This window comes from Sutcliffiella rhizosphaerae, from assembly GCF_917563925.1.
Taxonomy (GTDB): domain Bacteria; phylum Bacillota; class Bacilli; order Bacillales; family Bacillaceae_I; genus Sutcliffiella_A; species Sutcliffiella_A rhizosphaerae.
The window spans coordinates 1-57,671 of the sequence record NZ_CAKJTJ010000007.1 but is presented as its reverse complement, the minus strand read 5'-3'; the positions used below and the strand labels follow the sequence as shown (position 1 = coordinate 57,671).

The window sequence follows — 57,671 nt, the reverse complement described above, 5'->3', positions numbered from 1 at the left end:
TGCCTATTGGATCGGATATTTCACACTTGTTTATGATGTATCCAATAATGCCAATCGCCACAGATACTTTGGCTGGAACCAAATCACAATGAGTGGAGCAAATCTTATTGGACCTGCACTTGCAGGCTTTGTCATTAGCATGTACTCCGAATTGTCAGGGTATATTATCGTCTTTTCCTTAGCTTTTCTAATGTTTTTAGTTGCAGCCATGGGTAGTCTTCGGATGAATAAAGAGTCGACACATCATAAGACCTACTACATGAAATTTCTACCAGCCATTTTAAAAAAACGACCGAGCTTTGCCTTAGTTCTATTCGGATGGTTTATTATCGGGTTTCCGCAAGGAGTTCTGATGTATATTCCACACATTCTTTTATATGATATTTTCCCAAATGAAAGCTTTGTTGGTTATATGAATGTGTTATTTCTTACGTTATCAATCGTGGCAAGTTACGTGATAGCTAGGTTTGCACGGTTGGATGCTACAAAAACGTATTTATTCCTTGCAGCTTTTGGGATGACATTCTCGACGCTGTTTCTAATGTGGGATATTTCGGTATGGACGGTAGTGCTATTCATGTCCTTCGGTTCCCTTTTTAAGCCTTTGCAGGCAAATACATATGCCGTTCATTACTACAAGTGGCTGGATTATATTCCGTTAAGAGAAAATTTTAGAGTGGAGTCAGTTGTGCTACGAGAATCCATTATCAATATTGGTAGAGGTCTTGGAATCGTTATTTTCATGATGTTTTCCACTGAAATTAATAAGGACACTATTCCATGGATTATATTGTTTCTAATGGGTGTTCAAATGCTTATACCTTGGTTGGCAAAAGAAAAATAAGGAAGGGGCAAAACAAATGATTGGAACTTGGGAAGAGGTTGAAACCGGAGTCAGAAGAAAGATACATCCACCTGGAAAGAACATGATGATGATGGAGGTTCAGTTCGAAGAGGGGGCTGTAGGTGCTGCTCATAGCCATCCACATGAACAATACACCTACTGTTTAAAAGGAAAGCTACAATTTACTCTTGGTGATAAAAATATTGTTTTAACACAAGGGGAGTCATTATTTATCCCAAGTGGAGTGGTTCATGGCGTAGTAGCTTTGGAGTCAAGTACCCTTTTGGATGCATTCACACCTTTAAGAGAAGATTTACTATAAAGGCAGCTTTAATATAGGAGGTTACTAAATTGGAAATCACTATTACAAAATACGGTGCTGTAGGTGACGGTTCGACCATTAATACAACACACATTGCAAAAGCCATTAAGGATTGTGCCGAAAGTGGAGGAGGAACTGTATATATTCCTTCAGGGACATTCTTAACTGGGCCAATTGAACTAAAAAGTAACATCACCTTATTTTTGGAAGCTGGCGCCACTCTTTTATTTACAGATGAATTTGATGCCTATCCCCCTGTATCTACAAGGTGGTCGGGTTATGAGTGTTACGGATTTTCCCCCCTTATTTTTGGGGATAGCTTAACAAATGTATCTATTAAAGGAAAAGGGATAATTGATGGTCAAGGAAAAGCGTGGTGGAAAATTAACCATAAGTTAAAACAAGGACAGCCTTATTCAACGGTGGTAACTGAGCAAATTAGAGAAAGGAATCAAGGACTTTTAGATCCAAAATCAACGAATTTAGTAGAATGGGATTCTCAATTTTTGCGACCTCCACTTTTACAATTGAAAAATTGTGAACGCGTGACTCTTGAAGGTGTAACTTTACAGAACTCCCCATTCTGGAATACGCATCTAGTCTACTGTAACAATGTAACGGTACATGATGTGGCCTTTAAGAATCCTTCTGATACACCAAATGGGGATGGTTTTGATGTGGACTCCTGCTCAAACGTTAGAATATCCAATTGTCATTTCGATGTCGGGGACGATTGCCTTTGTTTAAAGTCCGGTATTAATGAAGACGGCAGAAGAGTCGGAAGACCTACTGAAAACGTAACTGTTACAAACTGCACGATGCTTCACGGTCATGGTGGAGTAGTGATGGGTAGTGAAAATTCTGGCGGAATTCGCAATGTAACGGTAAGCAACTGCGTATTTATCGGAACTGACAGAGGAATACGTATTAAGACGAATAGAGCCCGTGGTGCTTATATTGAAAATATCCTTGTAAATAATGTGTTTATGGAAGATGTTTTTTGCCCGTTTGCCATCAACTCTTTTTATCGATATGGAGTCGATGAAAATGATGAAACAATGACACTTAATGAAGCCATTCCCGTAACAGAAAAAACTCCAGTAGTGAGACATATTAAACTAAGCAATATTACTGCAAAAAATTGCCGTGCAGCAGCTGGATTTTTTTATGGATTACCAGAAATGCCAGTGGAGGGCATTCTCATGCACAACATACATGTGGAAATGACAATGGATCCACAAGAAAAAGGCGGAGAACCAGATATGGTGAAGGAAATAATCACAATGGCTGGAGAAGGTATTTATGCAAAATACATCAATGGATTGGAAATGGACCGTGTAAGAGTGGAAACACGTCAAGGACCAGCTTTGGCACTCGATGAGGTAAAGGAAGCAGAGATAGTGAATCTTACCATGAAAAATGTTCATTCCAACACACCAGTAGTTACAGTGAAGCACAGTGATGATGTTTTCCTTTCTGGTCGTCAGGTTTTCCAGCTAGAAAAAGAATATTTCAGCAAAGAAAACAGTTCAGTCATTCATATAGGAGGATATAAATCAGGTGTGGAATCCAGATAAGTTTTTAGACAACCTATATGGTGAAAAACTAACTTCTCACACAAAGACCTATAACCCAAAGTGGAAAGAGAAGCTTTTGGAAGAATTTAAAGAGCTACTTGGGAATTTCTCAATCCATCCACAAGTGGAAAAGCCAAGAATTTTAGAGGTTAGGGAGGAAGAGGGCTACACAAGGATACGTATGACTATGGAGACTTATCCTGACCTTTGGATGCCATTTTATTTATTAATCCCAATAATAGATAGAAACAAACCATTTCCAGTTGTACTGGCCTTGCATGGACACGGATATGGAAGTAAAGAAATTGTAGGCTTGAATCCTGATGGCAGTGAAACGGAGGAGGATGGCATTCATAAAAACTTTGCTGTTGCCTTGGTTAAGCGGGGGGTTATCGTTGCGGCGCCTGAATTGATAGGATTCGGGGATAGAAGGACAAGTAAGGTGACTGCGGACGAACCTCCTATTGCGAATTCCTGCTTCCAGCTAGCAAGCAGTCTACTCTTAATGGGAAAAACACTTCCTGGACTTAGAGTATTTGAATGTAGAAGAATGCTTGATTACTTATCTACTAGAGAGGATATTGATATCACCAAGATCGGGTGTATGGGGTTATCTGGAGGCGGTTTAGTGAGTGCCTTTACTAGCATAGTAGATCAAAGAATCATCGCAACGGTTATAAGTGGTTATACGAATACATTCAAAGGCAGTATTATGGATCGTAATCATTGTCTGGATAATTATGTGCCATCTATTCTAAAACATGCAGAAATGCCTGAATTAATAGGATTAATAGCACCAAGAGCACTTTTTATCGAATCAGGATATAAGGATCAAGTATTTCCAATACAAGAAGCGCAAACTGCTGTACAAACATTGACAGAAATTTATCATGCGTTTAATTCCAAGATGGAAGCTCATTATTTTAATGGTGGTCATGAAATCTGTGGAGAGAAATCATACGACTGGCTGTTAACGCAGCTACAACAGTAAGAAATGGGGGTTCACGAAATGGGAAAAGCGACAATAAATTCAACAATAAAACCAGTTTGGTCTGGTGATTTAGGAAATGGCTTTTATCAAAATCCTATCATTCATGCTGATTATTCAGATCCTGATGTCATCCGTGTTGGAGATGATTTTTTTATGGTGGCTTCAAGCTTCAACATGTCACCATGTCTACCTGTCTTACACTCTAAAGATCTTGTGAATTGGAAGGTTATTAATCATGTTAGCCAAATGTTTCCTTATGAAAGATATGATTGCCCACAGCATGGAGATGGAGTATGGGCACCAAGCATCCGTTATCATAACGGGTATTATTGGGTGTTCTTTGGTGCTCCAGATGAAGGGATTTTTATGAGTAAAACAAAAGATCCTTTCAAAGAGTGGTCCCCTTTTCATTTAGTAAAGGAAGTTAAAGGATGGATTGATCCATGTCCTTTTTGGGATGAAGATGGCAATGCGTATTTAGTAAATGCATTCGCTAAAAGCAGAATAGGCTTTAAAAGCATTCTCCAAATTATCAGAATGACTGAAGACGGAACTTCCCTTATTGGGGAAGGGAAAATAGTATTTGATGGAAACTTGAACCACCCTACCATTGAGGGGCCAAAGCTGTACAAACGCAACGGATATTATTACATTTTCGCTCCAGCAGGGGGAGTGGCAACAGGTTGGCAAACTGTATTACGATCCAACCATATTTTTGGTCCTTATGAAGATAAAGTAGTTTTGGCACAAGGGAATACAGCAATAAATGGACCGCATCAAGGAGGATGGGTGGAACTTTTAAATGGCGACTCCTGGTTTATTCATTTTCAGGATAAAGGAGCATATGGACGTATCACTCATATGCAGCCGATGACCTGGGAAAACGATTGGCCGAAAATGGGAGTGAATCATAATGAAGACGGAATTGGAGAACCGGTGTTAACATACAAAAAACCTAACGTTGATACGAAGGGTGAAATAGTCGTACCCCAGACAAATGATGATTTTAATGATCCTGTATTAGGACTTCAATGGCAATGGAAGGCGAATTGGAAAAAGGACTGGTATTCTCTTGAAGCGCGAAAAGGTTGGCTTCGTTTATATGCAGTTGATGAAGGTACAGAAAAAATCACGGATGTTCCTCAAATTATTACTCAAAAGTTCCCAGCAGAAGAGTTTGCCGTAATTATTAAGTATTCGTTCTCTGAGAGTAAAGATGGCGATGAATTTTATTATGTCATCTGTGGAGAAAAAAGTGCAGGCTTGATATTGAAAAAACAAGCTTCCACAATCAGTTTATCTTATGTGGTGGATGAAAAAACAATATCCACTATAGCGATGAAGCATTCTGAGGGGTTCTTTAAAATAGAGGTAACGGATGGTGAGGAATGTTCTTTTGCGTATTCAGATGACAATGAGAACTATCATACCTTTCATGATACGTTCAAGGCAACACCTGGAAGATGGATAGGTGCTCAAATAGGAATGTATTGTAAAGGGAATGGCGAAGGTTATACAGATGTTGATTGGATAACATTTACGAATACTTCTCTATATGGAAAGGAGAAGAATCATGAAAACAGCAACTTATAAAAACCCGATTCTTCCTGGCTTTTATCCTGATCCATCCATCTGTAGGGTTGGAGAGGATTATTATTTAGTAGCTTCAACCTTTGAGTATTTTCCTGGGGTCCCTATATTTCATAGTAAGGATTTGGTCAATTGGCAGCAAATAGGACACGTATTAGATAGACCCTCACAATTAAATTTAGACGAAACCCCCGGATCGAAAGGGATTTATGCACCAACGATTCGTTACCATAACGGTGTATATTATATGATTACAACCTTTGTTGTAAGTAAAACAGGGGCAAGGAAAAACTTTTTTGTGACAGCTACAGATCCTGCAGGACCATGGTCAGATCCATTTTGGCTGGATAATGCTCCAGGAATTGATCCGTCCTTATTCTTCGACGATGACGGTAGAGTCTATTATACAGGTAATCGCGCACCAGCATCTGGCCAGCAATACCAGAAGCACATGGAAATTTGGCTGCAAGAATTAGATCTGAAAACAAAAGCGTTGGTTGGTCCTTCCTACAGCCTTTGGGATGGGGCGTTAAAGAATGCTCACGCACAAGAAGCACCACATCTTTATAAGGTTGGTGAGTACTATTATTTAATCATTGCGGAAGGTGGGACAGGCTTCACACATGCTGTAACCATCGCCAGAAGCAAAAACCTCACCGGACCTTACGAAGGCTGTAAAAGAAATCCTATTCTGTCTCATCGCCATTTAGGACGAAATCATGAGATAACATGTATCGGACATGCTGATATAGTGGAAACGCATAAGGGAGATTGGTGGATGGTTTGTCTTGGGACAAGGCCATATGGCGGAGATTATAAAAACCTTGGGAGAGAATCTTTCCTCGTGCCATTTGAATGGGAAGATGGCTGGCCTTTAGTGAATCCAGGTAAAGGTATAGTGGAAATGGAGATGCCTTTTCCCAATCTAGAAGAGAAAAAGGTTCCACCATTACTTGAGAAGGATCATTTTGACGATGCATCACTTGGCCAGCAATGGAATTTCATCCGTACACCACGTGGTGATTTTTGGTCCTTAACGGAAAGGGAAAGTCATCTCCGCCTTAAGCTCAAGCAAGAAAGTCTAACGGAGGAATTAAATCCAAGCTTTATTGGAAGAAGACAGCAACATCAAAACTTTGCTGTCACGTCTGCAATGGAGTTTGCCCCACTTTCTGAATCTGAATCAGCAGGAATTGTATTACTTCAGAGCACGGATTATCATTTCAGGTTTGTAAAGACTAGAATAAACGAAACGGAAGTAATACAACTAATTGAAAGAAAAGCCGGAGAAGATAGAGTGCTGGCAGGGCAAATAGTCCAATCAAAAACATTGTATGTAAAAGTGGAGGCAGTTGGACAGGATTATTCTTTTTATTATGGTGACAGTGAAGAAGAATGGAAAGAGCTTTTCAAAGATGCAGATGGCCGAATACTAAGCACCGATGTGGCAGGTGGTTTTGTTGGGGCATATATCGGAATGTACGCTACCAGTAATGGTGCGGATTCTACTAATCACGCAGATTTTGATTGGTTTGAATATAAGGAGATTTAAAGAAAAGAGCTCATAAAGAATAACCCAAAAAGAAACTTTTCACTGCTTTTTGGGTGGGGGCTTAATCTACTTAGAAAACTATAAAAACGTTGCTTTGGGTGCTAGCTGTTGAAACTAGACAAAGTTAGTTTGTACGTGACTGAACGGGCGCCTTTCGCTTTTCGGGTTGTCTAGCTCCAGCGCCTAGCCCCTCGAGGTCATAAGCCAATGCGTCAAGAAGGTAAAGATCAACCTTCTCGCCACCTTGTCTTATGCTTGTCGGGGCTGAACAAGGCGCTTCCGCTTTTCGGGTTGTCTAGCTCCAGCGCCTAGCCCCTCGAGGTCATAAGCCAATGCGTCAAGAAGGTAAAGATCAACCTTCTTGCCACCTTGTCTTATGCTTGTCGGGGCTGAACAAGGCGCTTCCGCTTTTCTAGTTACTGGGCTCTTTTTAAGTCTCGGTATTTTCCTGGCGTTGTGCCTTCGATTTTCTTAAAGGAGCGAATAAAGTTTTGTGAGTTTGTATATTTCAGTTTCTCCGAGATTTCCCGTACAGACATATCTGTTTCTTCCAGCCATTGTTTGGCGGTCGTTAAACGATATAGGGAGAGGTACTCACTGAAGGACATGTTCGTTTCTTTCCGGAAAATGCTACTTAAATAATTTGGATTATAGTGCAGTCTAGTAGCAATGGATTCTAATGTAATATCAGAATCAAACTCCTGTTGGACTATATGGATGATTTTATCTGACAAATTCTTATATTGAGAGTTTGTCCTTTCTTCCACATTGTTAATAAGTGGATATATAATAATATCCTTAAACCAATTTTCAATTTCCTTCAAGGTCTTTAGTTCGTACAATTGATCGAACATAGACATTTTGTATTCCAGTTCCAACACATCGATTCCTAATGTCTGCATTAGTTCCAATAAATTATTTAAGAAGCGGACAATAGAGATTCTGTATTGTGTATGGTTAAGGTTTTTTTCCAAAATGACACGTAACAACTTATTAAGTTCTTCGTCCACTTTCTCTTTATCGCAAACTTTAATGGCATCGAATACGGCATTTTCAATTTGTTTAGGGAAGTATGTGTGAAAAGCAGTTCCTCTTTCCAGATTTTCGAAAAAGATAATGGATTCCTGATCAAATTTTATCCGGTATTTTAATGCCTCTACCCCTTCTTTATAAGCTGCACCAGTATTAATCAATTTCTCATATGGGAGACTGATGCCAATGCTGATAGGTAAATTTAATTCCTCTTTTACTTTAGTTTGAATTTCCTGAGCTATATTGTTCAAGTAAAGCGTATACTCTTCATCCGTTTGATGGTTACTTTGAATGATGGTTACTTGAGTATGGTTTTTAACAATGGGAGTCAAGCGGACTTCGGATGGAATGAAATCTTCTACCATTGTATTAATTGCAAACAGCAATAGGTCTTCTTCCTTGACGTTAAACATCGATTCTTCCAAAGAGTCGATTTGTACGGTTAAAACACATAATCGTTTCCACTCTTGGTTATAGCCATATGAAAGCATCTTAGATTGAATTTCATGCTCACTTACTTTTCCTTGCAACAGCTTGACTGTGAAGAATTGTTTCAGCTGAGTGACTTGACCTTGTAACTTGCTCTCAAGTTGCACGTTTTGATCTAGCATATAGTGAATACGATCTTCGATTAGCTCAAATTCACTTTTATGCTCGCTGCCGGTTTTTGATGTCATACCTTTAGAAACCATTTCCTGCAAACGGTGGATTGGTTTATAGATTCTCCTTGAACCTATGAGAGAGAAAATTAAGGAGAAAAATAGGAAAACAGAACAGATGATTAAAGTAAACCAACCGATAGAACTTGATTGCTGGTTAAGATTGCTGACACTTATTAAAGAAACGTAAGTCCAATTATTATAGTTGGATTTTCGATACGTAATTTTGTAAACGGTTCCATTAATATCGACATTAAATTGTCCTGTTTTTTCTTCAGTTGATTTTAATTGATTTAAGTAATCTAGTTCGGAAAAATCATCAGAAATCTGAGAGAAATTACTATGACCTACTACTTGGAATTTATCATCTAGAATAATGGTCGTTTCTGTTTCTGGCTGGACTGCAATAATATCATTAAATGAACATGCTGGTATTTTAGCAATGGCCATGCCAGTTTTATTGGAGCTCGTAAATGGCATGTGTTTCACAAGGTTCAAATGGTATGTGCAAGTATTGCTTCTGCTATTAGTAAAAAGCGTTTCCTCATTTTTTTCCAATACCCAAGCAGCACCTTGAGGTTCTTCTACGTACCTGTGATAGATTTCGGTATTTTCCTCATCTGTCAGGCGCTGAAGGCCTTGGTTATTTATAGCCCATCTTTCTTGCAAACTGACGAGAATGATGTCTTCCACTCCAGTCTCCTTTGTTTGAAGACTGCTCAATTCTTTTTTTGCCTGATTATAGAGTTGAAATTGGTAGGGAGTGAGAGGTTCCCTAAGAATCTGGTTTAGATGATTTGTCGAAACAAAGTAGGTTAAAGAATGATCGACGGTTTTTAGAACCTGTTCTATGTTTGTTTGAATTTGATAGATACTTTGTAATTTTTCTTCTGCAACGTTATTCTGAATTACTTCAGAAGATTTTAAGTAAGAAAACAACCCCACAATAATGACTGGAATGGTAGCCAATAAAAGAGTAAAGGTTATTATTTTATAGTAGTAATTTTTCGGCTTTTTAGTCATGACACCCCTCCGTCAATATTCTGAAAATTTCTAGTTTGTAAACTAATTATAATCTATTTCCCAAACAAATCTACATAATCATTTTCTAATATTGTGGTCATTATGTCATATCATTTTATGATTATTGCGTTATCTAGCTATTTTGGAAGATTATCATTTTATGATTGTAGCGGTAATAGAGGAGAAAAAGTAACATTGTAATTAGAAAAGGCAGAAATTTTAAAAAATAATAGTTGTTATTTTCTGCTAAAAATTTTTTATAAAAATGATATCGCTTACAAAGTGAGGAGAAGGAGAATCTAAAATGGCTGAGACACTGAAGATAAAAGCCCCTTTATATTATGCAGAGAAAATAAGTGAAACATTAATGAACACGTATACAACTGCTGAGCTTCCCCCAGCAAATCGATGGCATTACCATCAAGGTGTATTTCTTTGTGGGATGGAACGAGTATGGGAATACACTTCAAATGAAAAATACTACGACTATGTAAAATCCTATGTAGATCATTTAGTAGATGAAAATGGAAACTTTTATTTTGCAAGAGACGAGCTAGATGCCATACAGGCAGGTTTGCTACTTTTTACTATCTATAAACGTACTGGTGAAAGAAAATATCAACTTGCTGCAAAAAAGCTACGCAACCTATATACAACATTAAATGTAACAAATGAAGGTGGTTTTTGGCATAAAGACAAATATCCATATCAAATGTGGCTTGATGGATTATATATGGGTGGACCGTATGCTTTGACATATGCAAGGGATTTCAATGAGCCTGGGTTAGTTGACATGGTTATCCATCAGGAACAACTTATGAGAAAACATACAAAAGATGAAAAAACAGGCTTGTATTATCACGGTTGGGATGAAAAAGGGGTACAGCCATGGGTGAATGACGGAAACCATTGTGCACCGGAGTTTTGGGGAAGAGCACTTGGATGGTACGGTTTAGCTGTTATTGACATGATTGACTTGCTTCCGGAAAATCACCCAAAGCGTGATGAGTGGATTCATGTGGTGAAACAGTATGTAGAATCTATTACGAAGTATCAGGACAAGGAAAGTGGATTATGGTATCAAGTAATAGATAAGGGTCACCTTGAGGATAACTGGCTTGAAACTTCTTGCACAAGTTTGTTTGTATATACGATTGCGAAAGCAGTGACTAAAGGGTATGTAGGCAAAGAGTATGCGGAGTTTGCAAAAAATGGGTTCCAAGGAATGATTCAGCACAAAGTGGAGGAATCTGATTCAGGTGAATTGGTACTAAAGGACATTTGTATTGGTACTTCCATCGGAACGTATGACTATTACGTAAACAGAGAGTGCAGTCAAAATGATCTACACGGTGCAGGCTCGTTCATCTTCGCATGCTTGGAGATGGAGAAACTATTGAGTAACGAATAGTATATAGCCAGGGGGAGGGAAAATCATGAAAAAAAGCAAGATACAATCAACAATCAGCATAATCCTTTTGCTATTCTTAGTCCTTGTTTTGACAGCCTGTCAAAACAAGGACAGTGAAAGTGTTGAGGTCTTTGTTTACACCAACCTCCCTCAGGATTCAATCATAAAGGGTGAAAATCCATTTATAGATAACATACCTGAAGGAACAAAGGTATCTGTAAAACTTTTCCCAGGCATGTTGGAAAGAGTCATGATAGACATTGTCGCTCACTCAGGAGATATCTTAATTGTAGAAAAAGAGATGCTGTCTGCGATACTCGATCCTGTCGGTTTACACCCACTTGATGACATGGTGGAAGATATTGATAGTGCGTTAAAAGCGGAAGATGACAATAAAGTTGTGCGAGTGTATGCAGTTCCGGTATCAACAAGTTTGTTGGATAAAATACCTGATTCTGCGGAACTAGTAGCTGTACTTCCTATATATAGCAAAAAAAGTGAAGAAGCGCTAAGTTTATTGAAATCATTAGTGGGAAAAGATGGGGTAGTCCAATGAAAAAAGTAGCGATTTGCGGATTAAGTAATCGAGCGTTAAATATGTTTATTGAACCAATAGTACATCTGTTTTCTGGAAAATACACCATTGTTGGTTTACTCGATGTAGATCCTTTGAGAGATGAAATTTGTAAAAGGAAGTTTCCAATCCTTCAGGATGTCCCGTTCTTCCATCAAGATCAGTTTAAGCAAATGATTTCTGAGACTGGTGCAGAAACAATTATAGTTGCAGGCAGAGATGACACTCATTTTTCTTACATTATTGAAGGGCTTCGCTCTAATCTTGATGTAATAACGGAAAAACCAATGGTGACAAATGTTGAAGACGCTTTAAAAGTGTTGGAGGAAGAATCCAAAAGTGAAGGAACTGTTTATGTCACCTTTAATTATCGCTACAGTCCGATTCATCGAAAAATTAAAGAAATGATTATGGAGGGCAAACTTGGTAGAATCACATCTATTGAATTAAATTGGATGCTGGATACGTATCATGGTGCAAGTTATTTCAAACGCTGGAATCGAAGTCGTCAGTATTCAGGTGGGTTGTCCATTCACAAATCCAGTCATCACTTTGATTTGGTGAATTGGTGGATTGATCAAAACCCAGTTGAAGTTTTTTCCTTTGGTAATCTACATTATTATGGTTCAAATGGAGAACTGAATCCATCAAAAGTAGATGGTAGACATTGTGAAACCTGTAGCGAACAAGGAGATTGTCACTACTATATGAGGTGGAACACTAGGAGTAATCAAGCCGAAGTGAAGGATGACCATCTTTCAAATAAAGATAGTATCCAAAACAGCTACAGCGACTATCGTCCAGATGCCTGTATTTTTGATTCGGAAATAGATATTGAAGATACCTATGTGGCAACTGTCAAATACGATAAAGGAAGTTTACTTAGTTATTCAGTAAATTTTTCTTCTCCATATGAAGGGTACAAATTAGCTATTAACGGTACAAAAGGAAGGTTGGAGACAACGGAGTTCCATGAACCTAGCAGAATTCCATTTCCTATTCCAGAACAACAAACAATTGATTATTTTCCATTGTTCGGATCAAAAGAAACAATCTATGTTGTCCACACAGAAGGTGGTCATGGAGGTGGAGACCCATTACTGCTTGAAGATTTATTTCTTGGTCCCAATCCAGCAAGGCAATATGACATTTTGGCTGGCGCAAGAGCAGGCTATTACTCTATAGCTGTTGGTGAAGGAGTCTGGCGCTCGAGCATGGAAAATCGTCCAATCTACATAAAAGAGATAAAGAATAAAAGGAGCTGAGTGGAATGGAAATGGGTGGACTATGGGGAGGCTTTTACAACATTAGCCAAGTAATAATGAGACTTGCCTATCTTAATATACTCTGGATTCTTTTCACTTTGCTTGGTGGAATACTGTTTGGAATAATGCCTGCTACTACCGCTCTATTTGCAGTGATTAGAAAATACAGGCAAGGGTTTAGTGACCTTCCAGTGTTTAAAACTTTTTGGGGTTATTATAAAAAGGAATTTTTAAAAAGCAATGTGCTCGGTATGCTTCTTTTTATACTAGGTTATCTCCTCTACCTAAATTTAACCCTACTTCAAGGTGAAGCCTGGCTATCTATCGGTTTACGTTATGTAATGCTCTTCTTCTGTGTCCTATTTTTTATCGTAATATTAATGATTTTTCAAGTGTATGTTCAATATAATTTAAAGCTTTTCCAATATGTAAAAACAGCTTTACTAATTGGATTATCTTATCCACATTTTATACTATTGATGGTAGCTGGAATTTTTCTATTACAATATCTATTCTTCTTTATCCCAGGTATTATTCCATTCTTTGGTGCTAGTTTACTTGCATACATGATGAGTGGAGTAACAGAGATAATCTACTTAAAAATGAATGCAAAAGAAAAGAAGAAAGAAACCGTTCCAGTATAAAAAGGAGGATTTCTTATGAGTGGTTTACAGAACTTGTTTTCATTAAAAGGAAAAACAGCATTGGTAACTGGTGCACGCACAGGAATTGGCCAAGCGATAGCTTTAGGTCTTGCCACGGCAGGTGCGAAAGTATTGTTGGTTGGCCACCAAGACAATATGCAGGAAACAGAAAGTAAGATTGAGGAGCTAGGTGGAGAGTACAGGACATATTTAATAGATCTATCAAAGGTAAACGAGATCAAATCTAATTGTCAAAAAATATTAGCAGAAAACGAGATAGACATTTTAGTAAATAATGCAGGAATTATTAGAAGAGAACCTGCGGCAACACATAGCCTAGAAGATTGGCAGGCAGTGGTAGATACAAATCTACATTCAGTATTTCTATTATGCCAAGAATTTGGCAAGCCAATGTTAGAAAGAAAAAGAGGAAAGATCATCAATATCGCTTCCTTGTTATCCTTCCAAGGTGGGATTACGGTACCAGGATATACTTCCAGTAAGCATGCTGTTGCTGGATTGACAAAGGCATTAGCAAATGAATGGGCAAATGCCGGAGTACAGGTAAATGCAATTGCGCCAGGGTATATCGCAACCAATAATACAGAGGCACTTAGAAATAATGAAGAAAGAAATACTTCTATTCTACAAAGAATTCCTGCAGGTCGATGGGGAAGTCCAGAAGACCTTGTTGGAGCGGCCATTTTCCTAGCATCTGACGCATCAGATTATGTAAACGGCCACATTCTAACAGTCGATGGAGGATGGATGGCAAGGTAGAAAAATAACTAGTAAACAATTTTAAAATAGAGGAGAGATACTAATGGAAGTACGTTATGCAGCAAGCCCACAAGATGCAAAAACTTATACAACAGAACGTTTAAGAAGCGAGTATTTGATAGAGTCTTTATTTATCCCGGGTGAAATCAATATGGTGTATTCTCACTATGATCGTGTCGTAACAGGAGGAGCAATTCCTACCGAAGGGTCTAGTCTAAAATTAGAGGGTAGTGAAACGCTTCAAACGGATTACTTTTTGCAAAGAAGAGAAGTTGGAATCATTAATATTGGTGCAAAAGGGAAAGTAACAGTCGATGGAGAGGAATACGAGTTAAATAAGCAAGATTGCTTATATGTTGGTTTAGGAAAAGAGGAAGTGACTTTTCATAGTTTAAATGCATCAAGCCCTGCAAAATTCTATTTTGTTTCCGCCCTTGCTCATAAAGAATATCCAACACGGGTTCTGCCAATTGCAGAAGCGGAGCCTGTAAGACTTGGTTCTGACAGTGAATCTAATAAACGAACCATCTATAAATATATTCATGAAGAAGGGTTGCAAAGTTGCCAGTTAATGATGGGGATGACTCTGCTTGAACCAAACAACATGTGGAATACGATGCCTGCTCATATTCATGACCGCAGAATGGAAGTGTACTTGTATTTTGACATGGATGAGGAATCACGAGTGTTCCACCTTATGGGCGAGCCAAATGAAACTCGCCACCTTGTAGTGAAAAATGAACAAGCGGTGATTTCTCCACCTTGGTCCATCCATTCAGGAATGGGAACGAATAATTACACATTCATTTGGGCGATGGCTGGGGAAAACTATACGTTTAAAGACATGGAATTTGTCAAAATGGAAGATTTGAAATAAAAGTATGCTATTTGGAGATCGAGATCTATTTTCTCGATCTCTACTACTATCGCAACCTACTAGAAAGGTGGAATAAATAATGGACGTGGTGACAATAGGCGAATCCATGGTACTTTTCACGCCGGAATCCTCTCCTTTGATGAAATATGCCCATACGTTCTCCAAGAAATTCGGTGGTGCAGAGTCAAATGTTGCAATTGGGTTGGCAAGACTTGGTCACCAATCAGGCTGGATCAGTAAGGTGGGAAATGATGAATTCGGAAAAGGAATGGTCAGTTTTATTAGAGGAGAAGGTGTTGATGTAAGTCAGGTTACTTACAGTACAACCGCTTCTACAGGTCTTTATTTTAAGGAAGTAAGAAGATCAAATGATGTCAGAGTCGAATACTATCGAAAAGGGTCTGCAGCAAGTACGCTCCAACCTTCCGATCTAGATACCTCATATATTAAAAACGCGAGTTATTTACATCTTACCGGTATTACTCCTGCACTGAGCGAATCATGTTATGAAACGATAAAATCTGCTATTTCTATCGCGAAACAGAATGGTGTAACCGTAGTGTTTGATCCGAACTTAAGGAAAAAACTTTGGTCTGAAAAGAAAGCAAGAGAGGTTCTTTTAGAGATTGCTGCGCAATCAGATATCGTGTTACCGGGAGTAGATGAAGGATTCTTCTTGTTCGGAGTAGATAATCCTGAATCTCTCGGGCAGTTATTTCTCGATAACGGCAGTTCACTCGTCGTTTTAAAGGTTGGAGCCAAAGGAGCGTATTACTTTACAAAAGAAGAATCCATGCTAGTTCCTGGCTTTCCAGTAAAAGATGTGGTTGATCCAGTTGGCGCAGGGGATGGATTTGCAGCTGGAGTATTATCTGGGCTTTTGGATGGTTTAACCCTAGAACAGACTGTGTTAAGAGGAAATGCTGTTGGTGCAATGGCAACAATGGTTTCTGGTGACTTTGAAGGATTACCGGATCGTTTAGAAATTGAAAGATTTACAAAACAATTAGATATGGAAGACGTTCATCGCTAGGAAAAGGAGAGGAACAGATGAGACCATCATTTATAGTCGTTCATAAAGATGATAATGTGCTTGTAACATTAAAGGAATTTCAAGAAGGAGAAAGAATAGAGGTAAATGGCCGTGTCATAAATATAAAGCTCACGATACCAGCTGGACATAAAATCGCCTTAAAGGATATTCAACCAGGTGAAAACATTATTAAATATGGGTATCCAATAGGACATGCAAGTGATTCTATTCATGAGGGGGAGTGGGTTCATACCCATAACACGAAAACAAATCTTTCTGGAACCCTTGAGTATGAATATGCTCCTGCAAAAGCAAAACTTCAACATGCATATAAGGAAGAGAGAATGTTTCAAGGGTATGTCCGGGAGAACGGTGAGATTGGCATCCGAAATGAGGTTTGGATTATTAACACGGTAGGATGCATTAATAAGACAGCTGAACTGCTCGCAAAGATGGGTAATACGCAGTTGCTAGATGAAAGTATTGATGGTTTTTACCACTATGCACATCTATTTGGTTGCTCCCAGCTCGGAGACGACCTTCATAATACTCAAAAGATCCTTAGTAACCTTGTTCATCACCCCAATGCCGCTGCCGTACTTGTACTGGGATTAGGCTGTGAAAACAACCATCTAGCAGCATTTAAAAAGGTACTAGGAGATGTTGATGAAAACAGAGTCAGATTCCTTGGTGTACAGGATGCAGAGGATGAATTAGAAGAGGGTCTTGAATTATTGACGGAACTAGCTGATTATGCGAAAGCTTTTCAAAGACACCCAGTACCCGTATCCAAATTAAAGGTAGGTTTAAAATGCGGGGGATCTGATGGATTCTCTGGTATTACAGGAAATCCACTTGTTGGGGCTTTTTCAGATAAACTTATTTCCCATGGAGGTACTACAGTACTAACGGAAGTACCAGAAATGTTTGGAGCAGAAACCTTACTCATGGAGCGAGCAAAAGATGAAAAAGTTTTCTCGGAAATAGTGAATTTAGTTAATGATTTTAAAGAATATTTTCTTAAGCATGACCAAGTCGTTTACGAAAATCCTTCCCCTGGTAATAAAGCAGGAGGTATTACAACATTAGAAGAAAAATCTCTTGGATGTGTACAAAAAGGCGGATTTGCTACGATTGAAGACGTTCTTCCGTACGGTGGCAGGGTGACTAATCCTGGATTGAATCTCCTTCAGGGTCCAGGAAATGACCTAGTATCTGTAACAGCTTTATCTGCTTCTGGGGCACATATCGTCCTTTTTACAACGGGAAGGGGGACTCCATTTGGTGGACCGGTCCCAACAGTGAAAATATCGACTAACTCCACTTTGTATCAGAAAAAGAAAAATTGGATTGACTTTAATGCTGGTGAATTAATAGACGGTAAGGGTATGGAAGAGGTAACAGAAGAATTATTTGAATATGTGATTCAGTTAGCTTCAGGAGAAGTGAGAACTCATAACGAAAAGAATGGATTTAAAGAAATTTCTATCTTTAAAGATGGCGTTATTTTATAATACGGAGGTTTTATGACGGGAGCATTCCCCTCGGTGGCTAGCATTTGGAGATATAGGGGATGTATTATGGATTTAAGCAGGTTGGATGGATATCAAGGCATTATCTGGAGATATTGGGCTGTTTTCGGGGATTTTAGCAAGTTATTCGGAGATATCGGGGCAGTATTTGGAGATTTAGACACGTTACCTGAAGATTTCACTTCGTCATTTGCAATCTGTTAGCGATCCAATAAAAATTGTGACCTTTAAAAGTTCTCAGCTAGTTATTTGGATATTTTCACATGGTATTTAGATAGTTTCGTACGTTATTTAGATATTTTCCCACGTTATTTAGATATTTCCAAAGCTTAATTAGATATTTTCACAAAGAGCAGGATAGAAAGAAGGGATTAGTTTGCGACAGTTAGATAAGAAGCTTTTACGAGATGATGTTAATCAAGAAGTCGTCTATGAAACGCAAGATAATCTTCCCGAAAAAATCATCCAGTTCGGTGAAGGGAATTTTTTAAGAGGGTTTGTCGATTGGATGATTCAAGAAATGAACAAGCAAGGCCTTTTTAACGGAAAAGTAGTAGCTATTCAACCTACTCCACACGGCAAAGTGGTACCTAAGCTAAATGCGCAAGATAGCTTATACACATTAACCTTAAGAGGGGTTCTTAATGGTCAAGTAGTAGATAACAGTGAGATTATTTCGTCCATTTCTAGAGGCATTAACCCTTATTCCGATTGGATGGAAGTCTTGAAGGTTGCGGAGTCAACTGATATTGAATTTGTATTTTCCAATACAACAGAAGCTGGGCTTACCTATTTAAAAGAGGACTATACTGGATTGAGTGCACCGCTTTCTTTTCCAGGTAAGCTAGCTGGGTTTCTATATCATCGCTATAAATCTTTAGGGGAGATGGAGGCACCAGGTTTAACCATTATCCCATGTGAGCTGGTAGAGAATAATGGTGATGTTTTAAAAGATCTCGTATTAAAATATGCAAATGATTGGACATACCCTAATTCGTTTATTAATTGGGTAGAGGAAAAGAACCGATTTTGCAATACGCTAGTGGATCGCATTGTAACAGGTTATCCAAGAGGGAATGAAAAAGAGTTTCAACAGATGCTGGGCTATGAGGATGTTCTCATGACAGTTGGAGAGCCTTATCATCTTTTTGCAATTGAAGCTGATAAAACGGTTGCGGCAAAACTTCCATTTACAGCTGCAGGATTGAATGTGAAATGGGGAGACGTGAAACCGCTAAGGGATATGAAAGTGAGACTACTAAACGGTCCACACACAATGATGTTTGCAGCAAGCTATTTATCAGGCGTAGACACTGTATTAGATGCCATGGAAGACCCTGATCTTCGGAAGTTTGTGGAAAAGGGACTTTATGAGGAATTGCTACCGTATGTTTCCATGGATTCAGAGGAAAAAAGTAGCTTTGCTGATTCAGTAATAGAACGCTTTTTAAACCCATACACGAAACACTATTTACCCGATATTGGTATGAATGCAGTGTATAAATTCAAATCAAGGCTGGTACCTTCTTTAAAAGAATATGCAGTACATCAAAACAAACTGCCAGAAGCAATTACGTTTTCCCTTGCAGCCTTGATGGTTTATTATAAATCAACCACAAAAGAAGGGGATTTCCTCGTTGGAAAAAGAAATGATTCTATCTATACCATTCGAGATAACCAAGAAACTATCTCCCTGTTTGAAAATGTTTGGGAAGCATTCAAACAAAATGAGATGACTATACAAGAGCTTGTAACCACTGTTCTAACAGCCGAAGAGCTGTGGGGGATGAATCTAGCAGAAATACCAGACTTAAATGAAACAATATCACTTCACGTCGAAGAGATATTGACATTAGGAATGGAAGAGAGCGTTAGAAAATTGGTCAACGTTAAACAGAAAAGCAAGTAAGTGCCGTGAAAGGAGGAGACCCATGAGTCTTTTAAAAGAAATAAAAGAAGTGGGAGTCGTTGCTGTCATCAGAGGGGCAACAGAAGATAATATCTTGAAAATTGCCAGTTCTTTAAGTGCAGGCGGTGTAAAAGCGTTAGAAATTACGGTCGAGACACCTAAAGTTCTAACCTTAATGGAGAAGGTTGCTTCAGAAATGGGAGATGAAGTAATCGTCGGAGCTGGAACCGTATTGGACCCAGAAACAGCAAGGGCTGCAATAATGGCAGGTTCCAAATTTATTTTTTCTCCTACTGTAAACACAGAAACCATCAAAATGACTAAGAGATATGGAGCGGTCAGCATCCCAGGAGCCATGACACCAACGGAAATTCTCACGGCCTATGAACATGGAGCAGATATGATAAAAGTATTTCCTGCAAACGTAGTAGGAGCAGGATACTTCAAGGATGTACGGGGACCGTTACCTCATATTCCTTTAATGGCCACTGGTGGTATCAGTATCGATAACGTTGCAGAGTATATTTCTGCAGGTGCAGTGGCAGTTGGAGCTGGAAGTACCCTTATCAATACGAAAGTAGAATTTACGGAAGAACATTGCAGACATGTTACGGAGACAGCTGCAAGATTTGTAAGTAGAGTAAAGCAAGCAAGAGGTGGATTGCTTGAAAAGATTTAGTATTTTTTTGGCAGGGGACTCCACCATGTGTGACTACCCTGCTACGGTAGAGCCAAGGGCAGGCTGGGGCCAATTCATACAAGATTTCTTGCCATTAGGTGTAGAGGTTTGTAATGCAGCATCATCTGGTAGAAGTTCAAAAAGCTTTATTGAGGAAGGACGTTTGGAACAAATCACATCCAAATTGAAGCCTGGAGATTTTCTTTTTATTCAATTTGGTCATAATGATCAAAAAGAGGATGAAGAAAGGAAGACGCTGCCCTTCACTACCTTTAAAAGCTACTTGAAGAAGTACATTCAAGCTGCCAGAGCAGCTAATGCAACACCTGTTTTACTTACGCCAGTGCAGAGAAGAAGTTTTAATGAGAATGGAGTTTTCCAAGATACACATGGCGACTATTCACTGGCTATATTAGAGCTTGCTAAAGAAGAGGAAGTCCAGCTAATTGACTTAGGAAACCTCTCGAAAAAGCTATTCGTACAGTTAGGTCCAGATGAATCAAAAAAATTGTTTTTACACCTTTCACCTGATGAGTTTCAAAATTACCCACAAGGAGTAATAGATGATACACACTTCTCCGAAACTGGTGCCAGAAAAATTGCTGACCTTGTGATGAGAGAGTTCGCGAATTTTTAATATGTAATCCCTTCACACTTAATGGATTAAAGACAAACGGTGGAGAGCTGAACTGTTTGTCTTTTTTCTTTTCATACACAAAGCAAAAAGCTTCGAGAAACCAGCAGCCTTTTCTATAAATACGGTAGTTATGATAAAATAGGTTATATCTGTGTTTACGACAAGGAGGTATACAACAATGGATAAACAATTTATCGTCTACTCTGCAAAAGGTTGCAGAGATTGTGAGTTGGTGAAGGAATATTTAAAAGATAATGGAGTATCTTTTGAAGTTAGGGATTTAATGGCAAGTCGAGAATATCAAGAAGAAGTAGAAAAGTTTGGCTTTATGGGTATCCCAGTAACCGCTGTTGGGGACCAGGCAGTAAAAGGATTTAACCCTGGTGAACTGAATCGGCTTATTGGTCTTGTAAAATAACCCTTATCGCATGAAGAGGATGAAAGAAGTGTCGAATTCATATATTTATACATTTGGATACAGTAAAGATGAGTGTTCCCTCAGTCATTTAGAGATGCGCTCTTTTTTTGGTAAAGAGACAGATGATAACATTTTAAAAAGTACAATATCTATTGATCCTAGTCGCAGCCCCTTTATCAGGGAGCGGATAGAGGTAGTTTATGAAGGAGAAACCCTTCAGGAAATTATAAGTCAGGTAGCTCAAATTAACATGCTTGGAAGATCATTCAAAGTGATTTTTTCTAAAATAAACGACAGGGATGAATCCACAGCGATAGCATACAAGGAACGGAGAGAGATTGAACGGGTAATAGGGTGGGAAATTGAAGGAAAGGCAGATGTTCATCAACCAGATCATACGTTTGGAATGGCGACTTTGAACGGACGCTGGTATTTCGGACATTATCAAAAAAATGAAGCTATTTGGCAAAAACATGTGAAAAAACCTAGAGAATATTCCACAGCACTCAGTTCAAAAATCGCTAGAACCATCGTAAATATTGGAATTCCTCATGATACTAAAGGTGTTCGTGCCATCGACCCATGCTGCGGTATTGGTACAGTATTGGTTGAGGCACATTCTATGGGTATCAATATAGAAGGAAGGGACATAAACCCATTGGTTGCTGTTGGAGCAAGAGAAAACATGGAGTATTTTGGTTTCCAAGGCAGGGTAACCCTTGGAGCAATTGCAGATGTAACAGAAAAATACGATGTAGCAATTATTGACCTTCCATACAATCTATATACACATATTACGAGAGATGAGCAGGATGACATAATCAAGCAAACCCGCAGGATTTCCCAAAAAGCAATCATCATCACCATTGAAGATATGGATGACTTGGTAAAAGGGGCAGGCTTTCAGATTGTGGATCGTGGAGTCACGCTAAAAGGTAACTTTAAGCGAGAAATCCTTGTTTGTCAGTAGATCAAAATCCGATTCTATCCCATTCAAACAATGAACCAGGATCGCTTTTCCTGACACGGGCATACTCATCATGACCGATGATATGCTCTCGGTCATGTTTGATTCCCGGATTCCTTCTAAGAATATCCTCTAATAAAATGTTCAACGCTTCATATTGGGCATCGGTATATCCGATATCAACTGGCTGAATAAGGTCATATATGTCATCGGGAATGTTTAGGCCCATTTCCTCTTTTGTTCCAATTGCCAATAATTCTATTCCAATGGAATGATCATTAAGTCCGTAAACATAATCCTGAAAATTTAGTAGGTACCCTTTTCCGGCATGATAGGCTGCACGTTCTTCTGGCACGAGATAGTAAATTTCCCCATCTCTATCAATCATGTAATGTGCGGAAACTTCATACTCCTCAAAAAGCGCATATACTTCTTCCAACTTATAAGGATCTTCAGGCGAGTGAAGGGCGTTATTAGTGAAATGAAGCATAATATGTGTAATCGATCCTCCCCGAACCCGGGAGTTTTTTTTCGGTAAGAACCATGCTGTCATTTCAATTTGAGAGCCTTCAAGATGCTCGACTGCATTGTTATCTTCTACAATTGGCAATGTTTCTTTTTCTACTTCGGTAACTTCAACCGCTTTAAATGAACAGCCAGAAAGTAATAGAATGGCAATTATGATGGGCTTAAAATATGTATACATGCTGTCTCCTCATTTTCGATTTCTTCATCCTTCATAATTCTTTTTTCAAACAGCATTTTCCTTTAAAAAAGAATAAAAATTGATAGTTTTCAAATATAGAGATCCGGGAATCTAGAAATAAAAATATAAATTGATAGGAGCGTGATTTTTTTGCCGTACAATTCTTTGAAAGATTTACCTGATGGAGTAAAGGACAACCTTCCTAAGCATGCTCAAGAAATCTATAAAGAAGCGTTTAACTCAGCATCCAAACAATATGATAAAGAAGAAACAGCTCATAAAGTTGCATGGAGCGCAGTTAAAGAAAAGTACAAGAAAAATGAAAATGATAATTGGGTAGAAAAGTAGAACTGGAGAAATCCAGTTCTTCAGACTGTTGACAAACCCAAATTATTTTTAAATTTGCATTTGACTGTTGATTTTCGTTTCAGACGCTTCGCTTTCCGCGGGCGGTCCGGGAACCTCCTCGGGCTGCGCCCTGTGGGGTTTCCCATGTCCCTTCCTCCCGCAGGACAAGGAAGGCTTCGGCAGCCATTCATCGCACGAAGAAAATGTATCAACATTTTCGAGGTGTCTGCGCGTCTTCCACTACGATCAACAAGAGAATTGCATGGATTTAAATAAAAATGTACCTTTGTCTATACACTGTAGAACTGGAGAAATCCAGTTCTTTTTTAATAGATTTATTGATTGATTTATATGGACAACTGTAATAGGGATTACTGAACCACCAAGTAGAAACCAACATGGATACCTTTGTAGCTCTTACATGAAAATAAGAAGAAAAATCAATTTAGTTATAATTGGTTGAAAATTCAAAATAGTAAAAATGTCACAGTTAGATTTGATTAAATACTACCTTATCAGGACTTATGTGGTATAGACATCTATACGTTTAAACTCATAAACTAGACTTATAGTTTGAAAGCCTTTTCATAGAAAAGCGGAAGCGCCTCGTTCAGCCCCGACAAGCATAAGACGAGGCGTCGAGAAGGTTGCCCTTTACCTTCTTGACGAATCGGCTTATGACCTCGAGGGGCTAGGCGCTGAAGCTAGACAAAAAGAAAAGCGGAAGCGCCTCGTTCAGCCCCGACAAGCATAAGACGAGGCGGTGAGAAGGTTGCCCTTTACCTTCTTGACGAATTGGCTTATGACCTCGAGGGGCTAGGCGCTGAAGTTAGGACGCCTATTCAACGAGACACGAGCACATCATTAAACAGTCATACTATTCTATTAGCAAAAATAAAGGAGGAAATATGAAAAAGAAAACAGTTTCCATTACGTTGGCAGCCTTATTAGGTACCACCATTATTCATGCTCCTATTTTCGCTCAAGAAGGAGCTAAACCTTCTAATTCATCAATGGCTTCTAATAACCCCAGTGCAAACGTTCATCCTGTTTTCACTTGGAACAACCCAGCTCCATCCTCCCCAGTCTTACATCCTGGCTCAGCAAGAGGTGCAGGGATGGTTCAAGAAACGCTTGATAGAATTGATCCATTGATGGAAGGAATGATTGCCGATAGGGTAATGCCTGGTGCTGTTGCTTTCGTTGCAAGAAGCGGTCATATCGTCAAGCATGATGCATACGGATTTGCATATCGATACACAGATGACCAGTTTACAGAAACAGACACTCCAGTAGAGATGAAAAAAGACACCATATTTGATCTCGCATCCATTAGTAAAATATTTACCACAACCGCAGCGATGATTCTCTATGAACAAGGTAAATTTGAGTTAGACGACCCAGTAGCACACCATCTGCCTGAGTTTGCAGCTAACGGTAAAGAGGGGGTAACGATAGAACAGCTAATGACACATACTTCGGGTTTTACTTCATGGATCCCCCTTTATACACAAGATAGCAATAGAGAAGAGAGAATACAGATAGTACTCCAATATCCTCTCGCTAATCAACCAGGTACCACTTATACATACAGCGATCTAAACATGATTACACTTGGTACCCTTATTGAAAGATTATCGGGAAAACGACTCGATGAGTTTATTAAGGAACATCTAACAAAGCCATTAGGAATGAAAGATACGATGTATAATCCTCCTTCCGCTTTAAAACATCGTATTGCAGCTACTGAATACCAGCCTGCAATTGGGAGAGGACTAGTATGGGGAGAAGTCCATGACGAAAATGCCTGGTCGTTGGACGGAATTGCCGGACATGCAGGAGTATTCTCAACTGCAGAAGACCTTGCCAAACTTGCCCATATGTTCATAAAAGATGGCCGATATGGTGGAAAACAGATACTTAATCAAGAAACAGTTAAGGAATTAACTGAAAACAAAATTCCACAATTTCCTGGGAATGATCACGGACTTGGATGGGAGCTGAATCAAGGCTGGTTTATGGATGCCTTATCAAATGAAAGTTCACTTGGGCATACTGGATATACAGGTACTTCCATTGTCGTTAATCAAGAAAATGATACAGTAGCTATTTTGTTAACGAACAGAGTGCATCCTTCCAGAACAACTGTTACAACCAATGTGGTAAGAAGGCCATTTGCCAGATTAGTAGCAGATTCTATCCCAGTAAAAATTAATAAGAAAGAGCAAGCCTGGTTCTCTGGTTATGGTGATCATTTAGAGAGAGCACTTACGGCAGAAATAAATCTTCGCCAACATGCAACCCTAACATTTGATACATGGCATCATATTGAAAATCAGTCTGATTTCGGCTTAGTTCAACTGTCAACCGATGGCATTAATTGGACCAATGCCCTTAATGTAACCGGCTCCGAAGAAGAGTGGAAAGAGAAAGGCATACAGGTACCAACAGATACTAAATTTATTCGTTTCTTGTATAAGACAGACGCCTCGGTTAACGGCCGTGGCTGGTATGTGAATAATATAAAACTTGTTTCCAATACTGGAAAAGAATTAAATGTTGATTTTCAAAGTGAAGATTGGGTGTTGAGAAATTATTAGTAGAAAAGGGGAGAAGAGAAAAAATGAACAGACTAATGAAAGCTTTTTGTTTATCCGTTCTCATCCTGACCGTTATCATTTCAGGAATACCAATGAAAACTGCTCAAGCTAATAATGGTGTAAAGGATTTAGTTCTTTATCAAAACCTTCCACAAGTTGATGTGACAGATATTGGGATGAATTTTCAATTAAAAGCTCTGCGTGTTTACAAGGAAGGCCATTTCACATTAACAAAAGAAAACCTTAAATGGACTTCATCCAATAAGAATGTTGCGAAGGTGGACAAGGATGGAAATGTTGAACTAACCGGACAAAATGGAAGAAGTTTTATCACTGTGACAGATGGAACATTCAAGGATAGAATCGCCGTTGATTATAAGAAAGAAAAAGGAAAAAAACCTTCTTCTGTTCCTTCCATTGTAAAAGAAAAAGGTAAGCGCTATGAATTAATCAGTCATGCTATTCAAAATATGACATTAGAAGAAAAGATTGGGCAAATGCTAATGCCAGACTTCCGAAACTGGAATGGTCAAAATGTAACGGAAATGTTACCGGAAATTGAAAGGCTTGTGAAAGATTATCATTTAGGTGGAGTTATTCTTTTCCGTGAGAATGTAGTAACGACGGAACAGACGACCAGACTAGTGGCAGATTATCAAGAAGCTGCTGAAAAATATGGTCTGCTTATGACCATTGATCAAGAGGGTGGGATTGTTACTCGACTACAATCAGGGACAGATATGCCGGGAAATATGGCTTTAGGTGCAACAAGATCACCAGAAATAGCCCATAATGTTGGAAAAGCGATTGGAGAAGAACTACATTCATTAGGGATTAATATGAATTTTGCTCCTGTAATGGATGTGAATAATAATCCAGATAACCCCGTTATTGGGGTACGCTCGTTTGGGGAAAATCCAGAATTAGTAGCACAAATGGGAGTGGCGTACACAGAAGGATTACAATCTACTGGAGTGGCAGCAACAGCCAAACATTTCCCAGGTCATGGTGATACAGCAGTAGACTCGCATCTTGGATTACCAGAAGTTCCTCATGAGAAGGATCGTTTGTTAGAAGTGGAGCTATATCCTTTCCAGAAAGGAATGGAGGCAGGTATTGATGCTATTATGACTGCTCATGTAACATTTCCAAAAATAGATGATACTAAAGCAATTTCACGTAAAACTGGTGAAGAGATTGCGATTCCAGCAACACTTTCTTATAAAGTACTTACTGAATTGATTCGTGATGAGATGGGCTATGATGGAATTATTACAACGGATGCCATGAACATGGCCGCAATTGCAGACCATTTCGGACCTGTAGATGCTGCGATACGTGCTGTTCAAGCAGGAACTGATATTGTATTAATGCCTGTCGGGCTAAGTGAGGTGAGACAAGGCTTGCTAGAAGCTGTAAATAATAATGAACTGGCAATCGAGCGGATTGAAGCTTCTGTGGAAAGAATCCTTACGTTAAAAATAAAACGTGGTGTTATTAAAGAAGAAACTCCAGTACCAATTGAAGAAAAAGTAGCAAACGCACTAAATGTTGTTGGCTCTGATGAGCATAAGCAAATTGAAAAAGAAGCAGCTGAACGCTCTATTACACTGGTGAAAAACGAATCTGTTCTTCCTTTAACTTCTGAAAGGAAAGAAAATGTAGTCGTAGTAGGTAGAACCAACCTTCAAGATCTAGCTAATGCTGTTCAAGCCATTCATCCGAACGCGAATATTATAGAGGCGCCGGCAGATTTCCGCCTCACAAGTACGCAATTGGAACAAATAAGAGGTGCCTCTGCTGTTATTGTGGGTACAAGCACAGCTAATGTTGCCGGCAGATCTCCTGAAAATGCACAGATGCGAATGGTCCAGACAATCGTTGCTGAAACAGAAGCACCGGTTATCGCAGTTGGTATCCGTAATCCATATGACATCATGGCTTATAACGAAGTGGATGCATACATTGCTCAATATGGATTCAGACCAGCGAGTTTCTTAGCTACAGCAGCGACCATTTTTGGAGAAAATAATCCAAGTGGAAAATTACCAGTTACGATTCCTGGTTTTGATGGAGGAACACTTTACGAATATGGTCATGGATTAGCATATTAAAGGGTTAGTCGTAAAATGTTGCATTTTAAGAGACTAACCATAAATAGGGGAGGGGAAATTTTTGAAAAAGTGGCTAGTAACTATATTGACTGCTGTATTGGTACTTTCTTCGCTTTCCATAGTTCTTGCAGATAACAATGGAAAAGGGAAGGGGAAAGGCAAAGGAAAAGGGAATTTTGAGTTAGGAGTGGAAGTGCTATTAAAAAAAGAAAAGCATCTCATTAAAGGAAAACGTATCGGGCTGATCACTAACCCTACTGGAGTTGATCAAGGGTTAAACAGCATTGTTGATACACTATACAATGAACCAGATACAGAACTTACTGCCTTGTATGGTCCAGAACATGGAGTGCGTGGCGATGCACAGGCTGGACAATATGTCGATTTTTATATAGACGAAAAAACCGGTCTTCCTGTCTATAGTCTTTATGGTCCCACAAGAAAACCGACACCAGAAATGTTAGAGAACATTGATGTTCTTATATTTGATATCCAGGATGTCGGAACACGTTTCTATACGTATATCTACACAATGGCTTATGCGATGGAAGCTGCACAAGAAAATAATATTCCATTTATCGTATTAGATCGTCCAAATCCATTAGGTGGCCTAAAGGTAGAAGGTCCAGTTCTAGATATGAAATACGCATCATTCGTAGGTAACTACGCTATTCCATTAAGGCATGGTATGACGGTTGGAGAGCTTGCAAAACTATTTAATGATGAGTTTGAAATAGGTGTAGATTTAACCGTTGTAGAAATGAATGGCTGGAAGCGTAATATGTATTATGACGACACCCCACTAGAATTTGTCATGCCGTCACCCAATATGCCGACCTTGGATACAGCTCTAGTCTATCCTGGAGCTGCACTAATTGAAGGAACCAATGTTTCAGAAGGACGGGGAACAACTAAACCATTCGAACTGATTGGTGCACCATTTATGAATGCAGACGATGTCGCAACAGCATTGAATAATTTGAAGCTTTCTGGTGTGACATTTAGGGCAGCTTCCTTTACGCCGACATTTTCTAAGCATGCAGGAGCACTATCACATGGTATTCAACTCCATATTACAGATAGGGATTCCTTTGAGCCAATCGAAACGGGGCTGCATATCGTTAAGACGATCCATGATATGTATCCGGAAGACTTTGCTTTCAGGGCTGAAAACAGTGCAGGCATCTCATTTTTCGATAATCTCATGGGTAACAGTTGGATTAGAAAAGGAATGGAAGAAGGTAAATCGGTAGATACGCTAGCGAAACAATGGAAAAAGGAATTGAACGATTTCCAAAAGGTGCGCAGAGGATACCTAATTTATAAATAGAAAAGGATGGAACTTGAGGGAGATGCCTCAGGTTCCTTCCGTATTTATATAGACTACCAAAAAGAGGAATATGCGATATTTTACAGAATAATAAAAAGTAGTTAACTGGACCACTAGGCATGTACTAACTATGTAAACGGTTACATAAATATTATTAATCTAAAAGAAAAGAGGTGCTTTTATGTTAGGGTTTTTACAGAAAATAGGTAAGTCGCTTATGCTTCCAATTGCGATAATGCCTGCAGCTGCGTTGCTTCTTCGTTTAGGACAGGATGACTTACTAGACATTCCATTTATCTCAGCAGCAGGTAATGCAGTATTTGGAAATCTTGCTTTGTTATTTGCGATCGGTGTGGCTATTGGTTTCTCAAAAGATGGCAGTGGAGCGGCTGCTCTTGCTGGAGCAGTAGGTTATTTTGTTCTAACCAATGGAGCAGCTGCCATCAATGAATCTATCAATATGGGAGTACTTGGTGGAATCATCTCAGGGATAGTTGCAGGTCTTCTTTACAATAAATACTATAATATAAAACTTCCTGACTGGCTTGGGTTCTTTGGAGGTAGGAGATTTGTTCCAATTGTCACCTCACTGGCTATGTTAATCCTTGCCTTTTTATTTGGCTATCTCTGGCCACCTGTTCAAGCATTTATTGATGGAATTGGAGAATGGATTATTGGTGCTGGTGCTACAGGAGTTGGCATTTTTGGTTTCTTAAATAGGTTATTGATTCCTTTAGGACTTCATCATATTCTCAATACCATTGTGTGGTTTGAGTTTGGAGAGTTTACCAATGCTGCTGGGGAGGTCATTAAAGGAGATCTTTGGCGATTCCTCGCTGGAGACCCTTCAGCAGGTATCTTTATGGCAGGTTTCTTCTTTATTATGATGTTTGGGTTGCCTGGAGCTGCCCTTGCTATGATAGCTGCTGCAAAGAAAGAACGTCGTAAAGCAATGACTGGTGCATTATTTGGATTAGCTTTCACTTCCTTTTTGACTGGTATAACGGAGCCAATTGAATTTGCATTTATGTTCCTATCACCTATTCTTTATGTCATACATGCATTCTTGACCGGAACAGCCATGTCGGTTGCTTATCTGCTTGATATTCATCATGGCTTCGGGTTCTCTGCAGGTGCCATCGACTATCTATTAAACTTTGGAATTGCCCAAAAACCGGTCTTACTGGCAGGAGTAGGTTTAATATACGGTGGACTCTATTTTGTTATTTTCTACTTCCTTATTAAAAAGCTGGATTTAAAAACTCCAGGTCGTGAAGATGAGGTAGCAGGGGAATTTGAGCAAAGTGCGACAAAAGGTAATTATGCGGAACTTGCGGATGGTTATCTTGCCGCACTAGGGGGTAAAGAAAATCTAGTCGAAATTGATAATTGTGTTACAAGGCTTCGACTAAAAGTGAATGATTCTTCCATAGTAGATGAATCCCGACTCAAACAACTTGGTGCTAAAGGGGTTATCAAACTAAGCAAGACAAGCATGCAAGTAATTGTCGGTACAGATGTACAATTTCTGTCAGATGAATTGAAGAAGAAATAGTTATTCGTTGGCCGTCCTTTAAAATAATTTAAAATGGGCGGCTTTCCTATTGTCTCTATAATCATCATAAAATAGGGAGAGTGGTTGCCAAAATAGAGATGATGAGAGACTCTAAATCATTGCTGCTGAATCCATTATTATACAAAAGTGTATTAATGTTAATAAAATAAAAAACAAGCTAAGCGGCTTCACACTTAGCTTGTTTCTTACTTACTTTAATAACCACCCAGATATGCCAATCTAACTTGGTCACTCTCGTTTAACTCGTCAGGTGTACCAGCTAAAACGATTTTTCCTGTTTCAATGACATAAGCACGATCAGCGATTGAAAGCGCCATGTTTGCGTTTTGTTCAATTAGTAGTATAGTAGTGCCTGACTCTGACTGATTGATTTCTTCTATAATCCGAAAAATCGTTTTAACTAATAGCGGTGCAAGTCCCATAGAAGGCTCATCTAATAACAATACCTTTGGTCGTGCCATTAGTGCTCGTCCCATCGCCAACATTTGTTGTTCTCCACCGGACAAAGTACCAGAAAGCTGTTTGCGACGCTCAAATAATCGGGGAAATAAATCATAAACCTTTTCAAAATCTTCTTTAATACCTTTTTTATCCTTACGTAAATATGCACCTAACTCAAGATTCTCTTCAACAGACATATTTGCGAAAACACGCCGTCCCTCTGGAACATGAGAAATACCTTGTTTAACAATCGTTTGGGCAACCTTACCTCCAATGGATTGATCTTGAAATAGAATCTCCCCATCTTTAGGCTTAAGTAAACCAGAAATCGTTTTTAAAAGAGTACTTTTCCCAGCGCCGTTCGCTCCAATTAAAGTAACAATTTCTCCTTCATTTATCTCGAGAGAAACTCCCTTAAGAGCGTGAATATTGCCGTAATAAACATTTATGTTATCAATTTTTAACATTAAGAAACCTCCTCGCCGAGATACGCTTCGATGACTTTTGGATTGTTCCTAATTTCTACAGGGTTTCCTGATGCAATTAGCTTTCCATGATCTAATACAAAAATCCGCTCACAAACACCCATTACAAGAGGCATATCATGTTCAATTAACAAAATCGTGAGGTCGAATTTTTTACGAATCAAGGCAATTAAATTCATCAATTCTTCTGTTTCCTTATGGTTCATTCCTGCAGCTGGTTCATCTAAGAGTAATAATTTCGGTTTTGCGGCTAGAGCACGAGCTATTTCTAATCGACGCTGTTGTCCATAGGGAAGATTCTTCGCTTTCTCATGCATTACTTTATCTAAATTGAAAATTCTCAAAAATTCAATTGCTTTCTCTTCCATGAGCTTTTCTTCTGAGAAATGGGAAGGTAGTCGCAAGATAGAACTTATTATGGAATGCTTTGCTAATGAATGATAGGCTACTTTTACATTGTTAAGAACAGATAATTCGTTAAACAAACGAATATTTTGGAAGGTACGGCTAATACCCTTCTGGGTGATTTTGTAGGGAGAGGATCCGTTTAACTTATCTCCCTCCAGTACAATCGTCCCTTCAGTAGGAACATATACACCTGTCAAAAGATTAAAAAATGTCGTTTTGCCAGCACCATTCGGTCCAATTAGACCAACTAACTCCCCCTGAAATAATTCTAAGTCTACTTCTGAAACAGCTTTTAAACCCCCGAAGCGTATACCTACTTGATCTACTTTAAGCAACGGTGTGTTTGTTGTCATTGTCGACTCCTCCTTTGGAAGACTTGCCGAACTTCATGAATGAGGTCAGTTCTCTAGTACCTAAAAGCCCTTGTGGTCGGTAAATCATAACGATTATCAGTATTAAACTATATAGAATCATCCGGACCTCAGGGTAGCTTTGTAAGAAAGTAGAAACAATGGTTAAGAAAATAGCAGATATAACAGCACCAGACATACTTCCTAAACCACCTAAAACAACAAGTATTAGAATATCAAAAGACTTTAAGAAACCGAAATTGGTCGGCTGGATGATATAAAAATTATGTGCATAGAAAGCTCCTGCAACCCCTGCAAAGAAAGAACCGATTACAAATGCGATAACTTTATAGAAAGTCGTATTAATTCCCATCGCATCTGCAGCAACTTCATTTTCTCTTATTGATATACAAGCACGCCCATGTGTCGAGTTGGTAAAGTTCCTAATGACAATGATGGTTACTAGGATACCTGCAAACAGCCATGGCCATGTGGTTTGCTGCGAGACTGTCATTCCACTTGCTCCACCAACATAATCAATATTCAAAAAGACAATTCTAACTATTTCACCGAAACCTAATGTGGCAATCGCTAGATAATCTCCCTTTAATCTCAATGTAGGAATTCCAATTAACATCCCAGCAAAAGCAGCTGACAAGCCCCCAACAAGGATGGCTAATGAAAAGGGTAGACCTAGCTTCATCGTAATGATGGCAGAAGCGTAAGCACCAACAGCAAGGAACCCTGCATGTCCGATCGAAAATTGGCCAGTAATCCCAATAATTAAATGTAAACTTACCGCAAGGATGATGTTAATCCCGATAAAGAATAAGGTGTTCGTATAAAAAATATTTAAAAGTTCACCAGTAATTAAAAACTGTACCACTACCCCAAACACAACAGCTATTGCGATAGAGACCCAGAAGCCTTTTGCTTGTTTTAGAATATTCATCGCGTTAGCCCCCCTACACCTTTTCCCTGACATTTTTGCCAAATAATCCTGCAGGGCGGAAAATTAATATTAAGATTAGTACGACGAAAGCTACACCATCTCTCCAAAGTGAAAAGCCTGCAGCACTAACTAATGACTCAATAACTCCTAGTAAAAGGCCGCCTACCATCGCCCCAGGTATGATTCCGATACCACCGACAACAGCTGCGACGAACGCTTTTAACCCAGGAATAATTCCCATTAAAGGTTCAATTTTTGTATAGTACATTCCAAATGCTACCCCTGCTGCTCCGGCAAGAGCAGACCCAATTGCAAATGTTGCAGAAATAGTGTTGTTTACGTTAATTCCCATTAATCGTGCAGCATCCATGTCATGGGAGACAGCCCGCATGGCTTTCCCGGTTTTGGTTTTATGAACAATGAATTGAAGTAGTATCATTAATACGATGGCAGTGCCTAAAATCAATAATGATTGGCTACTGATTTTCACACCAAGAAAATCAATGCTTTTGACTGGGATGATATCACTAGGATAAGCCTCTGGTTGGGCTCCACGGATATAAATCATTCCGTATTCAATAAATAAGGATACACCTATTGCTGTAATTAAGGCGGCAATTCTCGTGGCATTTCGGAGTGGTTTATAGGCAATTCGTTCTATTAGAACACCTAATGTCGCACAAGCTGCCATTGAAATGAGCAAGGCGGGGAAAAATCCTAAATCTAGTACAGTAATGGAATAAAAACCAATGAAGGCACCTACCATGAAGACATCTCCATGGGCAAAGTTGATTAATTTTACTATCCCATACACCATGGTATACCCTAGGGCGATTAATGCATAAATACTTCCTAAAGAAACCCCGTTAACAAGCTGCTGTAAAAATTCCATGTTTTTTGCTCCTTTTAAGTGATAGGAAATATGATTAGAACGTAGGAATAGGGAGTGATTCATACTCCCTATTCTTTATGACACACTTATTTTTATGGGTTTACTTTAGTATTGAATTCTTGTTTACCATCTTTGTATTCAAGAATAACCGCAGATTTAATTGGATCATGATTTTCATCAAGTTTTAGGCTGCCAGAAACAAGGGCAAGACCATCTGTTTCCGCAAGTGCTTTTTGAATTTTTTCTGGATCTGCGCTGCCTGCACGTTTGATAGCATCAGCTAGAAAGTAAACAGAATCATAACCTAATGCATTAAAAGCATCTGGTGATTTCCCGTTATTTTTATCCTCAAATGCTTGAACGAAGTCTTGAACCTTTGAATCTGAGTCACCTGAAGAATAATGATTCGTAATGAATGTGTTATTTAGTGGATCTGCTCCAGCAATTTCTACTAGCTTAGGAGAATCCCAGCCATCTCCACCCATGATTGGCACATCAATACCAAGAGCACGAGCTTGCTTAATGATCAATCCAACCTCTTCATAATACCCAGGAAGGAAAATGAATTCAGGGTTTTTGGATTTAATATTCGTTAAGATCGCATTAAAGTCAGTGTCTTTCGCAACATATGCTTCTTCTGCAATGATTTCTCCACCATTTGCTTCATATGCTAATTTAAAAGCAGACGCTAGACCCTTTGCATAGTCACTTGAATTGTCAATGATAATGGCAGCATTTTTCGCTTGAATATCTTTAGAAGCGAAGTTAGCTGCAACTGTACCTTGGAATGGATCGATGAAACATGTACGGAAAATAAAATCATTTAAAGTATCATTGTTAAAAGTAATCGTTGGATTAGTACCTGTCGGTGTTAGTAGTGGAGTTTTATTATTTTGTGCAATTTCCACTTGGGCTAATGTATTTGTACTTGTGGCAGCTCCAATGATCGCTACTACTTTATCCTGACTGATTAATCTAATGGCTCCATTCGTTGCTTCCGCTGCGTCTGATTTGTTGTCATACTTTACAAGCTCAAGCTTTTTCCCATCAATACCTTCTTTGTTGATTTCCTCCAGTGCCAGCTGGATACCTTCCTCAATGGATTGACCGTAAGAGGCTACTCCACCTGATAGTTCAAGGTTAGCCCCAATCTTAATGGTTGAGCTGTCCCCGCCACCTGTATTGGACGAATTACATCCTGCCATTACTCCTGCCGCTAACATTAACGACATAAAAATCCCCGCTAATTTTCTCTTTTTCACCGTTATACCCCCTGCTAGAATAATTTATTCTCCAAGCCGATGTTAGTGGATGAAATTTCTTAGATGTATTTATTTTTATTTTCTAAAAACAAATAATATTCTGAAAAGAATTGTACAAGAAATTCTCTCTTTCGTCTAGTTTATTTTGAAAATTAACACTAATATTTTCCATGTTTTGTCGATTATTTTCTAAAAATGGAGAAGTAATAAGTTTTTAGGAGTCATAAACCACACTTCTTTGGTGACAGTTAAATACTATGTACAATTTATCTAAAAATTAACTTTTTTAAAATTTCTGCATATTCCTTTTTATTTAGGAGATTATTTATTATAATTACAATGTAAGAATTGATGTTGTCTCTATTGGAAGTTTCGTACGTTGAAAGCAAGATGTGTGCTAATTACTCTTCTCAAAACAGAAAGGGGAAAAATGTATGGACATGAAAGGCAATGAAAACGTTGGAAAGTGCCCGTTTACGGGGGAAAGCAGTGAAAGAAAACCAATAAAGGGGACAAAAAACAAAGACTGGTGGCCAAATCAATTAGATTTGAATGTTCTTCATCAGCATGACACAAAGACAAACCCATTGGGGCAAAATTTTAATTACGCAGAAGAATTTGAAAAGCTAGATTATGAAGCTCTAAAATCAGACTTACATAATCTTATGACAGACAGCCAAGATTGGTGGCCAGCCGACTACGGTCATTATGGGCCGTTTTTTATCCGGATGTCCTGGCATGCTGCAGGTACATATCGTACAGCAGATGGCCGTGGAGGTGGGGGAAGTGGCTCACAGCGATTTGCTCCTCTTAACAGTTGGCCAGACAATGGAAATTTGGACAAGGCGCGTCGATTGCTTTGGCCAATAAAAAAGAAATATGGTAATAAACTTTCATGGGCAGACCTGCTCGTTTTCGCAGGGAATGTAGCAATTGAATCAATGGGAGGAAAAACAATTGGATTTGGGGGAGGACGGGAAGATATCTTCCATCCTGAGGAGGACGTTAACTGGGGTCCTGAAAAAGAATGGCTTGGTGATAACCGTTACTCCGGTGAGCGTGACTTGGAACAACCTCTTGCTGCCGTTCAGATGGGCTTAATTTATGTAAATCCTGAAGGACCAAACGGCGAACCGGATCCTGTAAAAAGTGCCCGTGATATTCGAGACACATTCAAACGTATGGGAATGAATGATGAAGAAACAGTCGCTCTTACTGCTGGAGGCCACACCTTTGGTAAGGCACACGGTGCTGGTGACCCTTCTCATGTAAGTGAAGAACCGGAAGGCGCAGGTATTGAACACCAAGGATTCGGTTGGAAAAGCAAACATGAAACAGGTCATGGAGCATTCACTATCACAAGTGGAATTGAAGGTGCTTGGACACCAACTCCAACTAAATGGGACATGAGTTATTTTGACTTGCTATTCGGCTACGAATGGGAGCTGACGAAGAGTCCTGCAGGTGCATATCAGTGGGCACCTATTAATCCAGATGAACAGCATCTTGCACCTGATGCGACGGATGCATCCAAAAAGGTTCCGACCATGATGACCACAGCAGACATGGCGATGCGTATGGATCCAGAATATGAAAAAATATCTCGGCGTTTTTACGCAAATCCAGACGAGTTTGCGGATGCATTTGCTCGTGCTTGGTTTAAATTACTCCACCGTGATATGGGCCCACGAGTAAGATACTTAGGCCCGGAAGTACCAGAGGAAGAGTTCATTTGGCAAGACCCTATCCCGACGGTTGATTACGAATTATCAGATGCTGATATAGATGCATTGAAAGCAAAAATTCTTGATTCAGATCTTTCAGTTAGTGAACTTGTTACCACTGCCTGGGCATCTGCCAGTACTTTCCGAGCTTCAGATAAGCGAGGGGGTGCAAATGGCGCTCGTATTCGTCTTGCACCACAAAAAGACTGGGAAGCGAATGAGCCAGAGCAGCTTTCTAAAGTATTATCAGTCTTAGAAAATATTCAAAAAGACTATGAGAAAAATGTCAGTCTTGCTGATTTGATTGTCCTTGGTGGAACTGCAGCTGTTGAAAAAGCGGCAAAAGACGGTGGAGTAGATGTAAAAGTTCCATTTACACCTGGACGCGGTGATGCTACTCAGGAACAGACTGATGTTGAAAACTTTGAAGTGTTAGAGCCGGTCTCAGATGCTTTCCGTAATTATCACAAAAAAGAGTATAGTTTAAAGCCGGAAGAGTTTATGGTCGACAGAGCACAGTTATTAGATCTTTCCGCTCATGAAATGACGGTTCTAATTGGGGGCTTACGTGTTCTTGGGACAAACCATGGTGGTACAAAACATGGTGTTTTCACAGATCGGGTAGGTACACTCACGAATGACTTCTTCGTAAACCTTCTAGACATGGGAGTGGAGTGGAAACCTGTAGATGGTGGTATTTATGAAGGACTTGATCGTAAAACAGGTGAACTCGTAAGAACTGCAACGAGAGTGGACCTTGTCTTAGGTTCACATTCCATTCTCCGAGCTCTAGTAGAAGTGTACGCACAAGATGACAGTAAAGAAAAATTTGTTCATGACTTTGTTGCGGCCTGGGTAAAGATTATGAACGCTGATCGCTATGACATAAAATAATAATTACCCCTGGTCACAATGCTTCTCTGGTAATGTGTCCAAGTACAACGGCACCTTACAAAACTTCCTGAACAGGAAGTTTTGTAAAGGTGCTTTTCTATTGAAGTGGAAATAACAATAATACGTGAATAGTATAATATCCCATTATTTGGATAAAGATATAAGTAAAATTTAAATATGGGTGATCGATAATATGACAAATGCATTTGAAAGCGTATCAGCGATAATTAAAAATTTTGTGGATGATACACCAAAAACTCCTCTCCATGTGGGGGAGGTAATGGATTTATGGACAGCTTTTACGGCATTCCATGAATCCCATTCTTTATATCAAGTAGGACTTAACTCAACAACAGATACAGATTTACAGCATGTTTTAAAAGAAGCGTTAATAGGAAGTCATAAAGACACTAAAAAAATTGAAGAATTTCTATTAGCTGAAGGTGTTCCCCTTCCGTTAGTAAACCCTGATAAACCAACATCTAATCCAGGTGACGTTCCGTCAGGTGTCAAATTGACAGATGATGAAATAGCAAATTTAATTTCAGTAAAAATCGCATCAAGCGTAAGTTTCTGTGCATTGGCTATGAGCAAAACTGTTCGAACAGATGTTGGATTAATGTTTTTTTCCATTCAAGTAAATTTAATGAAGTTTGCTGCACCATTAAAAAATCTAATGTTGTCAAGGGGATGGTTAAGAATTCCCCCATACTATGTTCCTCCAGGGGCACCGGGAAGCAAATGAAATAATAGCGACATTCTTTTATGAACATTATATAAACTTGAACTACTTAAAAAACATGGATTCATGTCAAGAAGGTACTCTGCTTCTCCTTAATAACACCAATGCGACTACATAGCAAAGCCATCTTAGCAGGTGGCTTTTTGGATTGGGCTTTTGAGGGTTGTGGAAGAATCAAGGCTAACATACAAACATTGTTTATATCATTCTATACAAATAAATGTGAGGTGATGAAAAAGTACTATTCTTTCGAAAACGTAAAAACAACAACATTTGAAAAAATAACCAAACTATTAAATGGAGAGCAAATAAATGCTCTCCCATATACTAACGACGATGTTCTACCAGGTCAATTGCACCTAAAACTACGTGGGCTAATCCAAAACCAAAAATAGTATTTGCTACCATTTTATTCGTACCACGTTTTTGTTTAAGTGCATATCCTGTAGCAGTTACGGCAGAGCCTAACACAGTGGGAATTAAACCTTCACGTACATTCATAAGCAATAACCCTCCACATCGAATTAGTAGGTGCGGTTACACCATATGTTATGCTCTCCTTAAAAGGGTTAATTATTCAATTAAGATAAGTTGTTCTTGCTTCACTTTTCTTACTAAGTTCAGGGAACAATCTTTAATTGTTCAAATCATATATTCCAGATGCATGTTCATTTGGCATGTCTGGAAGTTCTGGTACTGGATATCCTTTTGGAGGTTCTATTACCGAAAGCTCCCCTCCATTTCTACTAGGTGTTGTCCCCTGGAAGACTTCACCTATACGTGTCTCATCTAACCGGAAATTAAATTGGGCATTATGGAAACCCATTTCTACGAATTTACGGCACTCTGGGTATTTATTCAAATCGTAATTAGGAATTGGGAATAGTTTACCCCAATCTACCCCAAGAGTTTCTAACGCTTTAGCAAACGCATTTTGGTGAGCGTTATCCCGCACTATTAAGAAGGCGATAGTTTCACGAAGGGTTCTATTATTACTCATCTCATAAATTCTTGACTTTTGAAGTACACCTGTCGATTCAAGAACGAGGTTATTTAATAAGTTTGCTGCAAGATTCCCGTGGTCATACACCCAAGAACCATTCCATGGATTACCTGCCGCATCCTCAGCAACTGAAGCTTTTGCACCCATAATGTAATGATGTGGATTGACACCACTTTTAATGACATCATCTAGTGGAGCAGCATCACTAGCTTGATTTCCCGGTAAGTTAGCCCCAGATTCATTTAGTAATTGATTTATTGTGGACTGGACAAGTTCCACATGACTTAATTCTTCAAGAAAAACACCTCTGATTAGGTCACGGTATTGTTTTTCTTTACCCCTAAAATTTGCACTTTGAAAAGAAAACTGCATCATTGTTCTCATTTCGCCAAATTGTCCACCAAGTGCTTCTTGCAGAACCTTCGCAGCATGAGGGTCAGGTTTATCAGGGACAATCATATTAATTAAATCTTCTTTATAGAAATACATGAGCATCTATCTCCTTTTTTATTACGTCCCATTTATTATTTCGTGTCATTAAGTTATTATTCACTTTTGCCACCAGACACATGTATTTTATAATAGCTATTTAAAAAAACTTTATCGGTTTTGCACCTAAATTTCTTTGTAATTAAACGAGGTATTTTGGTTACCCTAACTTATGTGCGTACATCTAAGAAAGGTGGCACATTATGCATATAAGGAGGATATTTATGGGTATTTTAAATGGAAATCCACAAGAAGAACCACTTCATTATGGAGAAGTATTTGGGACGTGGAGTTATCTTTTATCAGCGAAAAGCTCTATTGCTGGTTTTCAACTTCAACTTAATCATGCAGGTGATGATGATTTAAAGGGGCTTTTGAAGGACTGTATAGAAGGTGGGACAGAAGAAGTAAGACAACTTGAAATACTACTTAAGGAAAATGGAATAGGCTTACCACCTACTCCTCCAGAACCGCCCAATGCCTGTCTAGATGATATACCGGTAGGAGCACGTATGCCAGATCCTGCAATATCGGCAGCGTTATCTACTACTATCGCTTCAGGCCTTGTTTCGTGTAGTACAATTATGGGCCAATGTATACGTGAGGACGTAGCGATGATGTTTGGGCAGTTCCATATGCAGAAAGCTCAGATTGGGGCTAAAGCTTTGAAATTAAATAAGGAAAAAGGATGGCTTATACCTCCACCTCTGCATAAAAATAAAAATGAGCATTGTGAATAATTAAAAGAGACCCTTTATAGAGTCTTTTTAGAGCGTAGACAAACCCCCATTTCAGTTGTTGGTGAAATGGGGGTTTCATTGATTATGGTCATTTTAATAGTAAAGGAGGAGGCTTATCACGCCCACCTAGCCAGTTTCATAAGATTTATGCAGCGAAAGTTAGCATCCTCTCATAGCTATTTTTTCCAGTCCCCCTGAGCGTGGTCCATTCTTTTGAATCCGCAAAGGGTTAGATTCGTATTGTCTATAGTCATATCTAGTGGTGGTCGATAAAGTAGTGTAGGGACATATAACTAGACTTTGTCTACAAGCTGAAAGAGCCAACTTTTAAAGGTTGGCTCTTTAATATTATCCATTAGATAGTAGTGAATAGTATGACAAATTTCAATGTTAAACACTCTTTTCACTCTTATATTATAGAACTCCTCTTGGAATTAATTTGTCCCTCAATACCTGATATAGTGAAAACTGATCCTTGACCAAATGTACTATCTACTGTAATTTTCCACCCATGCTTCTCAATTATTGTTTTTACAATTGATAAACCAAGCCCTACCCCACCTGTCTTACGTGAACGGGACTTATTAACGCGATAAAACGGTTCGAAAATTTGTAGCAATTCGTCGGAATAGATACCATTGCCTGTGTCTGATATTGATATCTGTCCCACTCCATTTATTTCCATAGCCTTAATATGGATTTTACCACCAATTTTATTATATTTGGCAGCATTCTCAATTAGATTAAAGAAAGCTCTATAAAGCAAAGCCTCGTAGCCTTTCACATTGTGGAGTTCGCAATGAAGCTCTGTTACGATTTGTTTTTCCTCAAAGTGAGGATGGAGCTCGCTACAAATAGTTTCGAACATATCTTTTAAGCAAATTGATGTAGTTTCGAATCCTTCCTTTTCGTCATAAAGGTTCATAAGGTCATCTACCACAGCCATTAATCTTTTTACATTTTTCTCAGTTATTGCAAGTGTTTCTTCATATTCAGATTTTGATGGATTTTTTTCCATATGAAGTACCTGAGTTCCGGCATGAATGATTGCTAATGGTGTTTTTAGTTCGTGAGCAACATTTGCAGAAAATCGCTTTTGTTTTAGAAACGATTTTTCTAATCGATCTAGCATGATATTAAATGAGTGTGCTAGTACACCAACTTCATCTTTTCTACCCACATGAGGAATGCGCTTCTTTAATTCATGCTCTGTAATTGTGGAAATTGCTTTGCTTAATTCATGAATGGGGTCCAAAGACCTGCCTGCTACAATATATACCAATCCCATTCCAAGTACAGATACAATAACAAGTATAATTATAATAGTTGTATCAAAATTATCTTTTGCTTGAGTCACAGCTGGGGATAATGTCGTATTTGGTGCAATTCCGACTGTAGGTAGACGGCTTTCCTCAATAGCCCTATAAGGTTCTTTAGCCTGTTGTGGATTAGCTAGTTCGATATTGATAAATTGTGTACGAGCATTGTAGGAAGCAGTCATAGTCAGGATAAGAGAGCAAAGTAACAAAATAGCACCTGCAAGCAATGTTATACGCATTCTTAAGGATACTCTGTTTGTAAATTTCAATCGTTATCCCCCTCAATTTTATATCCCATTCCACGGACGTTTCGAATCAACTCTTTATCACACTGAGCATTTAATAACTTCTTTTTTATTGAATGAATATGATACTTTAAGCTATCGGGAAACAGATCAGCACTACTATCACTTGTATGATTTAATAGTCGTTCGGTACTTATAACCTCACCTTTATGTAGCATCATATACTCCAAAATACCATATTTTTTTTGTTAGGGGTATTTTTTTTTCTCTAAAAGAGACTACTTTGGTAGCTATGTTTAATTCGAGGTCGTCACAGGTAATTTCATTTCCACGTTTTATATAAGCTATACGAGATAAGTTCCGGATTCTTGCCTGTAATTCAAGAAAATCAAATGGTTTTGATAAATAATCATTTGCTCCCATATCTAGACCTTTTACTCTATCCTCTATTGCACTTCGTGCGGATAGAATCAAAATTTTTGTCTCTTTGTCATTTTCTCTAATATATCTCAAAACTTTAAATCCATCGATTTCAGGTATATTAAGGTCGAGTATAATTACATCATATGAATTAACAGTATAGTAGTTTAAAGCTTCTTCTCCATCGTATGCTTTGTCTACAGCATAACCACTTTTACGTAGCCCTCTATCAATAATCGTTGATAATTCTTCCTCATCTTCTATGAGCAATATCTTCATGGTTTCTCCGTTTCTTTAATAAATAAGGAGAGCTGCTAAGGGCTGCCCTCCTTATTTTTTGAATGGGTTATTTTCTTTCAGATGTAGTTTGCCCAGCTAATCGTTCTTGAACAGACTTTGGAATTTCACCTGCAATTTTTAAATCTTGTTCTTCAAAAACTTGAACTTTACTGAAATCAATGTTTGCATCTTTTACTTCACTAAGAGTGGGCTCTTCAATACTAGCAAATACGGATGTGCCACCAATTGCTAAAATTACTCCCAGAGCTGACCCAATTATTATTTTCTTCATTTTCATTACTCCTTTGGCTCTTTTATATATATTTATAGGTTGCGCAACCTGTAAATACAGTTTATCAAACTAATGGTTGAGAAATCGTTAGTAAAAGCTTTCAATGAAAAATTTTTGTGTAAGTGTCCCTAGGGTTGGTTAATCAACTTTATTTTCCTTATGTTGTGCCGCTAAAAGGGCCCTTTAAAGAAAGCAAAAAATGAATTTTAAACTATAAATTTTTTATGAGATGATTAGTTGAGTTGGAATCTTCCCATTTCGGTTAAAGGGAATTATTTTCAACAATGACCAAATAATCCTACTAAAAAATGAACGTAATGAATGGGAGTTGCCTGGTGGTAGGTTAGAGCGAGGGGAAACACTAGAGGAATGTGTCATTAAGGAAATTCGAGAAGAATTAGGACTTTCATGTTTAATAAACAACTTAATTGATATATGGGTTTATGAAGTATTAGAAGGAAAGCATGTACTGATTGTTACTTACTTGTGTGACTGCACGGAGATATTGAATGTGAAAATTAGTGATGAACATTCAATGTTTGATTGGATTTCAATTGATGAGATTAATACCGTTAATTTACCCAAAGGTTACGTGAACTCGATTAAACTCTAAAATGCAATTTTATTAGATATTTTAAAACTACATACGTTATTTCTCCTCTACTCTGAAGTATCAACATAAGAAACAACTCCTTTCATAATCTACTATAAATTTCTATATTTAGTAAATTAAAGTCTATTAATATATTGAAAAGTACGGAAAATATGTTACTATAAAATGGAAAGCTTTCAAAAAATTGAAAAAAGGTGTGTTTCTATTTGAAAAAGGTCTTTGTATCTAGTATTTCTGCATTATTATTATCAACAGTTCTATTAACCGATGTATCACATGCTGAGAAGAAAGATTTAGAAATAAAAACGAATTTAATTGAAGCATCTAGTAATAGTTATATAGATGAAGAAATTACCGTCAGTAACTGGGCTAGAAACATAGGCGTAAAGGGACTTTTTGCTGCTTTAGATAGAGCATCACAACACCTGTTTAATAGATCACCTTCAAACAGTTATGGAGGAACTCGTGATACTTCAAGCTCTGGGACAATACATTTTAATCAGGGTAGCCAGAAAGTTGCAAGTGTAAGGAAAGATGTTCAAGTTGTAAAGCGTGGTCATGAGGTTGAAATGTGGGCTAATAACCATAACTTGTTATCACCAACTGCGAAGATTGTTGTATTGCTTACTACTCCAGGTGGGTCTGATGTAATTAATAGAAGTGTAGGGCATAATCAATATAGTTGGTATAAAGCCACTAGCACAGGCCAACATCGAGCGAGATATATTACTAGCAACGCGCATTCATGGACTTTATGGCAAGCTTATTATCACTGGGGAGATTTAGCTTCTGTCTGCACTGGGTGTACACAGTCAATAGGAGATGAGAATAACTCTGCATCTTTTACTAAAGCTAATAATGAAAATGGAGACACTGTAACCTTTGAAAATGTTGATGGTAGAAAACATGTTGTTTCTGAGTCTAACCAGAATGCTAAAGCAAAAAATAATATAAATTCTACAAATAACTCCCTTACACTAGGAGAATTATATTTAGATTTTTATGATGAGGATCTAGAAGTTCTAACAGATACTCCTAAATCTTTCACAGAAAATGATATTGTTGTTGTAAGTGACACTATTGCAGATATACAATTCATTGAAGAAACTAATGAAACTGAGTTTTTATTCACTACACCATATTCGAATCAGACTGTTAATTTTAGTGGTGACCTAACCCACAATTACAAAGTAGGACAAGAAATTAGTTTCAAATTTGAATTTGTAAAAATCTATCCAGATAAGGAATACCTCACTTTAGATTATAGAAAGCAAGTTGAAGATAATGATAATATTGCACCAAGTATTAAGGATTATTTAGCAAAATAAAATTACTTTAACACCAGTTTTTCGATAAAAAAAGCAGCCTTTTATTTTTAAGGTTGCTTTTCTTACTTCTTTTACATTTCCTAAAGAAGAACCAAGGAAATAGCAGATACTTATATCACCTGATTGCCTTTATCAGCCATAATTATCACCCTTTTGAATTACCATAATGAACTTGTTTTTGGTTTCACATTTCTAATAAAAAAGAAAACAAGAATACCTATTATAATGGCTAAGATTCCTGAAACATAGAAGCTGACAATCAGATGTTTTTTCATCACAATCGACATAATTGGAGGACCTGCTGCTACACCTATAAACCTAGATGCGCTGTAGAAAGAAGTAATAGTTCCTTTTTCTTCTTTTTCCACATTTTCCGTAATGAGTGCATCTAAAGTAGGAAGAATGGCTCCAATACTTGCTCCAACCAAGCTGGAAACAATCAATAACAGAAGTAGTTTGTCACTCAAATAGCCTATAAATATAATACTGCTCGCAATTAGAGCAAGAGAAAAAAGGATCACTTTTTTCATGATCTCTACATTTCCCTTTATTAGCTTTCCTGTTACAAAAGAGGCAACACAAAGTATAAACAGCGGGATGGCTAAGTATAATCCTTTTGTTACACCTTTGAAATCATGTACTTTTTCAAAAATATCTGATAGGAAAAATAGAATTCCGAAAAGGATAAGCATCGCATAAATCCCAACTACAAAAGTAGTATGAAGCCACTTTCCTTTTTCTGTGAAAACCTTTTTCGTTTTACGAACAAATATATTGAATTTAACCGACTTCTCTTTTTTCTTAGGTACTTTAATAAAAATAAGAACAAGAAGAATAGAAATTAGGCTGAAAATGGATATTGAAAAGAATGGTAAATACCAGATTATCGCAGCTAATATAGAGCCTAATACCGGACTTAATACTTTACCAAAAGTATTGGAAGTTTCAATTATGCCTAAGCAAGAACTAGTTTTTTCATTATCTTCGTTATATAAATCCCCCACCAAAGGCAAAATGATAGGCGTAGCACCTGCGGCTCCAATTCCTTGTATTATTCTGCCAATAATTATCCATATAAAAGGATCATTTATTTTCCATGAAGCATATCCCGCCATTAATCCCCCGACTAATGCCAAACAAAGACTCGGCAGTATGACCATCTTCCTGCCAATCACATCAGATAAATAACCTGCAACAGGTATCAAAAAGATGGAAGCAACAGAATAAGAGGTAATAATCATGCTTGATTGAAAAGAAGAAATATCTAATTCTTTTTCAAACAAAGGCAATACAGGTATTAACATGGAATTACCTAATGTCATGATAAGAGGGATGGAGGCCATGCTGATAATACACCAAGCACTAACTTTATGTTGCTTTTGCAAACTATATCCCTCCGAAAATAAAGAAATGTGGGTTGTTCCATGTATCAAAGTTTGAAGGAAATTCCATCAATAGAATCAATTTTACCTCTCCACCACATACCATTTGATGGAGAATTTTGATTTTGATTAACTAGATAAGTTGCATTCTTCAAATGAATATAACTTGCTACAAACTCGTTTTTATCCTTTTCTTTTAATTCTTGCATTTCTTTTATGTATGCATTTTGAAGGTCTGAAAATTTTTTATGAAGTATTTGCGACAGGGTTTTATTTTGTATATTTTTTGTAGCATCTACAATACCTTCATAATAAGCTTGTGGTCCTACAAGGGTACCAGCAACGACTACACCATAAATATTTAATGTTAAGTCTATTTCACACCCATCATCATTTGTTAAATCTAAAAACATTTGCAATACTGCATCATCTGTTGCAGTATTATCTTCTTTTTTTGTCATATACCTCACCTCTGTCACCTATTAATCCAAGAGTATCTGCTAGTCAATACCTATTATGTCTTAAACATCTCTCATTATCCTTAGAATATACTCTGGAATAATATTTATAAGTGATAATCCAATATTTTAGATGACAGGAATGAAGAAGGTTATCATATTAGAGGATTGCAATGCCGTAAAGACCTGAACTCATAATCCCCTTTAATAAAAGTTAAAGATCTACTTTGTCCAAATAAAATGGCTTATATCAATTAATAAACTAAAGTAGCGATAGTTGTAGTAATGTGATTAATTCTATTAAAGGGAGCTTATCTGTTAAAAGGTAATCTTCTTTTTTATATAAAAATATACATTGAGTAATTGATCTGTATTTGAAATAATTTGTATTAACCAATAGGACAGGATTCTGGAATAAGGTTTGATAAAGGGGGTTATTAAATGAAGTTGATGCTAAACTACATTCTGTTGATTATTATTTTAGTTTTCGGACTATTTGGTTGTGGAAAAAATAATACTAGTGAAGAAAATGTAAGGGATGATTCGTTTATAAATAATGATTCTCAGCAAATAAATGATGACTTTAAAGTTTCAATAAATGTGGAAAACAGTGAAAAAGCTCTTAATGTTTATGCGACCATTACTTATACGGGAGAAGAAGCGGAAAAAGATATATATCACAGTGGGAGAATTTTTTTCTTTAATGTTTACCAACAAGATGGTGGTTTTGATTATATTGGGGATATGGATGAACCACAATTAACAACAACGCTTTTTAAGAATGAACCTCACATAGAAATCTTTAATGTGTTAGATATGCCTAATTTAAATCCAGGTACTTATAAGTTTGAAGCTATTGCTTCTTTTTCGTTGAGTTCAGAATTAGCGTCAAACATTGAGATTCCAGTTTCTAAAATTGAGGAAATCGATTAAAATATTCTTCGGTGATATTAACCTAAATCCCTATTATATTTTGCTTATTCAAGTAATGAGCTGTAGTCCTGCAAAAAAGATAAGAAAATTGCCCTGCAATCTGGGTGCGATTGCAGCATAGCTATGTAGCTACGGTGTTTAATTAAATTTGAAAGGGAGTTTATTATTGAAACAAAATAGTGAACTTTATTTAGCAATCACATTAGAATAATTCATCTTATAGTTGGAATAATTAAATTTGAGGTGAATTATATGAATAAAATTTTGTTGACTTTTGCTTTCATAATTCTTATTGGTGCTTTTTCAACAAATTTCGGTAAGGCTATGGTACATCCTAGTGGTAAAGTCAAGAAGGAGATTTATGCTTCTTCAGACGAACTTTTAGTAGATGTGTTGAATCCCTATATTACCAAGATAGTTCGCGAGGAATGCGGAGAGAATGTAAGGTGGACTTTTGAGCGAGTTCAGAATCTAAAGCTTTTGGTAGACCATACTGGTTCAAAATCAAAAAGCTGGTATGAGGTAAGCCTTATGATAAATACTACAAATTCAGAAAATGAAGGAAATGTCTGGGGTATTGATGTTGTTACGTTTAATATTGATCCAAAGTCATATCTCGGTATCACTGAAGTAAAAAGGGAAAATCTCGAAGACGTATTTATTGAGTTAAAAGAATATGTACATATTCACGATCATAAATTAGAAAAAAATCTTTAGAGGATAGGGCAGTCATAATCACAGCATACTTTATTTTAGTAATATCCATTTGACATCTTAATCATAAGCAATTGGACGCTCCTGGAATAAGGATTTTCGCTCATTTTTCATTCTAAGGCTCGCGTGCAAATCATGTAAAAGCTACATTGATTTCGAAAAGCAGGGTACTGTAATCCCAATGGTTATGTGGGTATGTACATATTCAAAGAATGCGAATAGAAAAAATCGTCAACATAATATATTATCCACGGAAAATACTAAGAGAAAAAACTAAAAGATGCTGGGACAATACCCTCCTCTATATTGAAAAAGCCAGTGAGATTTTACAATAAGTAAAATTTCACCGGCTTTGTTTATTTTGAAATTAAAATAAGGACCACTTCTGATAAAATAAAGTTACCACACAAAATTTCATCGGAAAGAAGGGTCCTTATGTTTAAAAATTATAGCATGAATCAAATTGTTTTGCCTCTAGATTTAGAAGTGAAATTACAAAAAACGATATTGCCTTCCATATCCATCACTTAGTTGAAAGATCCCTCATAAAGTGTTCGAACCCATTTCTCCGAAATGAAGGCTGCCCAGCGTATCATCCGCGTATGATGCTTAAAATTATCTTATGCGCCTACACACAATACGTTTTTTCAGGACGGAAAATTGAAGCCCTATTAAAAGACAGTATTCGTATGATGTGGCTAGCTCAAGGATATGAACCAAGCTATCGCACCATTAACCGATTCCGTGTGCAACCAGAAGTGAAAGAATTAATTCGCGAGTGTTTTGTCCAATTCCGTTACCAACTGGTTGAAGAAAAACTTATTGATCAAGAAGCCATTTTTATTGATGGTACCAAGATTGAAGCAAATGCGAATAAATTTACTTTTGTATGGAGGAAATCCATTGAGAAATATCATGAAGGTTTAATTGAAAAGTCAAACCAGTTATATAATGAACTCCTTAAGAAGGAAATCATTCCAGAAATGGAACGTTAAACCGATGAACAATTATCAGTGGAAGAACTCGCTCAATTGGTTCAAAAAGGTAGCCAAAGTTGTAACCATGTATGATGAACAAATGGAAGCTACCTCAAACATTCCGAAACGAAGAGCCTTAAGAGGTGAGCGCAAATATCCGAAACAAGTCCGTAAACAACTGATTGATTTTGTCGTACGTAAACAGAAATATCAACAAGACTTAGAAACCTTTGGTACACGTAATAGCTACTCTAATAAAACATAGAACGAACGTTCGTTCTTCCAACTTGAAACAAAACGAATGTTCGAATGGGGAGTAATTATATCAAGGTTGAAGAGTTACCTGTGATATATAAAAGGAAAAAATCAGCTGTTTAATAGCAGCTGATTTTTTATTGAAAAATGTCCGTTTACCACTATTGATCTCTAAGGCTTAAAGCAGTATGTGCATCCTGCAGTCTTACATTTAATTGATCACCTAAATGATTAGGGTGATAATATCCATTGGTAACCATAAAATCTGTTATCCTAGCATGTGTTTCCACTGCATTTCTTAATTGCTCACGGAGAACTGATTTCAGTTCAGGTGTAGCTGTTTCTGTAATAGCAAATGCGAGATTTCTGACTGCAGATTTAGATGAAATCATAAAATCCGAGGCGATTGCCCGTTCTGTTAATCCTCCCATTCCGGCCATATTTTGCAGGAGATTAGTCATTGTGAGTCTCCTCCCGGTTTGTAATAAAGGCCGTAAGTTGCTTCAACTCTTGATTTCCTGATTCTAAATCACCAGAAAGAATCGATTTAAGATCGCCTTCAGGAAGCAATTTGCTCATTGTTACAGCTTTCGTTAAACATGTTGTTTTAAATGCAATTAACTCGAGTGTCTCCAGTGTTTCATGGAGTGCTAAATATTTTGTCAAGAAAATCTCTCCAATCTTTAAAAACTTCTATTATCTTGCTTCCTACAGGAGATTTACATTCCAACAAAAATATTCCATAAACTAGTCATAATTAATTGAATAATAATCACATATTAAAGGGATTTTAATTTCAGGAGGTGTAGTCATGGAGAAGAAAAGCTTAGCTTATCATGAAACAATGGAAACACATGAGGTATTAAACCTGAAAACTGTAAGCTTATTGAAATCAAAGCTTATGCAGGGCCTTTGTTTCGATAATGAATTAAAAGCACTGATGGAAAAAAATGTTCAACAGTCAATTGCAGCGATAAATGAACTTAAAGAATTTTATAAAGGGGCAAAAACCAATTATATAGAATGAGGTGGAAAAATGGAAATGGATTATTTAGATCCCCAAGGGGCTGAACATATGCCAGAAATGGCAGATGCGGGAATTGCATTGGAGTTTCTTCTTTCAGTCAAAACAGGCATTCATATATATGCCATTGCGTTAACTGAAACCTCGAGCCTGGAGTTAAGAGAGGCATTTTATAGACAAATGGAACTATCTATTGATTTACACACCGAGATTTCTGAATTGATGATAAGTAAAGGCTGGTTATATCCGAACGATGTTAGCAAGCAAGTTGAGTTGGATATTAAATCCGCTGACAATGCTTTAATGATTGCTGGGATGAACTTATTCCCGAATGATACGGATAGACTTGGAATGTTCGCAACGCCTAATAAATAAGGGAGGTTAGAGAAAAATGAAAGCTGTCACGTACCAGGGGAGTAAAAATGTCCAGGTTAAAGAAGTAAAAGACCCAAAAATTAAAAATGGCGATGATATCATTGTAAAAATAACATCTTCTGCTATATGCGGATCTGATTTGCATTTGATTCATCAAATGATTCCCAATATGCCAACTGATTACGTAATTGGCCATGAACCGATGGGTGTAGTGGAGGAAGTAGGACCGGAAGTAACAAAATTGAAAAAAGGGGATAGGGTAATTATTCCCTTTAATGTAAGCTGCGGGCAATGCTGGTACTGTAACCATGACATAACCAGCCAATGTGATAATTCAAACCCTCATGGTGAAATGGGCGGTTTCTTTGGATATTCAGAAACTACCGGTGGATTTGCTGGCGGACAAGCTGAATATATGCGTGTTCCATACGGAAATTTTACTCCATTTAAATTACCGGAGAACTGCGAAGTAGAAGATGAGAAGTTAGTGTTACTTGCAGATGCAGCCTCAACAGCTTATTGGAGTGTAGATCATTCTGGAGTCAAAGCTGGTGATACTGTCATCGTTTTAGGATGTGGACCAGTGGGCCTTCTTGCTCAAAAATTTGCATGGTTTAAAGGTGCTGAGCGTGTTATTGCGGTCGATTACCTCAAATACAGGCTTGAGCATGCGAAACGGACCAATAAAGTAGAGACTGTAAATTTTGAAGAACATGAAAACGTTGGCGAGTATTTAAGAGAGATAACACAAGGTGGAGCAGATATAGTTATTGATTGTTCAGGTATGAGCGGAAAGATGACACCTCTTGAATATCTGGCATCCGGAATGAAGCTTCATGGCGGTGCAATGGGTGGACTTGTCATTGCATCACAGGCTGTACGCAAAGCTGGGACCATCCAAATTACCGGTGTTTATGGAGGACGTTATAATGGTTTCCCGTTAGGAGACATTTTCCAAAGAAATGTTGACATTAAAACGGGTCAGGCCCCAGTTATACCGTATATGCCATTTCTATATAATCTTATTTCTGAAGGAAAGGTAGATATTGGTGATATAATTACACATGTACTTCCATTAGAGCAGGCTAAGCATGGATACGAAGTCTTTGACACAAGGACCGATAATTGTATAAAAGTTATTCTAAAACCTTAAATTGAATAAATCCAAGATGAATTCCTATCTATATTCTTTTAGGAATGGAGGTTGTAATTTTGAATAACAAGGACTCAATATTTTGGATAGCAGTTTTTGGCAAGTTATTAACAACTATCTACACCGCAATACTTGCATCACAACAAATTGCCACCAAACATAAGGTTGATTACCTTTATTACAAAAATAAAATTACAGAAAGATAAAACAATCATTTAAGGCGGTGATCATCCATCGTCTTTTTGTTTCAATCAATGAAAACTGAACTAGGGTATGTACAGATACAGATAATGCCGATGTTGCTCTCGGTTTTAAACACAATTGGACATGCACTATGAAACATACAAAAGAGATATTTGTTAAATCGGTCACCATCTTTGAATTGAGGAGTTGAAGATAAAAAAAACCAGAAACATCGAGTTTCCAAGGGTTTTTAGTATGGAGCATAGGGGGCTCGAACCCCTGACCTCTACGCTGCCAGCGTAGCGCTCTCCCAGCTGAGCTAATGCCCCGTTAAGACTGAATTTATTTTACCAAAAATGGAGTGGTTTGCAAATAGTTTTTTAGCATTCAATCCAAGTTTTCCACTTCAGCCTGAATGACACCGGTAAGTGTTTTTATATCATAGTACACATCTGTAGTATAGACACTCTTTTTCGTCGTAACGATACAGTTTAGAACGATATCATCTTTTTCCTCTTTAACCTTCACCCGTTTAATGGACAGGTTCTTGTGATGTATTTCTTTCATGATGCTAGTTAAATCCACATCTTTTTCAATGAATATCTTAACCTTAATTTCTTTTTCCTTCAGCTTTTTTGGTCCGACCCAATCAAATAGGAAAGGAATAACTTTTACTCCAAGGATAATGAATACAACGCCAACTGCTCCTTCGATGAAAAAACCTGCTCCAATTGTAATACCTAGCGCGGCCGATGCTAGTACGAGAGCTGCAGTTGTAAGTCCTGATATAGCTTCATTGCTTCTTCTTAAAATAACCCCAGCTCCTAAAAATCCAATTCCGCTTATAACATAGGAAGGAATACGACCTGGATCCATTGGACGTGAATATTCTTTTGAGTAAAGAAAGGCTGATTCATAGGAGACTATAGTGAGCAGGCAAGCCATGACAGAGACAATGACACAAGTCTTCAATCCGAGTGGCTTTCCTTTTAATTCTCTCTCCAACCCGATTATGACTCCAGCAACTGTTGCAAATAGTAATTTTATAATAAAATCATGACGCAATATATTCTCAAATAGGTACTCCACACGACCCCTCCTAATGGTAAAATAAATGATTAGAAAATTATAACAATATTATATACAATAAGGTAGTATCTTTTAAAATATATTCAGGTTTGGTGAGAAAGAGATGAATAAATGGTTTAATCCCTATGTGGCGCTTACTATTGGCGTCATCACTGTATCCATGTCCGCTATTTTTGTGAAGCTGGCAGATGCGCCAGCAGGAGTCATTGCATTCTACAGAATGTTATTTTCGGTGTTATTGTTACTACCCATTTTTCTCTATAAATATGTAGGAGAGTTAAAAGGAATTTCGAAACGTGATTGGTTGTTTTCTGCCTTGGCAGGAGTTTTTTTAGCTTTTCATTTTATCCTATGGTTTGAATCTTTGAACTATACCAGTGTTGCAAGCTCTACGGTTCTTGTCACACTTCAACCACTCTTTGCTTTTATTGGAACATATCTTTTTTTCAAAGAACGACTAAGTTTCCGTGCCATTATAAGTGGAATCATTGCGATTATAGGGAGTTTTATCATTAGTTGGGGAGATTTCCAGATTAGTGGGATGGCATTGTATGGGGATATTCTTGCACTTGTGGCTTGTGCACTTGTAACAGCGTATCTTTTATTTGGACAAGATATTAGAAAAAGAATTTCTATTATTACATATACCTTTATCGTATATAGTTTTAGTTGTTTTACTTTGCTAGGCTATGTAGTAGTTTCAGGCGATGCATTCATAGGTTTCGAAGCGTCTGATTGGGGATGGTTTATTCTCCTTGCTATTTTTCCTACGCTACTCGGCCATACCCTTTTCAATTGGGCTGTAAAGTATATCAGCACAAATGTTATTTCCATGTCTATCTTGTTTGAACCAATAGGAGCAGCACTGTTAGCATATTTTGTTTTACATGAAGTAGTCACTTGGAGTCAATATTTAGGTGGGTTATTAGTTATGTTGAGTGTCGGCTATTTTTTAATGGATAATCGCAAGAAAAATATAGAACCTACCATACCTAATAAGGACGGAATGGTAGGATGAATATTCGATTGGCAAAGCCCGGGGATAAAATTGTTATTGCAAACTGGAAAACAACCTATAAAGGTATTATAGAAGACAGGTATTTGCAAACCATATCTGTAGTAAGACGACAAAAGATGTGGAAAGAAGCAATTGAGGAGGGCTATGAAACGAAATGTCTTTATGTAGTCGAAAGAGATCGAGTTATTATTGGTTTTGCAACAGGCGGGTCTGAAAGAACTAATAATTACAGAATAGATGACGAATTATTTGCCATATATATATTAGAAGAGTTTCAAGGACAAGGAATCGGTATCAAATTATTCGAGAAAGTAGCAACTTTCCTCTCTAAAAAAGGCTATAACTCCATACTTGTTTGGGTACTTAAAGATAACCCTAGTTATAAATTTTATGAATCCTTTCAACCTACATTAGTAGGGACTGAACAAATAGAAATTGGTGGTAAGTCCTACGAGGAGGTAGCATATGGGTGGAAAGATATTCGCTGTTTACTTCATGTAATTCAAATGAAAAGAGCCGACAACTAGAGATGTCGGCTTTTTATTTTGTATGTATTTAGTCACATGAGTACATTAGCCATTAATGCAAAAAATACAGCAAGGGAAAATCCTAAGATCATATTTCCTCCTTTAACCTTCCCTTCTTGATTCGTAATTTTTAGTGCTTCAAAATATGCAAGCAAGAACATTCCAAGTGATGCGATTAGAGCAACGAAAAATGCTGTGTTTTTTACTAGGTCCAATTTTTTCTCCTCCTACAAAAGCTGTTACTAGATTATATGAAAGAGATACAGATAAGATTCTAGTAATTTTTTTCTTAAAAAAGCTAACCTTTAAAAGGTCAGCTTTATGTTAATGGTTTATTGAATGTGAAAATCCTAGGTACCGTTCTAATTAATAGAATAGTTACGATAGTTGCAATAATAAAGCTTGGAAGCATATAAGAACCATTATATAGAAGAGAATACAACCATACCGGCTGACCTTCTGGTGCAAAGTGACCGAAGAAAATGATCCCTGCAGCATAATGTGCTAAGAAACGAACGAAACAACCTATGAAGGATGCTACTGTTACAAAAAGAATAATCTTGTTCAACTTATCAGATAGAACTGCATTAGTAACTTGCTTTGCAAAAATACCAGCGAGACCAAGTCCAGTAAATGCAACTATATAATCGAGTAAGATCTGTCTAATATCTGCTCCGATAATTTGACCCATTAATATCTGAAAAAAACCAAGTATAAATCCTGTGAGTAATCCACCTTTAAGTCCCCAACGAAATGCCATAATAAATACAGGCACCATGGATATGGAGATAGAACCACCACTAGCCCAAATTTTCAATGATAAAGCCCCAGCTAAAAGATCCAATAAATAAGCCATAGCTCCAAAGATTGCGACCTCAGCAAGAAACAGAGTATTAGTTTTTTTCATTCCCTTACTTCCTCCTTAAATTAGATGCTAAAAACAAAAAAAAGCAATAAAGGAAGGCTCCTTTATTGCTTAATTAACATAAGAAATAAAACGCCACATCCCTACGATAGTATTAACTAACAGGTTCATTGGGTCAGAACTATTCGTTCACTCTCAGCCAAAGGCTCCCCACGTGGAAAAAATTATCTAATTGTCAATATCATCATACATAATAGTTTAGAAAACGACAAGAGTGTATGTGAACTATTATTTAGAAAGCAGTAAATAATTGATGAAGAAACTAGACTCGAAAAAATAGATGAAAAATATTCAAAAAAGGTATTGCAATATAGTTGTGAGGATGGTATATTTAACTTCGTCGCTGAAACGCGGTCACGGCTAATACAACAAAATAGCCAACCTTGTTTTTGGAAAAATAGCTTGACTTTTCAACAACAAGTTGTTAAGATGAGGAAGTCGCTTTTAAGCGAAAAATGTAAAATAAATGCTCTTTGAAAACTAAACAAAACAACAGCGTCCACGTTAACTTTTAATAGTTAACATGAACGAAATTAAGTAACAAGCTAGCAAGATTTTTGAGCAACAGCTCAAACTCTTTATTGGAGAGTTTGATCCTGGCTCAGGACGAACGCTGGCGGCGTGCCTAATACATGCAAGTCGAGCGGACTACTTAAAAGCTTGCTTTTAAGTAGTTAGCGGCGGACGGGTGAGTAACACGTGGGCAACCTGCCTGTAAGACTGGGATAACTTCGGGAAACCGGAGCTAATACCGGATAATACAAGGAACCTCCTGGTTCTATGTTGAAAG

57 protein-coding genes, 1 tRNA gene, 1 rRNA gene, 1 pseudogene and 1 riboswitch (1 of these 61 running past the window's edge) are annotated in these 57,671 nt (G+C 37.8%); of the genes and pseudogenes, 39 read left to right on the top strand and 21 right to left on the bottom strand.

The features are described 5' to 3' along the window. The 6 genes in view from LRP81_RS08600 to LRP81_RS08575 are tightly spaced (at most 29 nt apart) and all read left to right on the top strand, a layout consistent with a single transcriptional unit that may run on beyond the window. A protein-coding gene (locus tag LRP81_RS08600; protein ID WP_230500862.1) for an MFS transporter crosses the window boundary here: on the top strand, positions 1-844 show its 3' portion. 368 nt of this gene lie to the left of the window's left edge; only the last 844 of its 1,212 coding nucleotides appear in the window; its start codon lies off the left edge, out of view; its stop codon occupies positions 842-844. 16 nt (positions 845-860) lie between these two features. Continuing rightward, positions 861-1,166, top strand: coding sequence for a cupin domain-containing protein (locus LRP81_RS08595; RefSeq protein WP_230500861.1), 306 nt, complete (start codon positions 861-863; stop codon positions 1,164-1,166). A gap of 29 nt (positions 1,167-1,195) precedes the next feature. Then, positions 1,196-2,743 carry a glycoside hydrolase family 28 protein gene (locus LRP81_RS08590; RefSeq protein WP_230500860.1) on the top strand — a complete coding sequence of 516 codons (1,548 nt, stop codon included), beginning with the start codon at positions 1,196-1,198 and terminating at the stop codon, positions 2,741-2,743. Beyond that, positions 2,727-3,734, top strand: a complete 1,008-nt coding sequence (locus LRP81_RS08585) for a dienelactone hydrolase family protein (protein ID WP_230500859.1) — start codon at positions 2,727-2,729, stop codon at positions 3,732-3,734. The genes LRP81_RS08590 and LRP81_RS08585 overlap by 17 nt, the downstream gene beginning before the upstream one ends. Positions 3,735-3,752: 18 nt before the next feature. After that, entirely contained in the window at positions 3,753-5,327 is a 1,575-nt protein-coding gene (locus LRP81_RS08580; protein ID WP_230500858.1) for a glycoside hydrolase family 43 protein, read from the top strand. Further along, positions 5,308-6,876: a glycoside hydrolase family 43 protein gene (locus LRP81_RS08575; RefSeq protein ID WP_230500857.1), complete on the top strand. Its 1,569-nt coding sequence runs from the start codon at positions 5,308-5,310 to the stop codon at positions 6,874-6,876. Before LRP81_RS08580 ends, LRP81_RS08575 begins: the two co-directional genes overlap by 20 nt. Before the next feature lie 416 nt (positions 6,877-7,292). Here LRP81_RS08575 and LRP81_RS08570 read toward each other — a convergent pair whose 3' ends face one another. Beyond that, the gene (locus LRP81_RS08570) at positions 7,293-9,590 is read right to left on the bottom strand and encodes a helix-turn-helix domain-containing protein (RefSeq protein WP_230500856.1); all 2,298 of its coding nucleotides are present in this window, start codon (positions 9,588-9,590) and stop codon (positions 7,293-7,295) included. 304 nt (positions 9,591-9,894) lie between these two features. On the opposite strand from LRP81_RS08570, the gene LRP81_RS08565 reads away from it, so the two are divergent. From LRP81_RS08565 to LRP81_RS08500, 14 genes are all read left to right on the top strand, one after another. Next, positions 9,895-11,001: a glycoside hydrolase family 88/105 protein gene (locus LRP81_RS08565; RefSeq protein WP_230500855.1), complete on the top strand. Its 1,107-nt coding sequence runs from the start codon at positions 9,895-9,897 to the stop codon at positions 10,999-11,001. 25 nt (positions 11,002-11,026) lie between these two features. After that, positions 11,027-11,557, top strand: coding sequence for a hypothetical protein (locus LRP81_RS08560; RefSeq protein WP_230500854.1), 531 nt, complete (start codon positions 11,027-11,029; stop codon positions 11,555-11,557). Continuing rightward, complete coding sequence (locus tag LRP81_RS08555) at positions 11,554-12,840, top strand: Gfo/Idh/MocA family protein (protein WP_230500853.1); 1,287 nt, start codon at positions 11,554-11,556, stop codon at positions 12,838-12,840. The genes LRP81_RS08560 and LRP81_RS08555 overlap by 4 nt, the downstream gene beginning before the upstream one ends. Before the next feature lie 5 nt (positions 12,841-12,845). Next, entirely contained in the window at positions 12,846-13,484 is a 639-nt protein-coding gene (locus LRP81_RS08550; RefSeq protein ID WP_230500852.1) for a YesL family protein, read from the top strand. Positions 13,485-13,499: 15 nt separating this feature from the next. Continuing rightward, positions 13,500-14,264 (top strand): 2-dehydro-3-deoxy-D-gluconate 5-dehydrogenase KduD, encoded by a 765-nt coding sequence (gene kduD, locus LRP81_RS08545; protein WP_230500851.1) that lies wholly within the window; start codon positions 13,500-13,502, stop codon positions 14,262-14,264. A gap of 43 nt (positions 14,265-14,307) precedes the next feature. Continuing rightward, positions 14,308-15,141, top strand: a complete 834-nt coding sequence (gene kduI / locus LRP81_RS08540; protein ID WP_230500850.1) for a 5-dehydro-4-deoxy-D-glucuronate isomerase — start codon at positions 14,308-14,310, stop codon at positions 15,139-15,141. Between the two features lie 79 nt (positions 15,142-15,220). Next, positions 15,221-16,174, top strand: a complete 954-nt coding sequence (locus tag LRP81_RS08535; protein WP_230500849.1) for a sugar kinase — start codon at positions 15,221-15,223, stop codon at positions 16,172-16,174. A gap of 17 nt (positions 16,175-16,191) precedes the next feature. Further along, a complete protein-coding gene (locus LRP81_RS08530; RefSeq protein WP_230500848.1) occupies positions 16,192-17,688 on the top strand; it encodes a UxaA family hydrolase in 1,497 nt (498 codons plus the stop codon). A 66-nt stretch (positions 17,689-17,754) separates the two neighbouring features. Next, positions 17,755-17,910, top strand: coding sequence for a hypothetical protein (locus LRP81_RS08525; RefSeq protein ID WP_230500847.1), 156 nt, complete (start codon positions 17,755-17,757; stop codon positions 17,908-17,910). A 172-nt stretch (positions 17,911-18,082) separates the two neighbouring features. Continuing rightward, on the top strand, positions 18,083-19,615 hold the full coding sequence (locus LRP81_RS08520; RefSeq protein ID WP_230500846.1) for a tagaturonate reductase: 1,533 nt from the start codon (positions 18,083-18,085) through the stop codon (positions 19,613-19,615). A gap of 22 nt (positions 19,616-19,637) precedes the next feature. After that, positions 19,638-20,294, top strand: coding sequence for a bifunctional 4-hydroxy-2-oxoglutarate aldolase/2-dehydro-3-deoxy-phosphogluconate aldolase (locus LRP81_RS08515; RefSeq protein WP_230500845.1), 657 nt, complete (start codon positions 19,638-19,640; stop codon positions 20,292-20,294). Next, complete coding sequence (locus LRP81_RS08510; RefSeq protein WP_230500844.1) at positions 20,281-20,931, top strand: rhamnogalacturonan acetylesterase; 651 nt, start codon at positions 20,281-20,283, stop codon at positions 20,929-20,931. The genes LRP81_RS08515 and LRP81_RS08510 overlap by 14 nt, the downstream gene beginning before the upstream one ends. Before the next feature lie 178 nt (positions 20,932-21,109). Further along, entirely contained in the window at positions 21,110-21,349 is a 240-nt protein-coding gene (locus LRP81_RS08505; protein WP_230500843.1) for a glutaredoxin family protein, read from the top strand. A gap of 19 nt (positions 21,350-21,368) precedes the next feature. Next, a complete protein-coding gene (locus LRP81_RS08500; protein WP_230500842.1) occupies positions 21,369-22,319 on the top strand; it encodes a TRM11 family SAM-dependent methyltransferase in 951 nt (316 codons plus the stop codon). A 1-nt stretch (position 22,320) separates the two neighbouring features. Here the strand turns inward: LRP81_RS08500 and LRP81_RS08495 are convergent, their stop codons facing one another. Beyond that, positions 22,321-23,022, bottom strand: a complete 702-nt coding sequence (locus LRP81_RS08495; RefSeq protein ID WP_230500841.1) for an N-acetylmuramoyl-L-alanine amidase — start codon at positions 23,020-23,022, stop codon at positions 22,321-22,323. 150 nt (positions 23,023-23,172) lie between these two features. Between LRP81_RS08495 and LRP81_RS08490 the strand changes: the two genes are divergently transcribed. From LRP81_RS08490 to nagE, 5 genes are all read left to right on the top strand, one after another. Next, a complete protein-coding gene (locus tag LRP81_RS08490; protein WP_317987049.1) occupies positions 23,173-23,370 on the top strand; it encodes a ChaB family protein in 198 nt (65 codons plus the stop codon). Positions 23,371-24,278: 908 nt separating this feature from the next. Further along, positions 24,279-25,970: a serine hydrolase domain-containing protein gene (locus LRP81_RS08485; protein ID WP_230500839.1), complete on the top strand. Its 1,692-nt coding sequence runs from the start codon at positions 24,279-24,281 to the stop codon at positions 25,968-25,970. A gap of 23 nt (positions 25,971-25,993) precedes the next feature. Further along, positions 25,994-28,084 (top strand): glycoside hydrolase family 3 protein, encoded by a 2,091-nt coding sequence (locus LRP81_RS08480; RefSeq protein ID WP_399207344.1) that lies wholly within the window; start codon positions 25,994-25,996, stop codon positions 28,082-28,084. Positions 28,085-28,145: 61 nt separating this feature from the next. After that, positions 28,146-29,414, top strand: a complete 1,269-nt coding sequence (locus LRP81_RS08475) for an exo-beta-N-acetylmuramidase NamZ family protein (RefSeq protein WP_230500838.1) — start codon at positions 28,146-28,148, stop codon at positions 29,412-29,414. Between the two features lie 181 nt (positions 29,415-29,595). After that, on the top strand, positions 29,596-30,969 hold the full coding sequence (gene nagE, locus LRP81_RS08470) for an N-acetylglucosamine-specific PTS transporter subunit IIBC (RefSeq protein WP_230500837.1): 1,374 nt from the start codon (positions 29,596-29,598) through the stop codon (positions 30,967-30,969). A 215-nt stretch (positions 30,970-31,184) separates the two neighbouring features. On the opposite strand, the gene LRP81_RS08465 is transcribed toward nagE, so the two are convergent. The 5 genes from LRP81_RS08465 to LRP81_RS08445 all read right to left on the bottom strand — a co-directional run bounded on the left by LRP81_RS08465 (position 31,185) and on the right by LRP81_RS08445 (position 35,780). Then, a complete protein-coding gene (locus tag LRP81_RS08465) occupies positions 31,185-31,898 on the bottom strand; it encodes an ABC transporter ATP-binding protein (RefSeq protein ID WP_230500836.1) in 714 nt (237 codons plus the stop codon). Continuing rightward, entirely contained in the window at positions 31,898-32,677 is a 780-nt protein-coding gene (locus LRP81_RS08460; RefSeq protein WP_230500835.1) for an ABC transporter ATP-binding protein, read from the bottom strand. The genes LRP81_RS08465 and LRP81_RS08460 overlap by 1 nt, the downstream gene beginning before the upstream one ends. Continuing rightward, positions 32,652-33,626, bottom strand: a complete 975-nt coding sequence (locus tag LRP81_RS08455; protein ID WP_230500834.1) for a branched-chain amino acid ABC transporter permease — start codon at positions 33,624-33,626, stop codon at positions 32,652-32,654. Before LRP81_RS08455 ends, LRP81_RS08460 begins: the two co-directional genes overlap by 26 nt. Before the next feature lie 13 nt (positions 33,627-33,639). Then, entirely contained in the window at positions 33,640-34,518 is an 879-nt protein-coding gene (locus LRP81_RS08450) for a branched-chain amino acid ABC transporter permease (protein ID WP_230500833.1), read from the bottom strand. A gap of 92 nt (positions 34,519-34,610) precedes the next feature. Further along, on the bottom strand, positions 34,611-35,780 hold the full coding sequence (locus LRP81_RS08445; protein WP_230500832.1) for an ABC transporter substrate-binding protein: 1,170 nt from the start codon (positions 35,778-35,780) through the stop codon (positions 34,611-34,613). 434 nt (positions 35,781-36,214) lie between these two features. Between LRP81_RS08445 and katG the strand changes: the two genes are divergently transcribed. Beyond that, a complete protein-coding gene (katG, locus tag LRP81_RS08440; RefSeq protein WP_230500831.1) occupies positions 36,215-38,398 on the top strand; it encodes a catalase/peroxidase HPI in 2,184 nt (727 codons plus the stop codon). 193 nt (positions 38,399-38,591) lie between these two features. Next, a complete protein-coding gene (locus LRP81_RS08435) occupies positions 38,592-39,143 on the top strand; it encodes a DUF3231 family protein (RefSeq protein WP_230500830.1) in 552 nt (183 codons plus the stop codon). 324 nt (positions 39,144-39,467) lie between these two features. Here the strand turns inward: LRP81_RS08435 and LRP81_RS08430 are convergent, their stop codons facing one another. Further along, a complete protein-coding gene (locus LRP81_RS08430; RefSeq protein ID WP_230500829.1) occupies positions 39,468-39,641 on the bottom strand; it encodes an asparagine synthase in 174 nt (57 codons plus the stop codon). Positions 39,642-39,774: 133 nt separating this feature from the next. Beyond that, on the bottom strand, positions 39,775-40,632 hold the full coding sequence (locus LRP81_RS08425; protein WP_230500828.1) for a manganese catalase family protein: 858 nt from the start codon (positions 40,630-40,632) through the stop codon (positions 39,775-39,777). Between the two features lie 224 nt (positions 40,633-40,856). On the opposite strand from LRP81_RS08425, the gene LRP81_RS08420 reads away from it, so the two are divergent. Then, complete coding sequence (locus LRP81_RS08420; RefSeq protein WP_230500827.1) at positions 40,857-41,372, top strand: DUF3231 family protein; 516 nt, start codon at positions 40,857-40,859, stop codon at positions 41,370-41,372. A 409-nt stretch (positions 41,373-41,781) separates the two neighbouring features. On the opposite strand, the gene LRP81_RS08415 is transcribed toward LRP81_RS08420, so the two are convergent. From LRP81_RS08415 to LRP81_RS08400, 4 genes are all read right to left on the bottom strand, one after another. Then, positions 41,782-42,960, bottom strand: a complete 1,179-nt coding sequence (locus LRP81_RS08415; protein ID WP_230500826.1) for a sensor histidine kinase — start codon at positions 42,958-42,960, stop codon at positions 41,782-41,784. Beyond that, complete coding sequence (locus tag LRP81_RS08410; RefSeq protein ID WP_230500825.1) at positions 42,957-43,154, bottom strand: helix-turn-helix domain-containing protein; 198 nt, start codon at positions 43,152-43,154, stop codon at positions 42,957-42,959. Before LRP81_RS08410 ends, LRP81_RS08415 begins: the two co-directional genes overlap by 4 nt. Beyond that, entirely contained in the window at positions 43,144-43,635 is a 492-nt protein-coding gene (locus LRP81_RS08405) for a response regulator transcription factor (RefSeq protein ID WP_230500824.1), read from the bottom strand. The genes LRP81_RS08410 and LRP81_RS08405 overlap by 11 nt, the downstream gene beginning before the upstream one ends. A 67-nt stretch (positions 43,636-43,702) precedes the next feature. Beyond that, positions 43,703-43,927, bottom strand: coding sequence for a hypothetical protein (locus LRP81_RS08400; RefSeq protein ID WP_230500823.1), 225 nt, complete (start codon positions 43,925-43,927; stop codon positions 43,703-43,705). A 328-nt stretch (positions 43,928-44,255) separates the two neighbouring features. Between LRP81_RS08400 and LRP81_RS08395 the strand changes: the two genes are divergently transcribed. Together LRP81_RS08395 and LRP81_RS08390 are read left to right on the top strand one after the other, a co-directional pair. Continuing rightward, positions 44,256-44,540 (top strand): NUDIX domain-containing protein, encoded by a 285-nt coding sequence (locus tag LRP81_RS08395; protein ID WP_230500822.1) that lies wholly within the window; start codon positions 44,256-44,258, stop codon positions 44,538-44,540. Between the two features lie 206 nt (positions 44,541-44,746). Then, entirely contained in the window at positions 44,747-45,868 is a 1,122-nt protein-coding gene (locus tag LRP81_RS08390; protein ID WP_230500821.1) for a hypothetical protein, read from the top strand. Between the two features lie 158 nt (positions 45,869-46,026). Here the strand turns inward: LRP81_RS08390 and LRP81_RS08385 are convergent, their stop codons facing one another. Then, positions 46,027-47,211, bottom strand: coding sequence for an MFS transporter (locus LRP81_RS08385; RefSeq protein ID WP_230500991.1), 1,185 nt, complete (start codon positions 47,209-47,211; stop codon positions 46,027-46,029). 86 nt (positions 47,212-47,297) lie between these two features. Further along, a complete protein-coding gene (gene gvpU / locus LRP81_RS08380) occupies positions 47,298-47,711 on the bottom strand; it encodes a gas vesicle accessory protein GvpU (protein WP_230500820.1) in 414 nt (137 codons plus the stop codon). 438 nt (positions 47,712-48,149) lie between these two features. Here gvpU and LRP81_RS08375 point away from each other — a divergent pair, with 438 nt between their 5' ends. The 3 genes and pseudogenes from LRP81_RS08375 to LRP81_RS08365 form a co-directional block, all read left to right on the top strand. Next, entirely contained in the window at positions 48,150-48,641 is a 492-nt protein-coding gene (locus LRP81_RS08375) for a hypothetical protein (RefSeq protein ID WP_230500819.1), read from the top strand. Positions 48,642-48,893: 252 nt separating this feature from the next. Beyond that, positions 48,894-49,358 (top strand): DUF3888 domain-containing protein, encoded by a 465-nt coding sequence (locus LRP81_RS08370; RefSeq protein ID WP_230500818.1) that lies wholly within the window; start codon positions 48,894-48,896, stop codon positions 49,356-49,358. A 432-nt stretch (positions 49,359-49,790) separates the two neighbouring features. Further along, positions 49,791-50,585 (top strand): annotated as a pseudogene (locus LRP81_RS08365) (transposase); the annotation flags it as partial. A gap of 163 nt (positions 50,586-50,748) precedes the next feature. Here the strand turns inward: LRP81_RS08365 and LRP81_RS08360 are convergent. Continuing rightward, positions 50,749-51,048, bottom strand: a complete 300-nt coding sequence (locus LRP81_RS08360) for a spore coat protein (protein ID WP_230500817.1) — start codon at positions 51,046-51,048, stop codon at positions 50,749-50,751. Further along, entirely contained in the window at positions 51,041-51,253 is a 213-nt protein-coding gene (locus LRP81_RS08355) for a hypothetical protein (RefSeq protein ID WP_230500816.1), read from the bottom strand. The genes LRP81_RS08360 and LRP81_RS08355 overlap by 8 nt, the downstream gene beginning before the upstream one ends. Positions 51,254-51,398: 145 nt before the next feature. Here LRP81_RS08355 and LRP81_RS08350 point away from each other — a divergent pair, with 145 nt between their 5' ends. The 3 genes from LRP81_RS08350 to LRP81_RS08340 are packed head-to-tail and all read left to right on the top strand — an operon-like array spanning position 51,399 to position 53,139. Then, entirely contained in the window at positions 51,399-51,614 is a 216-nt protein-coding gene (locus LRP81_RS08350) for a spore coat protein (protein ID WP_230500815.1), read from the top strand. Between the two features lie 9 nt (positions 51,615-51,623). Further along, positions 51,624-51,986 carry a spore coat protein gene (locus LRP81_RS08345; protein WP_230500814.1) on the top strand — a complete coding sequence of 121 codons (363 nt, stop codon included), beginning with the start codon at positions 51,624-51,626 and terminating at the stop codon, positions 51,984-51,986. 16 nt (positions 51,987-52,002) lie between these two features. Beyond that, positions 52,003-53,139: a zinc-dependent alcohol dehydrogenase gene (locus tag LRP81_RS08340; RefSeq protein WP_230500813.1), complete on the top strand. Its 1,137-nt coding sequence runs from the start codon at positions 52,003-52,005 to the stop codon at positions 53,137-53,139. 439 nt (positions 53,140-53,578) lie between these two features. Here LRP81_RS08340 and LRP81_RS08335 read toward each other — a convergent pair. Beyond that, a tRNA-Ala gene (locus LRP81_RS08335) sits at positions 53,579-53,651 on the bottom strand. 58 nt (positions 53,652-53,709) lie between these two features. After that, on the bottom strand, positions 53,710-54,411 hold the full coding sequence (locus tag LRP81_RS08330; RefSeq protein ID WP_230500812.1) for an MgtC/SapB family protein: 702 nt from the start codon (positions 54,409-54,411) through the stop codon (positions 53,710-53,712). Between the two features lie 103 nt (positions 54,412-54,514). Between LRP81_RS08330 and LRP81_RS08325 the strand changes: the two genes are divergently transcribed. Both LRP81_RS08325 and LRP81_RS08320 read left to right on the top strand, forming a co-directional pair. Continuing rightward, positions 54,515-55,429, top strand: coding sequence for a DMT family transporter (locus tag LRP81_RS08325; protein WP_230500811.1), 915 nt, complete (start codon positions 54,515-54,517; stop codon positions 55,427-55,429). Between the two features lie 8 nt (positions 55,430-55,437). After that, positions 55,438-55,956, top strand: a complete 519-nt coding sequence (locus tag LRP81_RS08320) for a GNAT family N-acetyltransferase (RefSeq protein ID WP_230500810.1) — start codon at positions 55,438-55,440, stop codon at positions 55,954-55,956. A 32-nt stretch (positions 55,957-55,988) separates the two neighbouring features. Here LRP81_RS08320 and LRP81_RS08315 read toward each other — a convergent pair whose 3' ends face one another. After that, complete coding sequence (locus LRP81_RS08315) at positions 55,989-56,171, bottom strand: hypothetical protein (protein WP_230500809.1); 183 nt, start codon at positions 56,169-56,171, stop codon at positions 55,989-55,991. Positions 56,172-56,275: 104 nt separating this feature from the next. Continuing rightward, positions 56,276-56,863 (bottom strand): energy-coupled thiamine transporter ThiT, encoded by a 588-nt coding sequence (gene thiT, locus LRP81_RS08310; protein WP_230500808.1) that lies wholly within the window; start codon positions 56,861-56,863, stop codon positions 56,276-56,278. 81 nt (positions 56,864-56,944) lie between these two features. Continuing rightward, positions 56,945-57,044: riboswitch (TPP riboswitch) on the bottom strand. A gap of 415 nt (positions 57,045-57,459) precedes the next feature. On the opposite strand from thiT, the gene LRP81_RS08305 reads away from it, so the two are divergent. Beyond that, positions 57,460-57,671, top strand: a 16S ribosomal RNA gene (locus LRP81_RS08305); the annotation flags it as partial.

What these genes read in the sequence shown, in the direction of transcription:
- LRP81_RS08595 (WP_230500861.1), top strand. Translation starts at nt 861, where the DNA reads ATGATTGGAACTTGGGAAGAGGTTGAAACCGGAGTCAGAAGAAAGATA.
- LRP81_RS08580 (WP_230500858.1), top strand. Translation starts at nt 3,753, where the DNA reads ATGGGAAAAGCGACAATAAATTCAACAATAAAACCAGTTTGGTCTGGT.
- LRP81_RS08575 (WP_230500857.1), top strand. Translation starts at nt 5,308, where the DNA reads ATGAAAACAGCAACTTATAAAAACCCGATTCTTCCTGGCTTTTATCCT.
- LRP81_RS08570 (WP_230500856.1), bottom strand. Translation starts at nt 9,590, where the DNA reads ATGACTAAAAAGCCGAAAAATTACTACTATAAAATAATAACCTTTACT.
- LRP81_RS08565 (WP_230500855.1), top strand. Translation starts at nt 9,895, where the DNA reads ATGGCTGAGACACTGAAGATAAAAGCCCCTTTATATTATGCAGAGAAA.
- LRP81_RS08560 (WP_230500854.1), top strand. Translation starts at nt 11,027, where the DNA reads ATGAAAAAAAGCAAGATACAATCAACAATCAGCATAATCCTTTTGCTA.
- LRP81_RS08555 (WP_230500853.1), top strand. Translation starts at nt 11,554, where the DNA reads ATGAAAAAAGTAGCGATTTGCGGATTAAGTAATCGAGCGTTAAATATG.
- LRP81_RS08550 (WP_230500852.1), top strand. Translation starts at nt 12,846, where the DNA reads ATGGAAATGGGTGGACTATGGGGAGGCTTTTACAACATTAGCCAAGTA.
- kduD (WP_230500851.1), top strand. Translation starts at nt 13,500, where the DNA reads ATGAGTGGTTTACAGAACTTGTTTTCATTAAAAGGAAAAACAGCATTG.
- kduI (WP_230500850.1), top strand. Translation starts at nt 14,308, where the DNA reads ATGGAAGTACGTTATGCAGCAAGCCCACAAGATGCAAAAACTTATACA.
- LRP81_RS08535 (WP_230500849.1), top strand. Translation starts at nt 15,221, where the DNA reads ATGGACGTGGTGACAATAGGCGAATCCATGGTACTTTTCACGCCGGAA.
- LRP81_RS08530 (WP_230500848.1), top strand. Translation starts at nt 16,192, where the DNA reads ATGAGACCATCATTTATAGTCGTTCATAAAGATGATAATGTGCTTGTA.
- LRP81_RS08525 (WP_230500847.1), top strand. Translation starts at nt 17,755, where the DNA reads ATGGATTTAAGCAGGTTGGATGGATATCAAGGCATTATCTGGAGATAT.
- LRP81_RS08515 (WP_230500845.1), top strand. Translation starts at nt 19,638, where the DNA reads ATGAGTCTTTTAAAAGAAATAAAAGAAGTGGGAGTCGTTGCTGTCATC.
- LRP81_RS08505 (WP_230500843.1), top strand. Translation starts at nt 21,110, where the DNA reads ATGGATAAACAATTTATCGTCTACTCTGCAAAAGGTTGCAGAGATTGT.
- LRP81_RS08500 (WP_230500842.1), top strand. Translation starts at nt 21,369, where the DNA reads ATGAAAGAAGTGTCGAATTCATATATTTATACATTTGGATACAGTAAA.
- LRP81_RS08495 (WP_230500841.1), bottom strand. Translation starts at nt 23,022, where the DNA reads ATGTATACATATTTTAAGCCCATCATAATTGCCATTCTATTACTTTCT.
- LRP81_RS08485 (WP_230500839.1), top strand. Translation starts at nt 24,279, where the DNA reads ATGAAAAAGAAAACAGTTTCCATTACGTTGGCAGCCTTATTAGGTACC.
- LRP81_RS08480 (WP_399207344.1), top strand. Translation starts at nt 25,994, where the DNA reads ATGAACAGACTAATGAAAGCTTTTTGTTTATCCGTTCTCATCCTGACC.
- nagE (WP_230500837.1), top strand. Translation starts at nt 29,596, where the DNA reads ATGTTAGGGTTTTTACAGAAAATAGGTAAGTCGCTTATGCTTCCAATT.
- LRP81_RS08465 (WP_230500836.1), bottom strand. Translation starts at nt 31,898, where the DNA reads ATGTTAAAAATTGATAACATAAATGTTTATTACGGCAATATTCACGCT.
- LRP81_RS08460 (WP_230500835.1), bottom strand. Translation starts at nt 32,677, where the DNA reads ATGACAACAAACACACCGTTGCTTAAAGTAGATCAAGTAGGTATACGC.
- LRP81_RS08455 (WP_230500834.1), bottom strand. Translation starts at nt 33,626, where the DNA reads ATGAATATTCTAAAACAAGCAAAAGGCTTCTGGGTCTCTATCGCAATA.
- LRP81_RS08450 (WP_230500833.1), bottom strand. Translation starts at nt 34,518, where the DNA reads ATGGAATTTTTACAGCAGCTTGTTAACGGGGTTTCTTTAGGAAGTATT.
- katG (WP_230500831.1), top strand. Translation starts at nt 36,215, where the DNA reads ATGGACATGAAAGGCAATGAAAACGTTGGAAAGTGCCCGTTTACGGGG.
- LRP81_RS08435 (WP_230500830.1), top strand. Translation starts at nt 38,592, where the DNA reads ATGACAAATGCATTTGAAAGCGTATCAGCGATAATTAAAAATTTTGTG.
- LRP81_RS08430 (WP_230500829.1), bottom strand. Translation starts at nt 39,641, where the DNA reads ATGAATGTACGTGAAGGTTTAATTCCCACTGTGTTAGGCTCTGCCGTA.
- LRP81_RS08425 (WP_230500828.1), bottom strand. Translation starts at nt 40,632, where the DNA reads ATGTATTTCTATAAAGAAGATTTAATTAATATGATTGTCCCTGATAAA.
- LRP81_RS08420 (WP_230500827.1), top strand. Translation starts at nt 40,857, where the DNA reads ATGGGTATTTTAAATGGAAATCCACAAGAAGAACCACTTCATTATGGA.
- LRP81_RS08410 (WP_230500825.1), bottom strand. Translation starts at nt 43,154, where the DNA reads ATGCTACATAAAGGTGAGGTTATAAGTACCGAACGACTATTAAATCAT.
- LRP81_RS08405 (WP_230500824.1), bottom strand. Translation starts at nt 43,635, where the DNA reads ATGAAGATATTGCTCATAGAAGATGAGGAAGAATTATCAACGATTATT.
- LRP81_RS08400 (WP_230500823.1), bottom strand. Translation starts at nt 43,927, where the DNA reads ATGAAGAAAATAATAATTGGGTCAGCTCTGGGAGTAATTTTAGCAATT.
- LRP81_RS08385 (WP_230500991.1), bottom strand. Translation starts at nt 47,211, where the DNA reads ATGGCCTCCATCCCTCTTATCATGACATTAGGTAATTCCATGTTAATA.
- gvpU (WP_230500820.1), bottom strand. Translation starts at nt 47,711, where the DNA reads ATGACAAAAAAAGAAGATAATACTGCAACAGATGATGCAGTATTGCAA.
- LRP81_RS08375 (WP_230500819.1), top strand. Translation starts at nt 48,150, where the DNA reads ATGAAGTTGATGCTAAACTACATTCTGTTGATTATTATTTTAGTTTTC.
- LRP81_RS08370 (WP_230500818.1), top strand. Translation starts at nt 48,894, where the DNA reads ATGAATAAAATTTTGTTGACTTTTGCTTTCATAATTCTTATTGGTGCT.
- LRP81_RS08360 (WP_230500817.1), bottom strand. Translation starts at nt 51,048, where the DNA reads ATGACTAATCTCCTGCAAAATATGGCCGGAATGGGAGGATTAACAGAA.
- LRP81_RS08350 (WP_230500815.1), top strand. Translation starts at nt 51,399, where the DNA reads ATGGAGAAGAAAAGCTTAGCTTATCATGAAACAATGGAAACACATGAG.
- LRP81_RS08345 (WP_230500814.1), top strand. Translation starts at nt 51,624, where the DNA reads ATGGAAATGGATTATTTAGATCCCCAAGGGGCTGAACATATGCCAGAA.
- LRP81_RS08340 (WP_230500813.1), top strand. Translation starts at nt 52,003, where the DNA reads ATGAAAGCTGTCACGTACCAGGGGAGTAAAAATGTCCAGGTTAAAGAA.
- LRP81_RS08325 (WP_230500811.1), top strand. Translation starts at nt 54,515, where the DNA reads ATGAATAAATGGTTTAATCCCTATGTGGCGCTTACTATTGGCGTCATC.
- thiT (WP_230500808.1), bottom strand. Translation starts at nt 56,863, where the DNA reads ATGAAAAAAACTAATACTCTGTTTCTTGCTGAGGTCGCAATCTTTGGA.